Consider the following 57,671-nt stretch of genomic DNA (forward strand, 5'->3'; position numbering starts at 1 on the left):
TCGGCGCTAAAGCGCCTGCGGGGTCTCACCTGTCCCGCTGCTCCCGCAGGAGTCTCGCGCCTTCCACTCCAATCAACATTGTGCTCAAAATCAACCATGTTCTTTAACACAGCCTTCATTTTAATCAAGTTTCTCTCCTTCTAAAACGCCAGATTCCTCTAATTGCTCTCTTAAGTTCTTATAATCAGGTGATGTCCAGAAGGTTTCCGACTTGATGAGCATCGCTGCATCATTTCTTGCCGTTTCTAAGGCCCGGTAATCATGAACCATGTCTGCAACCTTAAATTCTGGAACCCCGCTTTGTTTTTTTCCAAAAAAGTCGCCCGGTCCTCGTAACTCTAAATCCTTTTCACTTAAAACAAAGCCATCATTCGTTTCAGTCATGATTCTCATACGTTCCTGACCAACTTCAGACTTGGGACTGGCAAGTAAGATGCAATAGGATTGGTCACTGCCGCGGCCAACACGTCCGCGCAGCTGGTGCAGCTGTGACAAACCAAATCTCTCCGCATCATAAATGACCATCATCGTCGCATTCGGTACATTCACCCCAACCTCCACAACGGTTGTTGAGACGAGCACCTGCACTTCATTTGCGCTAAACTGCTTCATGACCGAATCCTTTTCATCCGCTCCTAAGCGGCCATGCATCAGACCAATCTTATAACGATTTTGGAAATAATGCGTTAAAGTCGTGTGGACATCAATGGCATTTTGCACATCTAGCTTGTCCGATTCTTCAATGAGCGGGCAAATGACATATGCTTGATGACCTTTTACTAATTCTTTTTCGACAAAGGCAAGGACGCGCTCAAGCATTTCCGGCTTCGCCCAATAGGTCTCGATAGACTTTCTTCCGGCAGGCATCTCGTCAATGACCGATACATCCATTTCGCCAAATACCGTAATCGCCAGCGTCCGGGGAATTGGTGTCGCGGTCATAAACAGCACATCAGGATTTTCTCCCTTTTCTCGCAACACTCTCCGCTGTTCAACACCGAACCTGTGCTGCTCATCGGTAATGACAAAACCGAGTCTTTTAAAAATTACCTCATCCTGAATCAAGGCATGTGTACCAATTAATATATCAACATTACCTTCTGCTAATTCTTCAAGGATCTTGCGCCTCCGTTTTCCTTTTACGGAACTTGTTAAAAGTTCGCACTTGACCCCAAAAGGTTCAAGGAGGTTTTTCAGTGATTCTGCATGCTGCTCAGCCAGGATTTCTGTTGGTACCATTAAAGCCCCTTGAAAGCCTGCAGTTATACTGGAAAATAGACCAATCGCCGCTACCACAGTTTTCCCGGAACCAACATCTCCTTGTAAAAGGCGGTTCATTCGGAATGGAGATTTTTGTTCCGCTAACACTTCATTAACGACCCGTTTTTGCGCATTTGTTAATGGAAAGGGCAGACTATTGATAAATTCCTTCACTTTGGTCAAATCATAGTTTTGAATGATTCCTGGGGTAAGCTCGCGTTCAAACTTCCTCAACGCCTGCATTTTTAATTGAAACAACAAAAATTCCTCATAGACAAAACGCCGCCGCGCCTGCTTCACATCCTCTGGATTGTCAGGAAAATGCATCTTTCTACTCGCCTCCTGTCTGTTCAAGAGCCGATATTTTGTTAAAAAGGCTTCGGGAAGCGTCTCTTCGATGAAATGTCCATATTGATTAAAGGCAATGTTAATAAATTTCCGCATTCCTTTTGTGGTTATTTTGCCTCGTAACGAGTAAACAGGTTCAAAACCTTTTTCTTTAGCGTTGGGACCGGCCTGCATTTCATTTGCGGTAATGGTTTGCCGATGTGCATCCCATTTTCCTGTTACCGTTATCGTTTCATTCATGATGATTTTATTTTTTAAATAGGGCTGGTTGAAGAAAACTACTTTTATTAGGTATGACCCGACGAAAACTCGGATAGTCAGCTTTGATTTCTTTTTTCCATAGTAAGCAAGAGAAGGCTCACTGTGAACCTTCCCTTCGACGGTCACTTTCTCATCATGCTGTACCTCCGTTAAATCCTTTAGCGAATAATCCTCATACCGGTACGGGAAATATTCTAATAGATCATGAATGGTATAGATTTTCATTTCCGCAAGAGCTTCTGCTGTTTCTTCCCCAATTCCCCTCAGAGCCGTTACTGATTGGTTTAGATTATCGAACACATTTCTCTCTCCCTTAGCGAAATCACCAATAAAACGTTATTTTAAGATATGTATAAACAAAAAAGAAGGGACTGACCCTTTTAGTCTCCCTTCTATTTTAGCCGTTCCTTATTCAATTGAAAAGATAAATGAATACAATGGCTGCTGGCCATTATGGATTTCGATTTCCACGTCTTCATAGTGTTCTTCAACAAATTGTGCCAGATTATTTACTTCTTCCTCGGTCACGTCTTCACCATAGATGATGGTTAAAATTTCCGAATCCGCATCGAGCATCTTTGTTAACAGATCTTCCGCCAAGTTTCCTTTATCTTTGTTTTTTACAATAATTTTCCCTTCGGCAATACCCATGAAATCATCTTTTTCGATTTCTAAGCCATCGATTTGTGTGTCACGGACAGCAAAAGTGATTTGACCGGTCTTAACGTGCTTCAAGGCATCCTTCATTGCTGCTTCATTTGCTGCCACCTCTGCTGAAGGATTAAACGCAAGCAGCGCAGAAAGCCCTTGTGGCACCGTTTTAGACGGTATTACATAAATTTCTTCATCGGCAACATCGGCAGCCTGCTCTGCTGCCATAATGATGTTTTTGTTATTTGGTAAAATAAATACCTTTTTGGCATTTACGTGTTTTACGGCTTTGACAATATCCTCCGTACTCGGATTCATTGTTTGCCCGCCTTCAATAACTGCGTGTGCTCCAATACTTTTAAATAAATCAGCAATCCCTGCGCCCATTGAAACCGTAACAATTCCGTATTCTTGAATTTCTTTAGAAGATTCAGGGCGTTCGGAAACTAAAGCCTGATGGGACTCACCAACAATATTGGAGTGCTGCTGGCGCATGTTTTCGATTTTCATATTAATTAAGTTACCGTAACGCTGGCCGTATGTTAATACCTCACCTGGCTGCTCGGAATGAATATGGACTTTGACAACATCTTCATCTGCGATAACCAATAAAGAATCACCTAATCTGCTAAGATCATGGCGGAATACACCTTCATCAAATGGATGTTTGGCTGTCTTTTCCTGTTCAAACCTCACCATAAATTCCGTGCAATAGCCAAATTCGATATCTTCTGTATTAATATGACCTTGGACACTTTTATGGTGTTCTGCACTGACCAATTCAGACATGGATGGAAGTAAATCGGATGATTCTGGCAGTTCTTCTCCTTTTAGAACAGCAAGAAATCCCTCATAAACGAACACAAGCCCTTGACCGCCGCTGTCAACAACGCCGACTTCTTTTAAAACAGGCAGCAGATCTGGTGTGCGCTTTAGGGATGCCTTTGCTTCTTTTACTACTTCTTCCATAATGTCGATAATATCAGTAGAATTTTGGGCTGCTTGAACACCCTTTTTGGCGGAATCCTTCGCTACAGTTAAAATCGTTCCTTCGACAGGCTTCATGACAGCTTTGTATGCTGTTTCAACTCCTGCTTCTAAGGCTAGCGCAAAATCCTTCGCGGAAATTTTCGCTTTTGTTTCAACTGCCTTAGAAAATCCACGAAATAATTGGGAAAGGATGACACCTGAGTTGCCGCGCGCTCCCATCAGCAAGCCTTTGGAAAGGGCCACCCCTACTTTTCCAATATGTTCCTGAACATTATTCTTTACTTCCTTTGCGCCGGAGGTCATAGATAAATTCATATTTGTTCCAGTATCACCGTCGGGCACAGGAAAAACGTTTAATGCATCGACCATTTTTGCATTTGCAGCCAAATGATTGGCACCTTGAATGATCATCTCGGCAAAACGTTTTCCATCTAATGCTGTAATTGACACAAACTTTCCTCCTCATTACGGGTTCGTCACGCGAACTCCTTGAACGTAAATATTTACCGAGTCAACGGCAAGTCCAACAGTTTTATCGAGGGTGTATTTAACCTTTGATTGCACGTTGTGGGCAATTTCGGAAATTTTCGTTCCATAGCTGACAATAATGTACATATCAATATGTAATGCCTCATTTTCTTGGCGTACAATCACGCCGCGAGTGAAATTTTCTCTTCGAAGTATTTCCGTTATTCCATCTTTAATTTGATTTTTAGAGGCCATACCGACGATTCCGTAGCATTCGATAGCCGCACCGCCTGCAATGGTAGCGATTACTTCGTTTGAAATATCAATTTGTCCGTACTTTGTTTTTAATTCAATGGACATGAATCGTTCCCCCTCCTGAATAATTGCTCCTTGACTACAGTCATTTTACTATAGTCAATCCAATATTGAAAGTCATACCTTTCTAAAGAATATATGATAACTTTGTGAATTGGCAAGCGTAAGCGCCCAGCGACTAGTGTACTTTACGAAACGAGGGAGTCCACTTTTCCTAATGTCAAGGTATTTTTCTTGAAAGGTTTTGATACAACTATTGCATTCAAATAAGTTGTATGATAAATTATTAAGGTATCTCAAGACTAGAAAATTTGGCACGGCCATTTTTCTATATCCAGATGAAGCAACTAAAGATAGCTGTATAAAGCTTTTGGTAGTTAAGGAGGGAAATCATTATGCCACGTCAATGTGTAATTACTGGTAAGAAAACATCAACTGGTAACAACCGTTCTCACGCTATGAACGCTAACAAGCGTACATGGGGTGCTAACCTACAAAAAGTACGTATTCTTGTTGATGGAAAGCCTAAGCGTGTTTGGGTTTCTGCAAGAGCGTTAAAATCCGGTAAAGTAGAACGCGTATAATAAGAAGACGTGAGCATCCTTCAAAAGGGTGCTCTTTCTTATAGTATCCACCAAATAAAGTAAAATAAAAAGCACCCAATAATGAATGGGTGCCATAAGATTTATCGTTCTATTCGTTTTTCTTAAACGCTCCAATCATCACTCGGACAATTCCACCTAAAAACTTCGGCAGTTTAATTGTATAAAATTTCATACTGTCCCTCCTCACAAATCTTCCCCAGCTTATTCATTTCAACTTTTTTCGTACGCTCTACATTTTATTCTCACGAACGAAATCAGTACCTATTAATCATGACTTCTTATCACTATTAATATGCCTTCGGAAAATGAAAAAGTACCATAATCACTAATAAGTTCATTACTAATACATAGTGTAGAGCCAAGTGAAATATGACGATTTATCAAAGGAAATTTAAAGCCTTCAAGCGTAATGCCACTCACATCAAGTGTTAAGGGAACAAAGGATATATATTTTTTTGTTTTCATTTTTTCAATTGTATAACTGCCTGGTCCTTTCAAAAAAGCGATGTTATGACGATCAATTAAATAGACAGTTGCTGGATTTTTTTCTTTGAGTGGATTTAGCAGCAGATGCACATTGGCAAATAAATGATCAAGCCTGCCCCCTGTCGCCCCGAACATACGAATTATTGTTGGCTCCTGCGCCAATGCCCAATTGAGGGCAAGCTCCATATCGGTTTCATCCTTTTCTGGTTTGTATCGCTTCATATTTGATACGTGCTTTTCAATGAATTCTAATTCCTCCGGTGAAACCGAATCGAAATCCCCAAACGCAATTTCAGGAACAATCTTTCGATTTAAAAGATGAAATACACCGCGGTCAACACCAACCCAAACAGTGTTTTCCCCTGCATAGTCTGTCAACTCTGGCAGAAGTTCTTCAGGACCTCCGGCAAGTATATTTATTATCATATGACATACTCCTTTTCGATAAAGAAAAAGCCAGCTTTGTCAGCCGGCTTTACCCTCTAATTAACGAAATTGCCTTCGCGTAATCAGGTTGATTATAAATTGCCGAGCCTGCAACGAGTACATTTGCACCGGCCTCCATACATTGTTTCGCTGTTTCTGGGTTTACACCGCCATCAATTTCAATTTCAATCGACGCCCCTTTTTCAGCTGCCAGTTCTTTGACTTTCCTGATTTTTGGAAGAACCTCAGGAATGAATTTTTGACCGCCAAATCCAGGATTAACTGACATTAACAACACCATATCAATGTCACCAATGATATGGTGGATGGTTTCTACGGGAGTAGCCGGGTTAAGGACCACTCCTGCTTTAATACCAAAAGCTTTAATAGTTTGGATTGTCCGGTGCAAATGACGGCATGCTTCCACATGTACTGTTATATAGTCAGCACCTGCCTTGACAAACGCCTCGATATATTGATCAGGGTTCTCAATCATCAAGTGGACGTCTAGCGGCAGCTTTGTTAGCGGACGAATTGCCTCCACAATAAGCGGTCCAATCGTAATATTTGGTACAAAGTGACCATCCATGACATCGATATGGATATAGTCAGCTCCCGCTTTTTCAACAGCGACTATTTCTTCCCCCAATTTTGAAAAATCGGCTGAAAGAATCGAAGGTGCTATTTTCACCATGTTTAATACCTCGGCTTTCTATCTTTGATTTCCTGGAGGAAATCCAAATAATGTTTATAACGGTAGTCGGGAATTTTGCCTGCCTCAACTGCCGACTTAACAGCACATTTTGGCTCAGTCACATGTAAACAGCCCCTAAATTTACAAGACTCACTCGCCTTTTGAAATTCTGGAAAGCAGGAGGTCAAATCTTCCGCTTCAATGTTAGTAAATTCTAACGAACTAAAGCCTGGTGTGTCTGCGATGAGTCCATTTCCAATTTTAATCAGCTCTACATGCCTGGTCGTGTGCTTTCCACGGCCAAGATGAGCGGAGATATCATTGGTTTTTAATTCAAGTCCCGGCCTAAGAACATTCAGCAATGAAGACTTCCCCACACCCGACTGTCCGGCGAATACCGATATTTTATTTTCTACATGGGGATTTAATTGTTCAATCCCTGCTGCTGTTTCTGAAGATGTCAGGATTACTTCATAACCGGCCGTTTTATATTGATCAGCAAATTCGGCTATCTTTTGCTTTTGAGCTATCGTTGCCAGGTCCATTTTCGTAATACAGATTAATGGTTCTATATGATTAAATTCAACCAAAACAAGAAACCGATCCAATAAAACGGTGCTGAAATCTGGTTCTACAGCAGAAAAAACAAGAATTGCCTGATCCACATTTGCAATCGGCGGACGGACCAATTCATTCTTCCGCTCTTTCACTTCGAGAATGTAACCTTCAAGATCATTTTCAGCTTGAAAAACCACTTCGTCTCCAACAAGCGGGGTAATTTTGTTCTTGCGAAAAACACCTCTTCCGCGGCATTGGGTCAGTTCCTCGTTATGAAGCACATAATAAAAACCGCTTAATGCTTTAACAATTTTCCCTTCAGGCATAGCCACACTCCTTGCAATTTATCTTTCCAAGTGTTTATTTCCTCTGTAATATTTCGTTCAATAATTTTCTTCAACAGTAAAATTACTCCGTATCTGAATAGCTTTTATTTTCATCGAATATAACCTTGTCATCACGAATGACCTGATATCTTGCTTTCCCGTTAAATGGAATATATAATTTTATTGGTTTCTTTATATCTTCGGTAATATAAAAAGAATCTGCCGTATCTGTCATACTGTGATACGCATCTTGAATGAAAATGGTAACTAATTGTTTCTGTCCTGGCTCCCCTGGTACAGCTGGTTCAAAAGGAATTGGCAGTTCAATAATTAACTCTTTTGGCGGTTTTTCCTCTTTTCCTTTTGAAATAATCACGGTAACCTTGTCACCTTTTGTCATCGACGTGCCTTCCTTAGGTGATTGGGAAATGACCATTCCGGCAGGGATATTATCATCATATTTTTCTTGAGAGGCGTCTAATGTCAGCCCAACTAATGAGGCATAATCCTGAGCACCATTTACATTGTATTGTGTTAAGTCCTTTAAGATAATTTTTTCGGGACCTTTACTAACCTCAAACTCCAGAACCGTCTCTTCAGGAACCACTTTTTCGCCCTCAGAATAGTTTTGACTTATAATCGATCCAGGATCACTTTCATCGTTTTTCTCAATTTTTTTAATATCTTTAAAGTTTTTAGTTTTTAATAAGCTGAAGACATCCTCATAGCTGCGCCCCAGATAATTTGACAGTTCATATTTTTCTTTTCCGGAACTAACGTAGATGGTAATTTTCGAATTTTCCTTAACCGTCGACCCGATCTCAGGATTTGTCTTGATAACGTTCCCTTTTTTCACTACATTGTCAGTGATTTCAATCTTGTCTCCAACATCTAGTCCTTTAAGTTTAAGCTTGGAAATGGCATCATCTAAATTCATACCGCTGACATCTGGAATTTTGATGTCCTTTGCAGACAACATTCCTGGTAAAACTGTAAAAGCTAATAATCCTAGAATGACAAGTGTCAGGAAGGTAGATATTAATATCAACGGCCATTTTTTTCGTTTCTTGCCTTTTTTTCCATTTTTCTTTGATTCTTTGCTGTTATTCACCGGTTTCTCGCTGCTGTGGACTAAAGTTTCATCAAGGTTTTTAAGCTGGTCATTTGTAATTACCGGGATGGCCTTCGTCGCCTCATTATCAATCGGAATGACAAACTTTGATTCATTCATCCTTTCCGGATTGAGTGCTGTTCTTAAATCTTCCTCCATCTCATCAACACTGTTATAACGATGGAATGGATCTTTTGCAGTTGCCTTTAATACAATATTTTCAACACTTTGCGGAATATTTGGATTCCATCTTCTAACAGAAGGTGTTTCTGATTGAAGATGCTTAAGTGCTATTGATACGGCTGATTCCCCGGAAAACGGAAGCCTGCCTGTTAATAACTCAAACATCACAATCCCCAGCGAATAAATATCAGACTTCCTGTTTGCCATACCGCCACGGGCCTGTTCCGGTGATAAATAATGAACAGAACCAAGTACAGAATTCGTTTGGGTTATGCTCGTTGCACTTAGCGCCATAGCAATTCCGAAATCGGTGACTTTTACGTTGCCATTATGATCTACCAAAATATTATGCGGCTTAATATCACGATGGATAATATGGTTTTGATGGGCATGAGTAATCGCTGAAGTTAGCTGACTCATAATCTCAATTGCATCTTCCACTTTTAAAGGGGAATTTTGTTGTATGTATTGTTTTAGTGTTTTTCCATCGACAAATTCCATCACAATATAATAGAGATCATTTTCCTCACCAACATCAAAAATATTAACGATATTTGGATGGGCAAGGCTTGTTGCCGATTGTGCTTCTCTGTGAAACCTGCGGATAAATTCTTCATCATTAGCAAAATCGAGACGAAGCATCTTTACTGCAACATCGCGGTCAAGAATCATATCATGAGCCAAATATACATTGGCCATACCGCCTCCGCCAATCATTTCCAATATTTTATAGCGGCCGCTTATTCTTTTCCCAATTAGCATTTATTTTCACCCTCTTTCAATTTCATCGTCAAACTCTAGTATGATTAGGGTGATGTTATCTTCTCCACCATTTTCATTTGCCATGTCAATTAGTGTTGAAGCTTTTTGTTCAAGGAAATCTTCGTTTTGCAGTATTGTAGCCATGAACGCTTCATTTACCTTATTCGATAATCCATCGGAACATAAAAGAAGAAAATCGCCTTCCTCGAACATAATCGTTTTAATATCGATTTTTACATCCGGTTCTGTTCCTAATGCGCGCAGAATAACATTTTTCCGAGGATGATGCTCTGCATCCTCTTTTGAAATTTGACCAGTACGAACTAATTCATTTACGAGAGTATGGTCTTCGGTTAATTGCTGAAATCCCGTATCATTTAAGATATAACAGCGGCTGTCGCCAATATGAGCAAGTGTTGAAAAGAGCTGGGTAGCAATCACCGCTTCAATGGTCGTACCCATTCCCTCACATTCCGAGTTATTATTAGCATGTTCAAATAATAATTTATTTACATGGAGAATATGCGTTTTCAGCCACGCTTCCGCCTGATCCGCTGTTTGTATACCTTCTGATTCCTCCCACATTTCCTGTAAATGTGTCAAAGTCATATTACTTGCAACATCCCCGGCACGGTGACCGCCCATGCCATCAGCTACGATGGCTAGGCGATGTCCGTCCCGGTTAACAAAAGTTCCAACACTGTCCTCATTATTCTGGCGGATCCTGCCTCGATCCGTTCTATATACAGCCTTCACTTTTTGTCACCTCGTCTCCTCTTTTCGCTCCTTTGCACGAAGCTGTCCACATGCTGCATCAATATCTGACCCCTGCTCCCGGCGAATGGTTACATTAATTCCTAGGTTTTTCAATGTTTTTTCAAAGGCAAAAATCTTTTCTCTTGGGGTCCGGACATAATCTCTTTCAGGCACATAGTTTACGGGAATCAGATTCACATGGCACTTGATTCCTTTTAATAGGCCAGCCAATTCTTCTGCATGCTCGACCGAGTCGTTCACACCGCCAAAAAGACCGTATTCAAAGCTTATCCTGCGACCTGTCTTATCGATATAATACCGTACTGCTTTCATTAAGTCATCAAGTTTATATGCTTTGTTAATCGGCATTAATCTTGAACGTAATTCCGTATTCGGTGCGTGCAGTGAAATTGCAAAATTTATTTGCGTTTTTTCATCGGCAAACTTATAAATTTTTGGAACGATTCCGCTTGTCGACACCGTAATATGACGCGCCCCAATATTAAGCGCTTTTTCATGGTTAATGATTTTTAAAAATGAAAGCATATTATCGTAGTTGTCGAATGGCTCACCAATCCCCATAATAACAACCGAATCGACCCGTTCATTTGTTTCATCAAGTGTTTGTTGTACTTTGACAATTTGAGAGACAATTTCGCCTGCTTCCAAGTGTCTTTTAAGACCTCCAAGCGTGGAGGCGCAGAAGGTACAGCCAATCCGGCAGCCAACCTGAGTCGTTACACAAACAGAGTTCCCGTAATCGTGGCGCATAAGCACAGTTTCGATTGAATACCCGTCATGCAGTTCAAAGAGAAACTTTATCGTTCCGTCAGCAGATGTTTGCTGAATTGCAGTGTTAAGAGTTGTCAGCTGAAAATGTTCTGACAGTTTATCACGCAAGCCTTTTGCGACATTGCTCATATCTTCAAAGGAGGTAATTCGCTTTTTATAAAGCCAATCAAAAATCTGCTCAGCCCGAAATGGTTTTTCACCGTTTTCTGACAGCCAAGCCTTTAATTCGTCAAGCTGCAAAGAGTAAATCGATTTCTTATTCATGTCCAATGTTGTATTCGTCTCAGTTGTATTCATTTGTTCCAACTGTTACACCTTCTTTCTTAAAACTGCTATATAAAATCCATCCGAGCCAAAATCCTGCGGGAATATTTGCAGGTCAAAGCCAGTAATGAATGGTTGAATTGCTTCTGGCATCCTATCTTTAAAAGATAGATCTGCTTCGAATTCCGGATTATTCTGCAAAAATGTTGCAACCACATCTTGATTTTCTTGTTTATCTACTGTACATGTACTATAGACGAGAATGCCGCCCTTTTTCAATAATGGGGTAACAGACGCTAAGAGATCTTGCTGAATCGTGCTTAAGCGCTCTAAATCCTTTTCTGTTTTCGTATATTTCATATCAGGCTTTCTCCTCATTACGCCAAGTCCCGAGCACGGAGCATCGAGAAGAATGCGATCGAAGGATTCAAGCTTAAACTTTTCCTGTAAATGTCTAGAATCAGAGACACTTGTTTTTATGTTTCCTAATCCTAAACGTTTGGCATTGTCATTGATTAATCTTACCTTGTGCTGATGAAGATCAACCGATATTACTTCGCCGGTATTGTTCATTTTTTCAGCAATATGCGTGCTTTTACCGCCAGGGGCAGCACAGGCATCGAGGATAAATTCGTCTTGCCTGGCACCCAAAGCATAGGCAGCAAGCATTGAACTTTCATCTTGAATCGTGAACATCCCATAGTTAAAGGCAATGGTTGAAGCTAAATTTCCCTTTAACGACCTGATTGCCTCAGGAATGACCGGACTCTTTTCAATTTGAAAACCGTCTTCTTCCAAAATGGCGATACATTCATCGCGGGAAATCTTTGTGAGATTCACTCTTGCAGTTTGCATTGGTGCCGTTAAGTTTATCTCGCACATTTCTTTCGTTTTATCGTAGCCAAATTGGTTAACCCATCTAGTAACTAGCCATTCTGGATGACTGGTCTCAAGTGCAAGTCTTTCGTTGGGATCCGTTACCTCCTCCAAAGATGGAAGTCCTTCTCTCTGAATGCTCCGGAGCACCCCATTTACCAGACTGGCAATCCCTTTATGCCCGCGTTCCTTTGCAATTTCAACCGCTTCATAGATAGCTGCTCTATCGGGGATTCGGTCGAGATAAACCATTTGATAAAGCGTTAGTCTTAGTAAATGATGAATCCAATTTGCTAATTTCTTATTATCTTTGACAAACGGCTTTAAAAAGAAGTCCAGCGCCATTCGTCTTTGCAATGTCCCATAAGTCAATTCTGTCAGTAATCCGATATCTACAGGCGATAATTCGTTTTTTTCAATTGTGCTGTTAAGAAGCAAATTACTGTATGATTGATTTTTCTCGATCGTCACTAACAGGTCCATGGCAATTGCCCGGACATTTTTTTTCGTTGAAGTCATGTTAATCTCCTAGCTTGCTGCCTATTAATATTTTTGAACCTGCACCGCGTAAAAATTGTTCACTCATCATTTTTGTTTTCCCTGATGGCTGAAGTTCAATAATTTTAATGGCGGTTTCATTACCCGTACTAACGGTGAAGCCATCTGACTCAATTTTCAAGATCATTCCAGGCTCTTGTTTCATTAAACCTGTTTCCTTTTCAGCGCGCCATATTTTTAAGACTTGACCATCCATCAATGTAAAGGCAACCGGCCAAGGATTCATCCCGCGAATATGGTTATAGATTTCTTCACCCGTTTTTGTCCAGTTAATCTTTTCCTGTTCCCGCTTAATGTTGGCAGCAAACGTTGCTTCCGCATTGTTTTGCGGCTTTGGCGTGAGTTGCCCTTCAATTAGGGGCTTTAATGTTTCAGATAACAATTTTGACCCTGCCGCACTTAACTTCTCATGAAGTGTACCAACATTGTCCTCTTCTGAAATTGGCACCTCAACACTTGTTAAAATATCGCCGGCATCTAATTTCTCAACCATGTACATGATGGTAACACCAGTTTTCTTTTTACCTTGAATTATCGCGTAATGGATCGGAGCTCCACCTCGGAGTTCCGGCAGCAGTGAGGCATGAACATTTATGCAGCCGTATTTAGGCGCTTCTAACAGCTTCTTCGGCAAAATTTGCCCAAAGGCTGCTGTAACAATTAAATCTGGGTTTAAGGACAGGATTTTCGCAAGTTCCTCTTCTTGACGGATTTTTTCTGGCTGGTAGACGGGGATCCCTTGTTTTAATGCCTCTACCTTGACCGGTGGCGGTGTTAACAGCTTTTTTCTCCCTACTGGACGGTCTGGCTGGGTGACAACGCCAATGACCTCATAACCATCGTTGATGATTTGCTGTAAGACCGGCACAGAAAAATCGGGGGTCCCCATAAAAACAATTTTCGTCATTCAGTCTCTACTCCTTTTAACTCATCTTCCTTGAGGTATCGAATTACCTTGGTCGTGAATAATATTCCGTCAAGATGATCAATTTCATGTTGAATCGCCCTAGCAAGGAAACCTTCTGCCTCAAGTGAGTAGCTCCTGCCTTTTCGATCAAAGGCTTCAATCTTTACAAAGTCAGGTCTTGTTACTTCGCCAAAAAGGTCAGGAAAGCTTAAGCAACCCTCTGGTCCTGTTTGTTCGCCAGCTGTTTTCATAATCCGCGGGTTAATCATTTCGATTGTTCCCAATTCATCATCGATATCAACAATTGCGACACGCATATTTAGTCCGATTTGCGGTGCAGCAAGACCAACCCCATCATTTTCAATCATTGTGTCATACATATCATCAAGTATTTTCGCAAGTTTTCTATCAAATTTTTCTACAGGTCTGCATATCTGCTCAAGAATCTCGGCAGGATGCATGACAATTTTTCGTATTGACAAAGCTGTTCCTCCATATTATCTGGTTTTTAAGATGTATTTTATTAATATGTTATCTTTATTTTCACCGATATTACATTAAGATAAACGGGTTTACATCGATTGATACCTGCAGTCCGCTCTTTGTATCCTTTTGGTATTGATCGAGAATTGTTTTTAATGTAGTTGTCAAGTTCGGTTCCCGTTTGTATTTTATCAGACATTGATAGCGATATCTATTATTAATCCTAGGTATAGGCGATGCTGCAGGTCCCAACACCACTGCTTCTGGTGATAACCGCGACTGGACATAGTTGACGATTTTTTCTGTTGCTGATACAACTGCCAACAACTGTTCATGACTGACGGTAATAAGTGATAGAAAATAAAACGGTGGATAATGATGCATTTTTCGGTTCAACATTTCCTGCTGATAAAAGAGATCATAGTCCTGTGTTCCAGCAAGCTCGATGCTATAGTGTTCAGGCGTATAGGTTTGAATGATGACCTCACCAGGCAATTGATGGCGTCCTGCCCGCCCGCTGACTTGCGTTAACAGTTGAAAGGTTTTTTCTGATGAACGGAAATCCGGTAAATGCAGCATCGTATCGGCGGAAAGCACCCCGACTAGAGTAATGTTGGGGAAGTCAAGCCCTTTGGCAATCATTTGTGTTCCTAGTAGAATATCTGCTTTTCCATCCTGAAAATCCTTTAATAATCGTTCGTGTGAACCTTTACGTCCCGTTGTATCAACATCCATCCGGATGACCCTTGCCTCCGGAAGAATTTTCCCAAGCTCATCCTCTACCTTTTGTGTACCCGTTCCAAAATAGCGGATATGTTCACTTGAACACTCAGGACATGCCTTAGGGACAAAACTTTCATAGCCGCAATAATGACATTTCATCTGCTCATTAACGCGGTGATAAGTAAGCGAGATGTCGCAATTCGGACAATTCATGACATAACCACAGTCCCGGCACATCACAAATGAGGAGTGGCCGCGCTTATTTAAAAACAAGACAGTTTGTTGCTTTTTCTCGATTCGATCCTTGAGCATTTCAAACAGCTTCCGAGAAAACATTGATCGGTTGCCTTCGCGAAGTTCCTCGCGCATGTCAATGATTTCGACTGGCGGAAGAGTTTGGTTATTCATCCGGGTTGGCAGTGTTAAAAGATGATATACCTTTTTTTGTGCTCTGGCAAAGGACTCAAGTGAAGGTGTTGCACTTCCAAGGACAACAGGGCAGCTATAGGTTTTCGCCCTTTCAATCGCCACATCCCGCGCATGGTACCGCGGCATTTCTTCCTGTTTATAACTTGTTTCGTGCTCTTCATCGATAATAATGATGCCAAGGTTTTCAAATGGAGCAAAAATAGCTGATCTGGCTCCAACGGCAACTTTTACTTCCTTCCGTTGAATCTTGCGCCACTCATCATATTTTTCTCCGGCCGACAACCCGCTGTGTAATACAGCGACTAAGTCACCGAATCTGCCTTTAAAACGATTCACCATCTGAGGGGTGAGGGCAATTTCCGGTACAAGCACAATTGCTTCCTGCCCTTTTTCAATGACTTCTTGAATCGATTGCAGATAGATTTCCGTCTTGCCGCTCCCCGTTACCCCATAAAGCAAAAATACCTCATGTTGATTTTGCTCTACTGCATTTAATATCGGTACAATCGCGGTTTGCTGATCCTTAGTTAAGGGCAATGGTTTCGTTCTCTCGAATCTTCGATGCTCATACGGATCGCGATATACCTCTACTTCCTCCTCAGCTAGAATCCTTTTACCAACTAACGCTTTAACAGTCGAAGCTGTGGTATTCAGTTCAGCTACTAGCAGTCTCATTTCAATTGGAGCAAAACGTTCGATAAAAAAGCTTATTACTTGTTTTTGCTTTTCTGCATTTACTGGTAATTTCCCCATTTCTTCGGTTAAGACTGCTTGGGAAACGAGTGGACGGATATATTTCTGTTGTTTTTTCCTGACTTTTTCCTTCACGATATAATGGACTTCAAGTTGACCTTTTGCTGTTTCCTTTTGTAATAAGGAAACAATTCCATTCTTCAAAGCATCCTGCCAATCTAGTTTTCCATTCTTTGCGAAAAATGAATGCAATGATAACGGGAGTGCACTTATTTCTACTCCTGGAGCCAGTTTTACCATTTTTTCATATTTCGCTTTTAACGCTGCCGGCAGCATTACCTGATAGGCAAATATTTTAAAACAAAGTGTATTTTCCGTCAGCCAGTTCCCAAGCTCCAGTAATTCATGATTTAAAATCGGTTCAAGATCCATCGGCTCAATGATTTCTCTTAACTGCTTAACCTCAGATTCTTTTTTCAGCTCAATGACAAATCCTTGAATATTTCTTGGACCAAATGGAACAACTACTCTCATGCCAGGCTGAATGGTATCCCTCCATTGGTCAGGGATTAAATAATCGAAGGCCCGATCCGTTTGTTTTGCCGGAACATCCACAATCACACTAGCGATTTCCATCTTTATTCATTTCCTTCAGAAGAGCAGTAATTTCTTCGATTATTTTTTCTGCTACAGCTGTTTTAGACATTAGCGGTAATTCCGTCATCGTTCCATTCCGCTTAAACAGTGTCACAATGTTCGTATCCGTGCCAAACCCTGCTCCGGAAGCCTTAACATTGTTAGCGACAATCATATCGGCATTTTTTGCAAATAACTTTTTCCTTGCATATTCTTCGACATTATTTGTTTCGGCTGCAAAGCCAACAAGTATTTGTTTCGTCTTTCGCTGCCCAAGCTCATACAAGATATCTTTCGTTCGTTCAAACTCTATCGTCGTGTCCCCTGACTGTTTTTTCACCTTATTATCATGAGTGATTTTTGGGCGATAATCTGCGACAGCCGCTGTTTTTATTACGAAATCCGCGCTATCAAATCGGGTCAATACGGCATTGTACATTTCTTCTGCACTCTCGACCTTGACAATCTCAACACCGGACGGAGCCGGTATTTGAACGGGGCCGGAAACTAAGACCACTTCGGCACCCTGCCTTTTCGCCTCTGCTGCTAAAGCATATCCCATTTTTCCGCTGGAATGGTTGGAAATGAAGCGGACCGGGTCAATTTTCTCCCGCGTCGGACCTGCGGTTATTAACACCTTTTTTCCATTTAATCGATTTGCTTGATTATTTCCGAAGTAATTTTGAATTAACGCTACTATTTTCTCCGGTTCCTCTAAGCGTCCTTTACCAACGTAACCGCAGGCAAGCCAGCCTTCACTTGGCTCGATGAATTGATAGCCATATTCAGCTAATAACGAGAGGTTCTTTTTTACCGCTGGATGGTCGTACATATGAACATTCATTGCAGGGGCAATCCAAACAGGTGAGTCGGCCGCAAGCAGTGTAGTCGTAATCATATTATCAGCAATGCCACCCGCTAATTTGGCAATTGTATTGGCGGTTGCCGGTGCAACGAGAATTAAATCCGCCCAATCAGCAAGGTCAATATGGGCGATGACCTGAGGATTTTTCTCATCAAAGGTATCGGTATACACATCATTGCGGGATAAGGCTTGAAAGGTTAACGGGGATACAAATTTCGCTGCAGATTCGCTCATTATAACTCTAACATGTGCCCCAGCTTGAGCAAGCTTACTTGTCAGGGCAGCGGCTTTATATACAGCGATTCCGCCCGTCACACATAATAATATGTTCTTATCCTTTATCATCAACGAATCCCCCACTTCTAGTACATTCATTCTTTCTTTATTATGATGGAACAGCATTAACTTTTCATCTATTTCGTTACTAAATTCGACAAAAAGCTTAAAAAATAAAAAAGGCTGACACGCAAGGAGTTTTCCTTTGTCAGACCTTCTTTCGTCATTTACTAGCTGATTATTCCTATTATACTATTCTGCACTTGTTTCTGCTTTTTTGGCAATCCGGTATGTCAGCTCACCGCTGTATATTTCCTCTAATGCTTTCCCTACATATTTATAGGAAACATATTTTGGCAGCCTTTCATCTCTAATTTGCGACATCACACGGGCACGCTTCGCCGCAACAGATACAAGTGAATATTTAGAATCAATTTTTTCAAGCAAGGAATCAATAGATGGATACAACATTTTATTCAACCTCCAACAATTTTTTATAACGATGTTCAACTCGTACCCTGCGGCAATGTTCAGCCGTTACGATGGCTCTTACACGTTCACAAGCGAGATCAACTTGATCATTTTCAACAACATAATCATATAATTCCATCATTTCAATTTCTTCACGGGCAGACAGCATCCGATTGTGAATAATATCATCTGTTTCCGTTCCTCTTGTCACAATCCGGTTTTTCAATTCGGAAAGACTTGGCGGCATCAGAAAGATAAATAACCCTTCAGGAAACTTTTCCCGAACTTGGCGGGCACCCTTTACTTCGATTTCTAGAAAAACATCTTTTCCGGAATCCAAGGTTTCACGTACATAATCAACTGGGGTTCCATAATAGTTTCCGACAAACTCGGCGTATTCTAACAGCTTGCCTTGTTCGATTAATTTTTCAAACTCTGCTCTTGACTTAAAAAAATAATCAACACCATCGATCTCCCCTTCGCGCGGCGAGCGGGTTGTCATCGAAATGGAGTATTCAAACGCTGTATCTGGATGGGAAAAAATCTCTTTTCGAACCGTTCCTTTTCCAACACCGGATGGCCCAGAAAGTACAATCAGCAATCCTTTTTCCTGCATGTTAAAAAATCCTACCCTTCATCAATAGTATCGTCACGGTCTGTTAAACGATGGGCAACCGTTTCAGGCTGGACAGCGGAGAGGATAACATGGTCGCTATCCATGACAATCACTGCCCGTGTCCGTCTTCCATATGTAGCGTCAATCAGTGATCCCCGGTCACGGGCATCTTGAATAATTCTTTTTATTGGGGCAGATTCAGGGCTGACAATGGAAATAATTCGATTGGCAGAAACAATATTTCCAAATCCAATATTAATCAATTTAATCGACATGGTCTCAATCCAATCATCAATAATATATTTTGACCGTCTAAATCAGTTTCTAAACAAGGCCTATTCGATATTCTGTACTTGTTCCTTCAATTTCTCTAGTAAACTTTTTATTTCGACTACCCTTTTCGCAATGTTGGAATCATTTGCTTTTGAACCGATGGTGTTTGCTTCTCGATTCATTTCCTGTACAAGAAAATCCAGCTTCCTGCCAATGGGTTCCTGTTCATTTATTGTTTGCATAAATTGTTGAATGTGGCTTTTTAACCTTGTAATTTCTTCATTTATATCAGCCTTGTCTGCAAAAACTGCCACTTCCGTTAAAATCCGCGTTTCATCAATTTGCCCATTGGTAAATTCCTGCATTCTTTTTGTAAGACGGTCTTTGAATGATTGCACCACGAACGGCGCAAACTTTTGAAGTTCAAATACATTTCCTTCTAAGTGCGAAAGCATTGCCAGCAAATCCTTCTTCAATTCTTCCCCTTCGGCCCTGCGCATTTCCTTTAATAAGATAACCGCTTCTTCTGTTGCTGTTAATACTAAATTCTCAAGTTCTTCATTGCCAGCTTCACTTTCTTCTATATGTAAAAGATCTGTTCGATTAAGTAAATCCTGGAGTGTGATTGTTCCTTCAATACCGAATTTTTCATGTGCCTGCTTGATGAATTGGTAGTACTCTTCAACCAGCTTCCAATCTACATGGACTGTTCGGGTAACGACTCCTTCCCCTTCAACACTTACATAGACCTCAACCCTGCCGCGCCGAATATGCTGGATTATTTTCTTTTTTATTTTATCTTCTATTTTTAATAGCTGTCTCGGCAAGCGGATATTCATCTCACAAAATCGGTGGTTGACTGTTTTAACTTCCACATTCACTGAGAAGGAATCCGATTCTGTCTTTCCCCTGCCAAAGCCTGTCATACTAAAAACCATCACTGGCACATCCAATCTGTGAAAAAATTGATCGGGATTATTTTTTAAAAAAATCACAAAAGGCAATAGAGCTCATCTCTATTACCTTTTGGATTATAACATACTTTATTTTGTTTTTCTTAACAAAAATGATCCTGCTAGTAAAAAAGTTGGTATTGAGGAGAGCCCACCAATCAACAACCAGTCTTTTGCGGCGATAGGCAAGGTATGGAAAACCGGCTGCAGCGGTGGATAATAAATGACGACAAACATCAATGCAAGGGAAGACAGGACTGCCCAAACAAGGTATTGATTCCCAAATGGGTTTCTCGACAACACCGACTTTTCACTGCGGCAATCAAACACATGGATAAGCTGGGCCATAACAAGGGTGGCGAAGGCAACGGTTTGTGCATAGGCCAGCTGGCTAGTATCGTTATGATAAACAATCATAAACGCTAATAAAGTCACGACGCCAATTAGGAATCCTCTTGAGACAACCTTCCATCCCAGTCCACGAGAAAATACACCTTCATTCGGGCTTCTTGGCCTCCGTTTCATCACGTCTTCTTCTGGACGATCAAGCCCGAGGGCCATGGCCGGCAGTCCGTCTGTCACCAGGTTTACCCAAAGGATTTGAATAGGTACAAGGGGAAGCGGAAGTGCTAATAACATTGCAAACAACATCACCAATATTTCACCAACATTTGATGCTAGTAAGTAACGGACAAATTTTCGAATATTTTCATAGATATTTCTGCCTTCAGTTATTGCCGCCTTAATCGTCGCAAAATTATCATCTAACAAGATTAGCGACGATGCTTCTTTGGCAACATCTGTTCCGGTAATTCCCATCGCCACCCCGATATCTGCAGCTTTAATCGCTGGGGCATCATTGACACCATCACCTGTCATCGCAACAATATGTCCGCGATTTTGTAATGCTTTAACAATTTTTAGCTTATGCTCCGGTGAAACCCTGGCAAACACAGCCACATCATTAACTACATCTTCAAGCTCTTCAACCGACATATTAGCCAAAGCCTTCCCATCAAGCACCTTGCTTTTGCTGGTTAAAATCCCTAGCTGGGCGGCAATCGCCTTGGCAGTGATGACATGGTCACCGGTAATCATCACAGTTTTAATTCCTGCATCCTTACATTCTTTGACAGCATCTTTTACTTCAGGTCGTGGCGGGTCAATCATTCCTTGTACACCAATTAGGGTTAATTTTTTCTCTGCTTCATGTTCACTTAAGATGATCGTATTAGCAGGGATTGGCTTAAAGGCAACCGCAATCGTACGCAGTGCCCTTGCAGCGAGACCATCGATCGCATCCTGAACCTTTATTTTTGTTTGCTTATTTAAAAATTGCGTGCGTTCGTCCCATAGTATCGATTCACTAATCCCTAAAATGACATCCGGTGCTCCCTTTGTAACAATAAAATGCCGGCCCTGTTTGTCCTTCACGTGGATACTCATCATTTTTCTGGCAGAGTCAAATGGGAATTCATTAATAATTGTAAACTCTTTTAATAATGTTTTCCGATCAAAACCAGCTTTCATCGCACTTACAAGCAGTGCACCCTCCGTTGGGTCCCCGTCAAGAATGAAATCCTCATCCTTCATGACCAAATCCGAATGATTGCAAAGCATCCCGAATAACAGCATTTGCTGCAAGGTTTTTTCGTCTTTCGGGTTTACCTTTTCTTTATTTCGATAAAAATTACCTTGCGGTTGGTAGCCCACTCCGTCGACTGTCCATGTTTGTCCTCCGCTCCAAAGGTGGGTAACAGTCATTTTATTTTGCGTCATCGTCCCGGTTTTGTCAGAACAAATCACCGATGCACAGCCAAGAGTTTCGACGGCCGGAAGTTTCCTGACGATGGCATTTTTCTTAATCATCTTTTGAACACCGAGCGATAATGCCACGGTCACAATTGCCGGCAGCCCTTCAGGTATCGCTGCAACTGCAAGCGAAACACCTGCTAAAAACATCTCGTAAATTTCGTGTCCGCGTAAAACACCGACCACGACAACAAGTACGGTTAAAAGCAAAGCGACTGTGATTAATATTTTCCCCAACTGCTCTAAACGCCGCTGCAACGGTGTATCCTGTGACTCTGCATTTTGCAGTAAATCAGCAATTTGTCCCATTGCTGTTTTCATTCCTGTTGCGATTACAACCCCGACACCGCTTCCCCTTGTAATCATCGTACCCATAAAGGCGATATTCTCCATATCGCCAATTCCCGGATTAGGGTTTGTTAAGCAATCGATATGTTTTGAAACGGGAACAGACTCGCCTGTAAGCGCCGATTCTTCAATTTCTAAGCTTTTAGATTCAACGACACGGACATCAGCGCCAATCCGGTCGCCGCTGGTAAACTTTAAAATATCCCCGATGACGATTTCCTTTGATGGAATCTTCAGCCATTTTCCTTCCCGCATTACAGATACATACGGTGCGGATAATTCCTTCAATGCCTGGAGCGATTTCTCTGCTCTCCGTTCTTGGTAAAAACCAAGGCACCCATTTATAATGACGATGGCAATAATGGCAATGGCATCAATATATTCGCCGAGCAAGCCGGAAATCAAGGTTGCTGCTAGGAGGACTAACACCATAAAATCCTTAAATTGACTAAAAAATAAGAGTAAAGCCGATTGCTTTTCTCCTTCGTCCAATTCATTTAGTCCGTGCTGTTTAATCCGCTTCTCCACTTCTTCCTGTAATAATCCAGAAGAAAAGTCGGTTTCTAAGGCCTTTTCTACTTGCTCTATCTTCATTTCATGGAATTTCATCCGACCATCTCACTTCCCCCTTTAAATACCTATAAGTACTTGCTCTAAAGAAAGCATATTCGGGGTCGTCCCAAAAAATGCTATATTAAGTTGCCATTGCTGGGTAAATTAAGACAGATTTAAGTTAAGTAGGTTATAATGTAATCATATGTTTAGAAAAGGATGTTTTCGATGTCATTTGATGGTTTATTTACAAAAGCAATGGTCGATGAGCTTGTTCGTTCACTAAAGGGCGGGCGGATAAACAAAGTTCAACAGCCTTATAAAAATGAAGTGATTCTTACCATTCGGGCAAACGGAGTGAATCAAAAGCTGCTTTTATCGGCACACCCAAGCTATGCACGGGTGCAGTTCACTAACGAACCGTACGATAATCCGAGTGAACCGCCAATGTTCTGTATGCTGCTTAGAAAGCATATTGAGGGCTATATATTAGAGGATTTATATCAAGTTAATAATGACCGGATGATTATTTTTGAAATTAAGGGCCGAAATGAAATCGGTGATATTAGCTATAAACAATTAATTGTTGAAATTATGGGGCGGCACAGCAATATTGTTTTGGTCGATAAAACGCGGAATGTTATTCTTGACAGCATTAAGCATGTCTCATTCGCCGTGAACAGCCACCGGGCGATTTTGCCGGGTCAGCCTTACATACGCCCTCCTGAACAAAACAAATTAAATCCGTTTGAAGCTGCCCCAGAGGATGTATTGAGGTCAGTGGATTTTATGGGAGGCAAACTTGACCACCAGCTGGTCGAGCATTTTGCCGGTACGTCTCCTTTATTTGCTAAGGAAGTTATTTTTCAAAGCGGCCTGGCTAATCGTACGACTGTGCCTGAGACATTTATCCGTCTGATAAAAAAAATAGCAGCAGGAGATCTCTCTCCTTCGATTATGTCTGTAAATGGAAAGGAATCGTTTTATCTTTTCCCACTTGAGCATTTAAAGGGCGAGTCGAAAAGTTTTGCAACCTTAAGTGAAATGCTTGACCGCTATTATTTTGGCAAAGCAGAACGCGACCGCGTAAAGCAGCAAGGGAATGATGTCGAGCGCTTTATTAGTAATGAAAAAGAAAAAAATGAAAAGAAAATCTCGAAGCTTGAGAACACGTTAAAAGAAGCAGAACGGGCTGAGCAATATCAGCGCTTTGGCGAACTGTTAACCGCTAATCTTTACGCGGCCAAAAAGGGTATGAAGGAAATTGAAGTTCTCGATTATTATGATGAATTGGGCGGCACCATTGTGATTCCGCTCGACCCGAGAAAGACGCCATCTGAAAATGCGCAAAAGTATTTCTCCAAATACCAAAAAGCAAAAAATGCTGTTTCTGTCGTCGAGGAGCAAATCGAACTCGCGCTTGCTGAAGTAGCTTACTTTGATAATTTACAGCAACAGGTTCAGGCTGCTTCACCGAAGGATATTCAGGAAATACGTGAAGAGCTTGTTGAAGGCGGTTATATACGAGAACGCAAGAAACGGAACGGGAAGAAAGTGCAAAACGTTAAGCCTGTTTTGGATCATTTTATTGCTTCAGATGGGACCGATATCATCGTCGGAAAAAATAATAAGCAAAATGATTATTTGACCAATAAATTGGCGGCACGGGATGAAATTTGGCTGCATACGAAGGACATACCGGGATCGCACGTTGTGATTCGCAGCAAAGAACCATCCGATGAAACCATTCGGGAGGCAGCCATTTTGGCCGCTTATTACAGTAAAGCACGGAATTCAAGCTCCGTGCCTGTTGATTTCACAAAAGTCCGCCATGTCAAAAAGCCAAGCGGTGCTAAGCCGGGATTTGTGATTTATGACAACCAGCAGACGGTTTATGTGACTCCTGATGAAGAATTGGTGTTGAAATTGAAGAAATAAATAATATAAGAGGATGTCCTGAGGTTCCGGGACATCCTCTATTTTGCGAATCAATTTCGCCGCTTTTTTATTTATTTGTTATGTTTTCTTTTTGCCTCCAATTAGCTGGGTTCTTCCTCCACAACAGCAGACTTTCCTGATCTTCGGCGCTAACATAGCCTTTTGATACGGCAACATCTATTAATGTTGGATAATCTGTAAGTGAAAAACTCTTAATTTCTTCCTCTCGAAATAACTGTTTTCCCTTTTCAAGCCCATATGTAAAAATTGAGACAACCCCAAGCACTTCACAGCCTGATTCCCGTAAGGCTTGCACCGCAGTGATTACACTGCCGCCGGTTGAAATGAGATCTTCAACAACGACAACCTTTTGACCTTGCTTTACTTTTCCTTCGATTTGATTTCCTTTACCATGCCCCTTCGCCTTGGAGCGAACGTAACACATCGGCAAGTTCAAATGCTCGCTGACCCATGCCGCATGCGGAATTCCGGCTGTTGCTGTTCCTGCTATTACTTCTGCATCCGAAAAGTTTTCATGGATGAGTTTTTGCAATCCTGCAGCAATTTCTCTTCGTACTACCGGGTAAGATAAAGTTAAGCGATTATCACAATAAATCGGTGATTTAAGTCCTGATGTCCAGGTAAATGGATCTTGCGGCCGTAGTGCTACAGCATTGATTTCTAATAGTTTTTCAGCAATCATCTGTTTCATTGATATACTCCTCTCCATGCATTCATCCATTGTTCATAGCTTTTCACCGGGTCAGTTGACTGTGTAATCGAACGCCCGACAACAATTGCACTTACTCCGGACCGCCTTGCAAATTCAGGAGTAGCGACGCGTTTTTGGTCACCAACTTGATCCGATTCCATTCTGATTCCCGGGCAAACGGTTAAGAATGAGCTTCCTGCTTGCGAATGAATCGATTCAGATTCCCACGCTGAGCAGACTACTCCATCTAATCCAGCAACTCTTGCTAGCGAGGCATAGTGCAATACTGATTCCTTCAATGTCACTGGGATAAGTTGCTCACTATTCATCTGCTCCTGTGAAGTACTAGTCAATTGAGTAACCGCGATGCACTCAGGGCGCTTCCTACCAACAGAGGTACCTGCCTCCAACCCTTCCAAAGCCGCCTGCATCATTTCTCTTCCACCAGCGGCATGAACATTGACGAGATCACATTCCAATTGTGCCAGCCCCTTCATCGCACTTCTCACCGTGTTCGGAATATCATGAAGCTTTAAATCAAGAAAAATTTGATGCCCCTTTTCTTTTAATTGCTGAACAATCGCAGGACCTTCCTTGTAAAATAGCTCAATGCCAACCTTTAGAAACAGCCGTCTTTCTTCAAACGGTGCCAAAAACCGTTCTACTTCGCTTTTGTTAGCAAAATCAAGCGCGATGATAAGCGAGTTGTCCATGCTGATTCCAGCTCCTTCCCCTGCATTCACTGATGTGTTCGAACCCTAATTTTTTTAAAAGCACTGGCAATTCTTCGATGATAGTTGGGCAAACAAATGGATCGACGAAATTTGCTGTTCCCACTGCGACGGCACTTGCCCCTGCATAAAAATATTCGACGACATCCTCGGCGGACTGAACACCGCCCATTCCAATAATCGGAATCGAGACAGCTTGACTTACCTCATAAATCATCCGAATCGCCACCGGTTTAATCGCAGGACCGGATAGTCCGCCAGTTATGTTGGCTAAAATCGGTTTCCCAGTTTTTAAATCAAGCCTCATCCCGACTAGAGTGTTAATCATTGTTAAACCATCAGCACCGCCATCTTCCACTGCCTTTGCCATTTCGACAATATTAGTGACATTCGGCGATAGCTTCACATAAACCGGGACACGAGAAACCTCTTTTACCTTCCTTGTCAATTGCTTGGCAACCTCGGGAACGGTTCCAAATGCGATTCCTCCTGTTTTGACATTCGGACAGGAAATATTTAATTCTAACGCATGAACATTTGCTGCCTTCGATATTTCCATTGCAACCGAGACATAGTCCTCTTCAAGGGAACCGGCAACATTCGCGATGATTGGAACATCATACTTTGACAACCACGGCAATTCCTCGGCCATAACTTTTTCTAAACCGGGATTTTGCAAACCGATAGCATTAAGCATTCCGCCATCTGTTTCTGCGACCCTTGGGGTTGGATTTCCAAATCTCGGCTCAACGGTTGCCGCTTTAATCATGATGGCGCCAAGTTTGCTTAAATCATAAAATTGGCTGTATTCCCTGCCAAATCCAAAGCACCCCGATGCCGGCATGATTGGATTTTTAAGATTTAACCCGGGTAACTTAACATCTAAACAGCTCATAGCACTACCTCCCCGGCACGAAATACGGGTCCATCGCTGCACACCTTTTTATAGGAAAACCCCGAAGGATCATCCGCCGTTCTACATACACAGGCAAAGCATGCCCCGATTCCGCAGCCCATTCGTTCTTCTAACGATAAAAACATTTTTTTATCTGCATAGTGTTGTTCTAACGCTTTTAACATCGGGGTTGGTCCACAGGCATAGATACAATCAAAGAGTAAAGTTTTCATTACTTCTGTTACAAAACCTTGTAGCCCGTACGTGCCGTCAACCGTTGTCACGTATGTTTCACCATTTTTCAAAAATTCCTGTTCATAAAAAACGGCTGATTCCGTTTGAAATCCAAGAACGTGAATAACTTTTACCCCTTTGGCCACTAGCTGCCTGGATAGTTCATATAGTGGCGGTACACCAATACCGCCGCCGACAAGCAGCGCTGTCTCTCCTCTACTTACTTCCTCAACGGGAAAGCCGTTTCCTAACGGACCCAGGATATCAAGTTCCATCCCCGGTTCCATTTTCGCAAGCAGAGACGTCCCCCTGCCTTCCTTGCGGTAAATCATCGTAAATTGTTCGTTCTCTTGATCAAATGACGAAATGCTGATTGGTCTCCGCAAAAGCGGATCCAGGGCATTGGCAACCTTAATATGAACAAACTGCCCTGGTTGTTTGATTTGACTTGCCAAGCCCGCTTTCACCGTCAGTTCAAAAATATCCTCGGCGATTTCCGTTTGGCTGATGATTGGGCAAAATTCTTTTTGGATCATTCGAGGACTGCCTCCTTATTTACAACACCCATTGCTTCCGCGGAAAAATTCATCGACTCGATTACTTTTAAGATTGCATCTGCCGTATCTAATGAAGTTAAACATGGAATCCCATTTTCAACAGCGCCGCGGCGAATTCTAAATCCGTCCCTCTCCGGCTGTTTTCCTTTTGTTAAGGTGTTAATAATGAATTGGGTTTCACCATTTTGAATCACATCCAGTAGTGTCTGACCATCCGAGCCGATTTTCCCAACAACCTTTACCTTCAAACCGGCAGACGCGAGCACACCAGCTGTCCCGCTTGTTGCCATTAAGCGGTAGCCATTTGCCGCAAACCTCAAGGCAAGCTTTAAGGCTTCTTCTTTATCTTTGTCTGCTACAGTAAACAAGACAGTGCCAAACTTCTGAATATTCATCCCTGAAGCAATCAAACCTTTATATAGTGCTTTTTCAAGTGTCAAATCCTTGCCCATTACCTCGCCGGTTGATTTCATTTCCGGTCCGAGTGTAATCTCAACGCTTTTTAACTTAGCAAATGAGAAAACCGGCACCTTGACAAACACTCCATTTTTTTCAGGAATAAGACCTGCTGGATAACCTTGGTCTGCCAAGGAAACTCCTAATATCGCTTTTGTCGCAATTTTTGCCATCGGGACATTGGTAATTTTGCTTAAAAACGGAACAGTTCGACTTGACCTCGGATTTACTTCCAGTACAAATACTTGGTTTTCTGATACCACATACTGAATGTTTAACAGCCCGACAATATTTAGTCCCAAAGCTAATTTTTCTGTATATTCAACGAGTGTTTGTTTAACTGATTCTGAGAGTGTCTGCGGCGGATAGACAGCGATTGAATCGCCGGAGTGTACGCCGGCCCGTTCGATATGTTCCATAATTCCTGGAATTAAGACATGTTCCCCGTCACAAATGGCATCTACTTCGACTTCTTTCCCTGTTAAATAACGGTCAATCAAGACTGGGTGTTCCGGATTGATTTTAACGGCATTTTCCATATAATAAAGCAACTCTTGCTTTTGGTAGACAATCTCCATCGCCCGGCCGCCAAGGACGTATGAGGGACGGACTAATACCGGATAGCCGATTTCTTCGGCAATTCCAATGGCTTCTTCCACCGATAAGGCCGTTTTGCCAAGCGGCTGCGGAATATGTAACCTTTCGAGCGCTTGTTCAAATTTATCCCTGTCTTCCGCACGGTCCAAAGCCTCTAAACTTGTTCCCAAAATGTTAACCCCATTTTCTGCAAGCTCGGCAGCAAGATTGATCGCCGTCTGCCCGCCAAACTGAACGACCACGCCGATCGGCTGTTCCAATTCGATGATAGGCATGACGTCCTCAAGCGTCAGCGGTTCAAAGTAAAGTTTATCGGAAATACTGAAATCAGTTGAGACGGTTTCCGGATTGTTGTTAATAATAATCGCCTCATAGCCGGCTTCTTTAATGGCCTTCACCGAATGGACGGTCGCATAATCAAACTCAATCCCTTGGCCGATACGGATTGGACCTGAGCCCAGAACAATCACACTTTTTCTATCTGTAACAAGCGATTCGTTCTCCTCTTCATAGGTGCCATAGTAATACGGTGTTTCGCTCACGAATTCAGCCGCACACGTATCGACCATTTTATAAACAGGGAGGATGTCAACATCCTTGCGAAAATGGAATATTTCCCGTTCACTCCTTTCCCAAAGCTCAGCAATTTTTTTATCCGCAAATCCCTTTTGCTTCGCTTCCTGAAGAAGTTCCCTGTCAAATGGGCGGGCTGCCAGCTCGGCTTCAAGTTCAATGATCCCTGCCATTTTCTTCAAGAAAAATAAATCGATTTTGCTCCATTGATGAATAGTTTCAATTGATATCCCTTGCTTCAAGCTTTCGGCAATATAAAAGAGCCGCTCATCCCCTGCTTTATGAATTCGTTTTTCGAGGAGCTCATCATCAATTTCCTCTGCCCTAGTCAATTCGAAATGGCAAACGCCGGCATCTAGAGATCGAATAGCTTTTAACAGCGATTCCTCAAACGTCCGGCCAATGGCCATAACTTCTCCCGTTGCCTTCATTTGCGTTCCAAGATAACGGTTTCCCGATTCAAATTTGTCAAATGGCCAGCGGGGTATTTTCGTCACAATATAGTCGAGTGCCGGTTCGAAACAGGCATAGGTTTTTCCTGTTACCGGATTAAGCATCTCATCAAGTGTTAAACCAACAGCAATTTTGGCGGCTAACTTGGCTATTGGATAGCCTGTTGCTTTCGATGCAAGAGCAGATGAACGGCTTACTCTTGGATTTACTTCAATAATATAGTAGTTAAAGCTAGCTGGGTCTAAAGCGAGCTGGACGTTACAGCCTCCTTCGATTCCAAGCGCACGAATGATTTTAAGTGAAACATTTCTTAACAGCTGAAATTCTCGGTCGCTCAAGGTTTGACTCGGAGCAACGACGATGGAATCACCTGTATGAACGCCAACAGGATCGATGTTTTCCATGTTGCAAACCACAATCGCATTATCATTGGCATCACGCATGACCTCGTATTCGATTTCCTTATAGCCTGCGATGCTTTTTTCAAGCAAGCATTGATGAACAGGGCTGTTCTTTAATCCGGATGAAACGATTTCTTCTAATTCTCCCGGATTGTGACAAATACCTCCGCCTGTTCCCCCAAGTGTAAAGGCTGGACGGACAATGACTGGGAAACCAATCTTTTCAACAAAAGCTACAGCTTCTTTTAACTCGTGGATAATTTCACTATCCGGAATTGGCTCCCCTAGCTCGTTCATTAAGCTGCGGAATAATTCTCTGTCTTCTGCTTGTTTAATCGCGGAAAGCTTTGTGCCTATTATTTCTACCTCACACTCCTGCAGTACGCCTGAATATGCCAGCTCCACGGCAAGATTAAGACCTGTTTGCCCGCCTAGTGTTGCTAGAAGTGCATCTGGACGTTCCTTGCGGATGATTCGGCTGACAAATTCGACTGTTAGCGGTTCAATATAAACGGCATCGGCGATTTCCGTATCGGTCATAATCGTCGCTGGATTCGAGTTTACGAGAATGACCCGATACCCTTCTTCTTTTAGTGCGATGCATGCCTGGGTGCCGGCATAGTCAAATTCCGCCGCCTGGCCGATAACAATTGGTCCTGACCCGATAACTAAAATGGAGTTTATATCTTTACGTTTTGGCATCGTACTCTTCCCTCCTGTTTTTCAGCATCAATCATGGCAAGAAACTGTTCAAATAAGCTGTTTGTATCCTCAGGCCCCGGGGAAGCCTCGGGATGATATTGGACTGTAAAGGCAGGGAAATCTAAATGTTTTAAGCCTTCTATCGTCCCATCATTTAGTGCGACATGTGTAATCGCTAAGCGTGTTTGATGTAATGACTCTGTTTCAACCGTGTATCCGTGGTTTTGTGAAGTAATCGCAATTTTACCTGTAGCCAGTTCCTTGACAGGATGGTTCGAACCGCGGTGCCCGAATTTCATTTTCACTGTGTTCGCACCGCAGGCAAGGGCAAATAATTGATGACCAAGACATATTCCAAATATCGGAATGGCCCCCAGTACTTGTTTAATCATATGGATACCTTCCGGGACATCTTTGGGATCTCCCGGCCCATTTGAGAGCATTATCCCATCAGGAAGCAATTGGAAGATTTCATCTGCCGTTGTATGGTATGGAACAACAACGACATCGCATCCACGTTTATTAAATTCTCGTAAAATTCCATGCTTCATGCCAAAGTCAACCAGAACAATTCGTTTCCCGCGCCCAGGGCTTGGGTATGAATTTTTTGTGGATACTGTTCTTACTTGATCAATCGGAAGTTTTGTTTGCCGTAATCTGCTTACTACTTCTAGCGGATCCCGCTCAATGCTACAAATGGCTCCTTTTAGTGTTCCATGCTCACGGATAATCCTAGTTAATTTTCTCGTATCAATTCCAGAAATACCGGGGATTTTTTTCATTTTAAAATATTCATCGATAGTGAATTCACTACGCCAGTTCGAAGGGTAGTCAGTCACTTCCTTGACAATCAATCCTTTCACAGCAGGATTAATCGATTCAAAATCATCGCGGTTTATTCCGTAATTTCCGATTAACGGATAGGTAAGCATGACAATTTGCCCGCAATAGGAAGGGTCGGAAAGAATCTCCTGATAGCCTGTCATCCCTGTATTAAATACGATTTCACCCATGGTATCCATATGACCGCCAAAGCCGTCACCGATAAAAATCGTTCCATCCTCTAAAATAAGCTGTGCTTTCATGCTATTACACTCCCTTTTCCCAAACTATCCGCCCGCCAGCAATCGTCATTTCCGGCCAGCCCTTACATTTCCAGCCAGCAAATGGGGTATTTTTCCCTTTAGATAGAAATCCGGATGGATCAACTTCTTTTTCTTTATTCAGATTCAACAGAACGAGATCAGCGGGAGCCCCCACTTCCAATTTTCCATACGGCAGGGCAAAACTTTTGGCAGGCTTCAGCGTTAAAAAGCCAATTAACTCTTCAAGCGAAATAATATTTTTTAACACTAAATGTGTATACAGGAGCGGGAAGGCTGTCTCTAAACCGACAATTCCAAACGGTGCCAATTCCATTCCTTCACTTTTTTCTTCAAGTGTATGTGGTGCATGATCGGTGGCGATGAAATCAATTGTGCCATCAAGCAGGCCTTCAATTAAGGCAGCACGATCAGCTGCATCCCTAAGCGGAGGATTCATCTTAAAGTTGGCGTCAAGTCCTGGAATATCATCCTGAGTAAGTAGTAAATGGTGCGGGGTGACTTCCGCAGTGACACGAATCCCCGCTCGCTTGGCATCCCTTATTACCCGGACAGACTCCTTCGTACTGACATGGCATACATGGTAATGACAGCCTGCTGCCTCAGCAAGCAGCACATCTCTGGCAATCTGGACCGATTCACATACAGATGGGATTCCATTTAATCCATGCTTTTCTGAGAAAGAACCCTCATGGACACAGCCTTTATTGATCAGAGAATTTTCTTCACAATGGGCAACAACTGCCATATCTGCCTTTGCTGCCTTACGCATCGCTTCCAGCATCCTATCCGCCGACTGAATCCCAACACCATCATCGGTAAAAGCGAAAGCACCCGCTTCTTTGAGTGCCTCAAAGTCTGTCAATTCCTTTCCAAGCTGTCTCGTCGTAATTGACGCATACGGTAAAACCCGCACATGAGCTGTCTCCCGAATCCGCTTTTGCAAGTCCTCCATATGGTTTATGGTGTCAGGCACCGGCCGCGTATTCGGCATGGCCGCCACGGTTGTAAATCCTCCCTTTGCCGCAGCGAGGGTTCCGGTCGCAATTGTCTCTTTCTTTTCTCCGCCGGGCTCGCGCAGGTGGACATGCAAGTCGATAAATCCCGGTGAAACCAACATTCCCGCTGCATCCACTTTTCGTTCCACATCCACCTCAATCTTCTTCTCTATTTTCGTAATAATCCCGTTTTCTATTAAAATATCAGTCTGAACTTTTTCTCCATTAAATGCTATGTAATTTGCGTTCTGAATAAGCAGCTTCATATTGATTTCCTCCCATTAAGCTTTCAATTGACCGTTTTAAGGCAGCCATTCTGACATAAACACCGTTTTCCATTTGTTTAAAGATTCTTGACCGTTTGCATTCTACCAAGCTATCAGCAATTTCCACATTCCGGTTTACCGGAGCTGGATGCATAATAATGCTGTTTGGCTTCATTTGCCCTTCCCTTTCTAATGTGAGGCCAAATTGGTTATGATACTCGGAAGCTGTAAAGCTTCCCTTCTTTTGATGGCGTTCATGCTGAACCCTTAGCAGCATAACTACATCCGCTTCCCTGATTGCTTCATCAATTGGTCTATATCTTGCTGAATGCAAACTGTGGTTATCAAACCATTCTTCCGGCCCAGAAAAAATGACCTCTGCTCCGAGTCTTGTTAAGGCATCAGCATTTGACCGTGCTACTCTGCTGTGACTGATATCGCCAATAATCGCAATTTTCAAGCCCTCAAATCGACCGAACTCCTGCTGGATCGTTAACAGATCAAGGAGCGACTGTGTTGGATGATGACCGCAGCCATCCCCGCCGTTTAGAATTGGGATATTAACTTTTCCAACTAGCTCATCAAAAAAACGGTCCTGCCCATGGCGGATGACGATTGCATTGACACCAATCGCTTCCAATGTTTTGACAGTATCGTAGAGCGTTTCCCCTTTTTGAACACTTGAGGTTTCCACTTCAAACGGAATAACCCCTAGCCCTAATCTTCTTTCCGCAACTTCGAAACTGCATTTTGTTCTTGTGCTGTTTTCAAAAAATAGGTTTGCCGTAAACATTTGCTGTTCCGTCCTCCAAGTCATTCCTTCCGAAAACCTTCTCGCATCTTCAAGTAGTTGATAAATTTCCTCCACCTTTAATTCGTTCGTAGTAAGTAAATGATGTAACATCCTTTTCCCACTCCTTTCTTAGTATTAGGCTGTGTTAAAAGTGAATGTTGATTTCCGTTCCAGGCGCTTCGCTTTCCGCGGGGCGGGCGGTGAGCCTCCTCGGCGCTAAAGCGCCTGCGGGGTCTCACCTGTCCCGCTGCTCCCGCAGGAGTCTCGCGCCTTCCACTCCAATCAACATTGTGCTAAAAATCAACAATGTTCTTTAACACAGCCTAGCATTAAAAAATGCACCCCAAAATCTCCTTCAGGGTGCATTGAATCTAAACCTAAACCATCCTTAACAGACTGGTTCAAGCCTAACACCCTTGTAAGCCTCTCTGGACTTAGTTAAAAGGTTTCTTTATTATGCTGTTTTCTGTTTTTCTTTCGTTTCCTCTTCAAAGATGTTTTCAGTCATCGGCTGCCGGCCAGGAAGAATTAGATTTAACACGACACCTAAGATTGCTGCTAAGGCCATCCCTTGAATTTGGATATCTTTAAATGGCAGCTTGAGAAAAGCTCCGCCAAGTCCGATGACAAGAATAACTGATGAAATGACGAGGTTACGTTTATCATCAAAATCAATTTTACTATCGACTAACATTCGTAATCCTGAAGAAGCGATAATTCCAAACAATAGGATGGAGACACCACCCATAACCGGTGTCGGAATCGTCCCAATTAACGCTGTTAATTTTCCAATGAAACCGAAGATAACCGCTAAAACTGCTGCACCTGCCAGCACGTATACACTGTAGACTCGGGTAATTGCCAAGACGCCGATATTTTCACCGTAAGTTGTTTTTGGTGGACCGCCGACAAATGCTGAAATAATCGTTGCTGTCCCGTCTCCAAGGATGGAACGATGCAAGCCTGGTTCCTTAATGTAATCACGTCCTACTACCTTACTAAGGATTAACTGGTGGCCGATATGTTCCGAAATGGTTACCACTGCGACAGGTACCATTAACCAGAAAATGTCCCATGTGAATTTCACCTTATAGCTGACAAATGGGATGATAAATTCCGGCATTTCCAACCAACCAGCTTTCATTACCGGTCCAAAATCAACGATTCCCACCATTAACGAGTAAAGATAACCAACGATAATTCCTGCTAATATTGGGATAATGCTTAATATTTTTTTTGCAAAAATCGAGAAGATAATAGTTGCCGCAAGTGTAACAAGAGCCGCAGAGAAATGAAGAATGCTATACTTTCCTGCAGGATTATTCATCGCCATACTAAGTGCTGTTGGGGCTACGGACAAGCCAATAACAATGATAACCGGCCCAACTACAATCGGAGGCAATAATTTCATGATCCAGCGGTAACCCGCCTTACTGATAATCAGTGCAATAATCCCATATACAAGACCAGCTAGGAAGGTTCCAACCATTGCCGCACTTGGTCCCCCTGCTTCGTTGAGTAGTTTAATTGGAATAATATAGGCAAATGACGATCCTAGATAGGCTGGGACTTGCCCTTTTGTTATTAATAAAAATGCCAAAGTGCCAAGTCCGCTGGAGATTAATGCAATCGCCGGGCTTAGGCCGACAAGGTATGGAACAAGGATGGTTGCCCCAAACATGGAGAACAAGTGCTGAATGCTTAATGTCAGCCATTGACCCGGTTTTGGAATTTCATTTACGTCTAAGATTGGTTTGTTATTCATTCTAATTTCCCCCGGATTCATTATTTTTTAATAAAAAAACCCTCTTGACCATGAAGGCACAAAGAGGGTTTAGAAATTGCCGCATCTAAATAAAATGAACGGCTTTTTCCCCTTTGTCAGCCTCACGGGACTGCATTTAAAAGGGCTGCTATTTATTTTTCAAAAATACTTACTTGATCCACTTTATCAACTTCTGCCAACTCAACCACGATTTTTTCGTCACTTGATGTTGGGATGTTTTTCCCTACATAATCAGCACGAATTGGCAGTTCACGATGACCGCGGTCCACTAAAACTGCAAGCTGGATTCCTGCCGGGCGCCCAAGATCCATAAGGGCATCAAGTCCGGCTCTCACCGTTCTGCCTGTATACAATACATCGTCAACAAGAATAACTTTTTTGTTTCTGATTTCAACCGGAATATCAGAACCTTTAACAAGTGGTTCCTGATTCTCGGTTTTCTTCGTTAAATCATCCCGATAAAGAGTAATATCTATTTCACCAACAGGAACCGATTTCCCCTCAATATCAGCAATTTTTGCTGCAAGGCGGTCGGCCAGAAAAATTCCTCTTGTCCGTATTCCAACAAGAACACACTCTTCAATCCCTTTATTTTTTTCGATAATTTGATGGGCAATTCGGGTCAATGCCCTGCCGATAGCCTGCTCATCAAGGACAATTGCTTTTTGCAATCCGCAACACCTTCTTTTTAAAAATAAAAACCTCTCACCGATGTTGGCGAGAGGCAGACAAGTTAATTTTAAGATATAGGCATAGCCCGCCTATAATCTTTAACCGTTTCCTTCTCAGCCTCACGGGACCGAATTAAAGGCATATTCAACTATCGTTATCTTACTGTAATTTTCGAGCTCCGTCAATTACTTTTTCGCAATTGCTCAAGCAAGCGTTCGATATCATCAGGAAGCGGTGCTTCGAATTCTAAATATTCACCAGTTCTTGGATGAATAAATCCAAGCACACCTGCATGCAGGGCCTGTCCGTCAATATCCAAGGTTTTTTTCGGTCCATACTTTGGATCGCCAGCAAGCGGGTAGCCGATATATTTCATATGAACACGGATTTGATGCGTTCTTCCTGTTTCCAATTGGCACTCGACGAAGGTAAAGTCCTTAAAGCGTTCCAACACCTGAAAATGGGTAACCGCATGTTTTCCGTTATCAACGACCGTCATACTTTGACGGTCTTTAGTATCTCTGCCAAGCGGGGCATCAATTGTTCCAAAGTCATGTGGGATGACACCGTGGACGATCGCTTTATATTTTCGCGTGACAGTTTTTTCAACTAATTGATTGACTAGGCTTTCATGAGCCATATCGTTTTTAGCGACCATTAACAGGCCTGTTGTGTCCTTGTCAATTCGATGAACAATCCCGGGTCTTAATACCCCATTGATACCAGATAAGTCCTTACAATGGGCCATTAAGCCGTTAACAAGTGTCCCTGTCATATGTCCAGGAGCGGGATGAACGACCATCCCCCTTGGTTTATTGACAACCAAGACATCTTTGTCTTCATAGTAAATTTCCAAATTCAATTCTTCTGGAACCACATCTAACTCTTCTGGATCCGGAATTGTAATTTCAATTTGATCATTTACACTGCATTTATAATTGGTTTTAACCGTTTGTCCATTAACAAGGATATGCCCATATTTAATCCATTGCTGAACCTGTGTTCGTGACCATTCTTCATCAAGCCCTGAGAGTACCTTATCGATACGGTCTCCCTTTTGCTCCTCAAGAATGATGTGTTCCATTGTCTCCATTTAATTTCTCCTTTGATTCTCTTTCATCCCGCAGCATTTGTATCATCAACATAATTACACCAATCACTAAAGCTGAATCCGCAATATTAAAGACCGGAAAATTATAGCCAAAAATATAGGTGTGGATAAAGTCGACGACTTCTTTGTGAATCACACGGTCAATGAAATTTCCGATTGCACCGCCTAGCATAAAAGCAAGAGATACCCCTAGGAGCCATTTGCCCTTCGCTGCTTTATAGATATAATACATGATTGCGGCAATAACAACGATTGTAATAACATAAAAAAGCCACATTTGACCTTGTAAGATCCCCCATGCAGCTCCTTGATTGCGATGAGAAGTAATGTACAAAACATTATCAATAATCGTAATGCTTTCTCCTTGATGCATGTTGTGAACAATTAACCATTTCGTACTCTGATCTAACAAAATAACAAAAAGAGCGATTAAGTAGTAATAAAACACTAAGAAATACCTCCACATCAGCCAATACTTACTTCTTAAGCATTTTAGCATACTTTTTCGCGAAACGACAATGAAACATGATAAAAAAGACTAGTGAAGCGACTTTTTGTAATATATTTCTAAATCATCGGAATCCTTTATTGTTTTTAAAGTGGGGATTATTTTTAATAAATCATCGGGCAAAAACTCTCCAGAAATTTCACATTGTCCAAAATTTCCTTGTTCGAATTTTTTTAAAGCTGCATCAATGTCGGCAAGTTCTTCTTTCAAAATCGATGTCAGCCAATCGGGCTTTTGTTTGTTTTTCAATGAATTTTCGATTTCTATTTGGGTTATACGGAGTTCCAAAAACAGCTCTTCCTGCATGGCATTCATAGTGCTATTACCTCCGTTAATCATTTGTCTTATTATATCCGGTCAAGAATTACTGACACGGGAAAACATTTGACATCAACAACAACAATTAACGAAAGAGGATAATTAATGAAAAAGCCCCAAGCAATTAGCTTGGGACCACTTCTTATGCCAAGTGTGAATAGTTCTCTTTAACGACTTCAGCACAACGCGGGCAAAGTGTTGAATGCTCTGAATCTTGCCCAATCTCTGTTGAAACAATCCAGCAGCGTTCACATGTTTCACCTTCTGCTTTGGTCACAACAATAGCTGAAGTCTCTAATTTTAGCGCGTTTTCAGGGGCCTCATCGTATGTTCCAGCCACTTCAAAGCCTGAGACGATAAACAGTTGTTTCAAGTTTTCTTCAATCGAATCTAAAAGTGCCTTCGTTTTCTCATTAACATATAGTGAAACTTTTGCTGTTAACGATTTTCCAATTAATTTTCCATTTCGAGCTTCTTCGAGTGCTTTTAAGACATCATCACGAAGGTTCATGAATGCAGTCCATTTTTCTTCAAGTGCTTTTGCACCCGCTAGCTCCTGATATTCTGGAAGGTCTGTTAATTGGACACTTTCTTCAGTAACAGAAGGAATGAATTTCCATACTTCATCAGCTGTATGAGAAAGAATCGGTGAAACCAATTTTGTTAACGCAAGTAATGATTCATATAAAACGGTTTGAATCGCACGGCGCTCGTGATTGTTAACCGCTTCAATGTATAAAACGTCTTTAGCAAAATCAAGATAAAAAGCACTTAGGTCAAGTGTACAGAAATTATTGATCGCGTGATAAATACCTGCAAACTCATAGTTTTCATAAGCATTACGAACATTTTTAACCAACTTATTTAATTTAACGAGCATAAATTGATCCACTTCACGTAAATCTTCATAAGCAACCCTATTCACTGCCGGATCAAAGTCAGCTAAGTTTCCAAGTAAGAAACGGAAGGTATTACGGATCTTACGATATACTTCGGCAACCTGTTTCAGGATGGCATCAGAGACACGAACATCCGCTTGATAATCAACGGACGCTACCCAAAGACGTAAAATATCGGCGCCTAATTGGTTCATAACCTTCGCCGGTACAACGACATTTCCAATCGATTTACTCATTTTTCTGCCTTCACCATCAAGGGCAAAACCGTGGCTTAATACTCCTTTATACGGCGCTTCACCTGTTACGGCAACAGCAGTGGATAAAGACGAATTAAACCAGCCGCGATATTGGTCAGAACCTTCAAGATAAAGATCCGCAGGACGAACTAAATCTTCTCTTTCAAGCAAAACAGCTTGATGGGAGGAACCGGAATCAAACCAAACATCCATGATATCTGTTTCTTTTGTAAATGTTCCGTTAGGACTTCCAGGATGGGTAAATCCTTCAGGAAGTAAATCCTTGGCTTCACGTTCAAACCAAATATTTGATCCAAATTCACGGAATAAATTTGACACATGTTCGATTGTTTCATCGGTAATAATTTCTTTGCCATTTTCATCATAGAAAACAGGGATTGGAACACCCCATACCCGTTGACGTGAAATACACCAATCGCCACGGTCGCGAACCATATTGAATAACCGTGTTTCACCCCAGGCCGGTACCCATTTCGTTTCTTTAACGGCTTCCAATAATTCATTTCGGAAATCCTTAATTGATGCGAACCATTGTGCTGTCGCACGGAAAATAACCGGCTTCTTCGTTCTCCAATCGTGCGGATAAGAGTGCGTAATAAACGAAAGCTTTAACAATGCATCCGCCTCTTCTAAGGCTTGCACAATCGGTTTGTTTGCCGTATCGTAGAATAATCCTTCGAAGCCTGGTGCCTCGCTGGTCATTACGCCTTTGTCATCGACAGGGCAAAGTACTTCCAGGCCGTATTTTTGACCAACATAGAAGTCATCCTCCCCGTGACCCGGAGCCGTATGAACACAGCCTGTACCCGCGTCTGTCGTAACGTGTTCACCTAACATAACTAAAGAATCACGGTCATATAACGGATGTGCCGCAACAATCAGTTCTAATTCCGCACCTTTGACCTTTTGGACAACCGCAGCATCTTCCCAGCCAATTTCCTTCGTTACTGCTTCAAGAAGGGCTTCAGCCACTAAGAATTTGTTACCATTTGCGGTAACGACCACATAGGTTAAGTCAGGGTGAACAGAAATCCCTAAGTTTGCCGGAATCGTCCAAGGTGTTGTTGTCCAAATAACAATTTGGGTATCAGTATCTAGGACACCTTTCCCGTCTTTCACCTTAAAGCCAACATAGATGGATGCTGAACGCTTATCTTGGTATTCAATTTCTGCCTCAGCAAGTGCAGATTCACTTGAAGGGGACCAATAAACCGGCTTTAGGCCTTTGTAAATATAGCCCTTTTTCGCCATTTCACCAAACACTTTAATTTGTTGTGCTTCGTATTCAGGCTTCAAGGTAATATAAGGATTTTCCCAATCACCACGAACTCCGAGACGTTTAAATTGTGAGCGCTGATTATCAATTTGCTCGAGGGCATATTTCGTACAAAGCTCCCGGAATTCAGCCACAGTCATTTCTTTCCGTTTAACACCTTTATTGGTTAGAGCCTGTTCAATCGGCAGCCCGTGAGTATCCCAGCCTGGAACATATGGAGCATGGAAGCCGCTCATTGATTTATAGCGGACAATCATATCTTTTAAAATTTTGTTAAGTGCATGGCCCATATGGATATCTCCGTTCGCGTATGGAGGTCCATCATGGAGGACAAACATCTGACGTCCTTTCGTCCGCTCTTGCACCTTTTGATAAATATTCATTTCTTCCCATTTCGCCTGGACCTCAGGTTCTCTTTGCGGCAAGTTCCCACGCATCGGAAATTCAGTTTTTGGCATTAATAACGTATCTTTGTATTCCATTTTTTCTTCCTCCTGTAATCCTATCATCTAACAGAATAGCCATTTAGAACAATAAAAAAACCCTCTCATCCCTAAATAGGGACGAGAAGGTTTAATTCCCGCGGTACCACCCTGATAAATAGTACGAAACGAAAACGGTACTATCCTCTTTACCATTCGTAACGTGAATAATACGCCTGAGCCTACTATCCGTTATGGAATTCGGTCCGGAACTCGAGGGTGATCTTCCAATTCTTCTACTTTACCAGGCTTTCACCATCCCCGGCTCGCTTAAGAAAGTTTTAGAAAAATTGTACTGTCCCTGTCAACGTCATGTCTGTCGTATTTAACTTATTCAAAAATTATATGCGAAATAATGCCGATTCGTCAAGCTAAGGAATCTTCTTCTTGATGAATTTTTAACTCTGTTGCATCCACTTCATACTCTAATAAATGATCCCAATCATCAGTGCTCAGCATATCCAGCTGTGCTTCAATAAGCATTTTAAAACGAGTTCTGAAAACTTTTGACTGCTTCTTTAAATCTTCAATTTCAAGAGCTATTTTCCTCGCTTTAGATAAGGATTCGTTGACAATCCTGTCCGCGTTTTTCTCTGCTTCCTTAATAATCAGCTTTGCTTCCTTTTGGGCATTACGCTTTACATCTTCGCCCGCTTCTTGGGCAATAATAATTGATTTGTTGAGCGTTTCTTCAATATTCACAAAATGGCCTAGACGGTCTTTCATTTCATTCAAGCGTTCTTCTATTTCTTTTTTCTCTCTGAGGACTAATTCATAATCCTTTATGACCTGGTCAAGAAATTCATTCACTTCATCTTCATCGTACCCACGAAAACCTTTATTGAACTCTTTATTATGAATATCTAACGGCGTTAACGGCATGATGCCACCTCCATACGAACTGTACTTTTATATGTATAAAAAAATATTCGACACGTTATTCAAAAATCCTGCACAAAAATTGAATTATTTTTGCTTTCCAACGATAATTCGCCATTTTTCTTTTTTGGTTTTTCCATCAATCCCGATTATTTTTGCTCTACCGTGACCGCGAACAGAAATCATGTCGCCGATCTCACAAGAAAACGAAGGGTTTTCGATTAATGTCCAGTTTACTTTCACAAGCCCCTGTTGAATAAGGGTTTGTGATTTTTGCCGGGATAGATGATAAATACCAGAAATAACAGTATCCAACCGTAAAGAAGATACTGTTAAATCAGTTTCTAGCCATAATTCTTTTGCTAATATTACCTCATTGCTACTTGTTTCAATTACCTTGACACCAGCCCTGCCAATTGATTCAAGATTGCTTTTAATATATTCATTAACTTCCTTTGCCGCGAAAAATTGTATTCTCTCATCTTTCATAAGAATGTCGCCAAATTTCCCCCGTTTGAGCCCTAAAGACATAAGCGTTCCCAAAACCTGACGATGTTCAATTGTCACGAACTTCGATGGATAGTGAATTTCGAAAAGGCTAATTTGAAAATCATCACCGTTAGCAGTCAAATAATCAGGGTAGAGGAAGGCTCTTTTTCGTTCTAGATCATGACTGCCGCCAAAAAGCTGATAGTTCACATTGCCATTTTCGCCAATGAGCATTTTGACTATTTGCTGCTCCCTAGGGTCAAGAAAATCAGTAAGTTTTGGTGTATATTGGGTCTCGACATAACTCTTCCACTGTATTACTTGGTCAATAAAGTCCCGTTCTTCTGGCCGGAAATGCTGATAAATGTTCATTGATTAACACACAACCTATATTCAAATTACCTGAAGCAGCCAACCATATACACTGTATAATCCACCGATGGCAAGATTGAGAACAAGGATCGCAACAATTGGAGAAATATCCATCATCCCAATTGGTGGAATGATTTTTCGAAATGGTTCTAAATATGGTTCGCAAATTCTAGCCAAAAATTGGCCAATCGAGGATTCCCTTGCATTCGGGAACCATGACATTAAGATGTACACAATCAAGGCATACGAATAAATTCTTATTACTTGTTGTAATAGACTAAACACAAATTCCATTTATCTTACCACCTCGTATTTTGTGTTTCATGGTCAGAAATTAGGTCCGAAATATTCCCTGATACCTCTACATTATCAGGCGTACATAAAAATATACTTAAGCCAATTTTTTGGATGTCTCCGCCGATTGCATATACAACACCGCTGATAAAGTCAATAATTTGCCGGCCCTGTTCATTATCAATCCGCTGTAGGTTTATGACAACAGCGCGGCGATTTTTTAAATGGTCAGCAATATCCGTTGACTCTGAATACGAACGCGGTTCCACTAATATGACCTTTGAACCATTTAATGAATTAGTAAAATTTGTAGAATTTGATGACTTTGGGACACTTTGGAGGCTAATAACATTTTTGTTTTTAACAGGCTGCGGCTGTCTTTGTTTGACTGGTTCACTCGCTTCTACATTGTCATCATTATTATCATTATATTCATCATCTAAAAAGAAAAATGTTTTTAATTTCGATTTAATCGTCATTTTTTTCACTCCTAACCATCTTCACCGACAAGTGCTGTACCTATTCTTACCATCGTTGCCCCTTCTTCAATTGCAATTTGAAAATCGCCCGACATTCCCATCGACAGTTCCTTACAGGGAGCAAAATCTAAATTTCGGTCTTGTACTTGAACGCGAAGTTCCCTTAATTTGCGAAAGCAGTCACGAACAATTTGTTCATCCTTCGTGAGCGGAGCCATTGTCATTAATCCTTCAACACGTATATTATCAAAAGATCGAAGCGATTCAATAAATTCAATTGTCTCTTCTGCTGATATTCCATGTTTGGAACCTTCCTGCGAGACATTTACCTGCACAAGACAATTAATTTTACGATCCGCACGTTTATTTATTTCTTCAGCAAGCGAAAGTCTATCCAATGAATGGATATATTCTACCTTGTCAATAATATTTTTCACCTTACGTGTCTGAAGTGTTCCAATAAAATGCCAATCAGGCTTGTCCCTTAACACTGACCATTTTGCAAGCAGGCCGTCATCACGGTTCTCACCTAGATTTGTGATCCCTGCTTCGAACGCTTCAGAAGCCCGTTCAATGCTTACATATTTCGTGACTGCAATCAATTTCACATCGTCCGGGTTTCGATTCACTTTAAGACACGCTTCATTTATTTGTTGTTTAATTTGTTCAAGCTTTGCTGCTACTCTCATAAACGATCCGCAGTCTCCTTCCAGCCGATAAAACTCAACATTCTCCCAGTACCGCCTTGATCACGGCGATGCGAGAAAAATTCCTCATGGTTGCAGCTGGAACAAAATCCAGTTAAAAGGATATTTCGCTCCGGTATCTTAGCTTCCAAGAGTATTAGTCTGTTTAATTCTCGCAAATCCAATGAATATTGACCTTCTTCAATTAAATTATATGGTAATCTTTCTTTATCTTCTAGTGTATTTTCAACTAAGTTAATAATCCGTTCATCAACAAGATAACATTTTTCACAAATAGACGGTCCAATAGCGACAAGTATTTCTTCAGGCTTAATCCCTTCCCTGCCCCACGCTTGGATCATTTCGTTCGCAATCTTTCCAACTGTCCCTTTCCAACCAGCATGTGCAGCCCCAATCATCTTTTTTTCAGGAGCAATAAAAAAAAGAGGGACACAGTCGGCAAAACATAGCGTTAGCAGGATGCCCTCTTCATTCGTATAAAAACCATCAGTGCCTTTAAATGAATGTTCATAGGAATTGGATCCTTTACCGCGGTCTGCTTTGGTTATCTTTTGAACGGCAATATCATGGGTTTGTTCGGCCCCCACCCAACAATTTAACGGGAATTCCAGCAGCTCAGCAACTTTTTCTCGATTTAAGCACACGCTGCTTTTGTCATCGCCGACATGAAAGCCGAGATTTAGGGTTTCAAAACTCCCTTTGCTCAGCCCGCCGCATTTAGTTGTTATACCGGCAGCCAATCCAGGGAATTGCTTGGTCCAGCTTTCAATGGTTAAATAGGATTGATTTTTTAAAACAAAGGGCTCCATGTCAATACCTCTTATATTTTTCTTTAGTTTACCATGAAAAGAGAGAATGGTCACCGTAAAAGGTATTTTGTCAAACCTCAGCCTCTTCGGAAATTTTCTCGACACTTCCCCGATACCTGACCAAGATAACATCCTGACCAATTTTAATTATATTTTTCCAGGGAATAACGATATCTTCATCCTTTCCAAAAAAGCCTAATACTCTTCCACTGCCGGAGATTACGACAGCCTCGATTTTACCAGTCGTTAAATTAATCTCTATATCACCAATATTGCCAAGCCGTTTGCCATCCGATACATTGACCACATCTTTTATCTGGAATTCGGAAATCTTCACCATATCCACCACTCCCAATTACATTACTATAAAAAATATATGATAGCACTTGGCAAATTAGTAAAAGAAAATAAAGCTGTCCGGTTTGGACAGCTTTATTTTCGAGAAAGAGTATTTTTATCGGCAATTTTTAATTTGTCTAAATACCAATTTTATTGATTGTCCCTGCAATTGGGCCTGTTGATTTCCGCTCCTGGCACTCGCTTTCCGCGGGGAGGTCCTGGAGCCTCCTCGGCGCTTTTGGCGCCTGCGGGGTCTCCAGTGACCTCTCTATCCCGCAGGAGTCGAGTGCCCTCCGCTCCAATCAACAGGGAGGCAAATCATCTTAAAGTATTGCAACACACCTTTTCTAACTGACGTTCAGAAAAATGCCATAAAGAATCGCAATAATAAGGACTCACCTTTTTAAGGAGAAACGAAAATCGATATTTTTGTCAAATTCACTTTGGCTAGACTCTTTTGGCTTAATCCTTGAATTCACCACTTATTTTAATTATTTATTGGTGGAGTTGAAAGTCTATATTGAAACCGCACTGTTGATTGGAGCGGAAGGCGGCGAAGACTCCTGCGGGAGTACGGGGCAGGGGAGACCCCGCAGGCGCGGAACTCGCCGAGGAGGCTCCCCGGCACGCCCGCGGAAAGCGAAGCCGCCTGGAGCGGAAATCAACAGACCTGATAAAAAGACTGTACACTAATACTTTTTACAAATTAACGCGTTTAATCATTAAAGAAAATTATTGAAATAAAAGGCTATCGAAAGTTTTTCGATAGCCTGGCTGTCCGGTTTGGACAGCTTTAACTTTGAATATTTTTATTCATTTGTCTGATTGCTGCTTTTTCTAATCGTGAAACCTGAGCCTGGGAAATGCCAATTTCATCAGCTACTTCCATCTGTGTTTTTCCTTGGAAAAACCGTTTCCGTAAAATTAATTTTTCACGCTCATTTAATCTTCGCATACCTTCTTTTAGGGCTATTTCTTCAATCCAATGGATATCTTTATTTTTCTCATCACTTAACTGGTCCAATACATAAATTGGGTCGCCGCCATCATTATATATTGGCTCAAATAAAGACACCGGGTCCTGGATGGCATCAAGTGCGAAAACAATTTCCTCATGCGGCACTTCTAAGACCTTGGCAATTTCTTCCGCAGTCGGTTCTCGTGATGTTTCGCTCATTAATCGCTCCCTGACCTGAAGGGCCTTATAAGCGATATCCCTCAAGGAACGGGAAACGCGAATAGGGTTATTATCACGTAAGTATCTGCGAATTTCTCCAATAATCATCGGTACGGCGTAAGTGGAAAACTTTACGTTTTGACCTAAATCAAAGTTATCAATCGATTTCATCAGTCCAATACAGCCAACCTGAAATAGATCATCAACAAATTCCCCGCGGTTGTTAAAGCGCTGAATAACACTTAATACGAGGCGTAAGTTGCCATTGACGAGCTTTTCCCGGGCAGATATATCGCCCTCTTGCATTTGCTTGAAGAGTATTCTCATTTCTTCGTTTTTTAAAACAGGAAGTTTTGATGTGTCCACACCGCAAATTTCAACTTTATTTCGAGTCAATCCTTTTCCCTCCTCACAGGAGCTGCTGTACAAAAAACAGTATTTCCTTGAGAAGGAAAAATATGCACCTATCCAGGTCAGCGGACAGGTGCATAAATGTCGAAAAATGCAATTTTAGCACTTAAATTCTAGGTTTTTTTGATGGAAAAAAATTTCTTTTTTTACACCATCTTATTAAATTCCTTTCGTAATCGTTTAATAATTCTTTTTTCTAATCTTGAAATATAGGATTGGGATATCCCCAGCATATCTGCGACATCCTTCTGTGTCTTTTCTTCCCCATTTGTTAAGCCGAACCGGAGCTCCATAATTTGCTTCTCACGATCGGTAAGCTGATGCAATGCCTTTGTTAAAAGTTTCCTATCAACATTTGCTTCCAGGTCCTTTGTAATAATATCATCATCCGTTCCCAAGACATCGGAGAGTAACAGCTCATTACCATCCCAGTCAATATTGAGCGGTTCATCAAAGGATACTTCTGACCTAATTTTATTGTTTCGCCGTAAGTACATAAGAATCTCATTTTCGATACATCTTGATGCGTATGTAGCAAGTTTTATTTTTTTCTCAGGGTTAAAGGTATTAACCGCTTTGATTAAACCAATCGTGCCAATACTGATTAAATCCTCAATATTAATCCCCGTATTCTCAAACTTTCTGGCAATATAAACAACCAGCCTTAGGTTCCGTTCAATTAAGATGGATCTCGCTGCCTTATCACCGCCAGGCAGTTTTTTTAATAACAACTCTTCCTCGTCTTTACTCAAAGGAGGCGGCAAGGCTTCGCTTCCGCCAATATAATAAACTTCATCCGTTTTTAAGCCCAATTTTATTAGTATTTTGTACCAGTAGTAGGATATGCGAAGTCTCCATTTATTCATGTAAGTTCCTCCTTCTAAATTATGTTTTTACTGAGTATAGTATTATTAACTTACTTTCACTGCCTCCTCTTGCTGCTTCATCCCCGTTAACATTTTCGGATGAACAATACATTGAAACGCATCATCAGCAGAAAGTTCCTTTATCGTAAAGGATACAAGACCTTTTTCACATAAGTACTGTGAACCGCTATGTTCAATTAAAATAATATCGGGTTTAACGGCAATAATCAGTTGATGCTCTTGTCCTATCACACGGCATGGGACGACTCTGAGCCTATTTTGCCATTCGTCAGGAAATTCCTCACTTCCTGTTATCAGTGGTTCTGGGTCGGCAGCCAATCTCTTTATTGTTTCGGGGATTGTATCCAATTGCTTTTTGATAGAAACAAACATGACCGGCAGCTTAGAAATAGGATCATATAGCTGATTGCCGCTATCTACTAATCCTTTAAATACTAAGCATTCTCCCTCAATATTCAACCTCACCTTAACAATTTGTTCGAATTGAATTTTGGTCATCTCAAGACTCTCTCCATGTTTTCTGGAGAAGTGCCAGGCGACCGGGAAACCAATCAGGACGAACAGCCAGCTAATAGGATCGCCAAATCCTTTTAAAACCTTTGTCGTCCACTCATAATCATATTGAATAAAGTAATGAGCACCCATGATGGCGCCGCCAATTAAAAAGGTGGCAGCATAAAACGTCATTAATGCTTTCAAAAAGAAGGTCAGCCGCTTATATCCAAAGGCGATCAATACCATCATGATTGAACAGATAAGTTTTGAAATCGGATGGCTTGTATAGAGATTTAATGGTGTGAAAGATAATAAAATAATCAATGAACCGGCAAATCCCCCGGCGAGTATTCTCCATAATCGAATGTTTCTCTTTAGACATATGGCTGTTAAATAAAGGAGTAGGCTGTCAAATAATAAATTAAGAGCCCAGATAATATCTAAATAAACAACCAAGCAGCTTCCTCCTTACTTCTGTTTACGAAAAAGTATAACGTACTTATGCGGCTGAAGTGTGTCACTTTCTGTAAACAAAAAATCAGAAATTTTCACTATTCACAACGGATTTTGTCACATTTATGGTAAAGAAAAAAGGCATAGCCCCTTGGGACCATGCCTTAATTAATATTGAAATTATCTTCTGCGATTTCGGTTGCGCAGGAAAGTTGGAATATCCAACGTCTCCTCTTGTGAAACATTTGTGTTTCGGACTGGTTCTTGCGGAGCTTCTTCGCGTTTGTGCTCTCGCTTGACAGTTCCGGCAGCCGGTTTTGCTTGTCCAAAAGAAGGACGGGTTACCTTCGGCTGTGAAGCTTCTTCATTAAATCCTGTTGCAATAACGGTTACTACGATTTCATCTTTAAGATTTTCATTGATAACGGATCCGAAAATCATATTCACTTCTTGATCAGATGCACTTGCAACAATATCAGCAGCTTCCTGAACTTCGTATAGGCTTAAATTTGTACCGCCTGTGATATTCATTAACACACCCTGCGCTCCATCAATGGAAGTTTCTAATAATGGTGAGCTAATCGCTTTCTTCGCTGCCTCAGCAGCACGATTTTCGCCGGCGGAAACGCCAATTCCCATTAAGGCAGAGCCTTTGTTAGACATGATTGTTTTCACATCGGCAAAGTCCAGGTTAATAAGTCCTGGTACAGCAATTAAATCGGATATACCTGAAACCCCTTGGCGAAGGACATTGTCTGCTTCCCGGAACGCCTCTAGCATTGGTGTACTTTTATCAACAATTTCAAGGAGGCGGTCATTCGGAATAACAATTAGCGTATCAACGGCTTCTTTCATAGCTCCAATACCGCCAGATGCTTGATTCGACCGTTTTTTGCCTTCAAATGTGAATGGGCGAGTAACAACACCAACTGTTAAAGCACCGAGGTTACGGGCAATTTGAGCGATAACTGGTGCTGCACCCGTACCAGTTCCGCCGCCCATACCTGCTGTAACGAACACCATGTCAGCGCCTCTAAGAGCTTCTTCAATTTGCTCTTTGCTTTCTTCTGCCGCTTTCTTCCCAACCTCAGGATTAGCTCCAGCTCCAAGACCGCGAGTCAGTTTCGAACCAATCTGCATTTTTACTTCTGCTTTTGAAAGATTCAAGGCTTGCGCATCCGTATTAACAGCAATAAATTCCACACCTTGAACGCCATGTTCAATCATTCGGTTTACTGCGTTATTCCCGCCGCCGCCAACACCGATTACTTTTATTGTTGCAAGAGAATCTAAATTTGTATCAAATTCTAACATGACAAATCCTCCTAATTCGTCGATTTCCTTTTCGCTGAATTTATTCGAAAAAGTAACCAAGGAATTTTTTTACTTTTGATGACATCTTATCTTCCGGATGTTTTTCTACTTTTGCTTTAGGCTGCTGTTGTTTCGGCATTCTTTTTTCGGCTGGCTCTGAAACCGCTGAGGTACTGCCGTTGGTTCCTCCAGGTAATCTAGTATTCTTGTAAGCATATTTAATTAAGCCAACCGCTGTTGTATATTGAGGTTCTCTTACACCAATATAGTCAGGCGAGGCAATGCGGACTGGAGTTTGAAAGATATCCTGAGCAAGCTCCAATATTCCTTGCATCTTTGCTGTACCGCCTGTTAAAACAAAACCACCTGGTAAATCCGTCACCCCTAAACGTTTTAATTCATGGGCTATCAATTCAAAGACTTCTTCCATTCTTGCTTCAATTATTTCAGAGACATAGAGCTGATTAAATTGCTGATGCTGATCGCTTCCGATAATAGGAACGCTGAAGAATTCATCTTCTGAAGCATTATCAAAGAAGGCATGTCCATATTTTATTTTGATTTTCTCAGCATCCTCGGTAGACGTGTGCAGAACCTTTGAAAGGTCATTTGTAAGCAAATCGCCGCCTACAGGAATCACACTTGTCGATTTCAAAAAACCTTCCTCAAATAGTGCAATTGAGGTAGACCCGCCGCCGATGTCAATCAAGGCCACACCGAGATTTTTTTCATCTTTGGATAAAGCATAATCACCTGCTGCCAATGGCTGCAAGATAATATCTAAAATTTCAAGTCCAGCTCTTTCAACACAACGTAATGTATTAATGATTATCGATTTAGAGCCGGTAATAAGTGAACCTTCCATTTCCAAACGAACACCAATCATACCTCTTGGATCATTAATTTCATCCTTACCATCTAAGATAAATTGTTTTCGAATGACGCCAATGTTTTCTCGTTCTGGTGGAATAGAGCCAACATGGGAGGCTTCGATAACCCGAATTACATCTTCATTGGTAATCTCCCGATTTTGACTGGAAACAGCTACAATACCATGACATTGCTGGAGCATGACGTTGTGCCCGGAAATTCCGACCACTACTTCCCTAATCTCCATCCCAACCATTCTTTCCGCCTGCTCAATCGCCCGCTTAATAGAATGAACGGTATCGTCCATGTCGACGATCGACCCTTTTCGTAAGCCTTCAGATCTAACATTGCCAACACCAATTATATTCAACGAGTCTTTCCCCGAGTCATTGACCATTTCACCAATGATTACTTTTACACTGGATGTACCGATGTCAAGGCTGACATAAATTTCATTGCTGTTCATTCTTTGGCACCTCCTTTTAATTTCCATAGGTCGAACAACAATTTATTCTGTTCAATAAAATGTTTTCATAGTAATATCATATAAAATTATTCGTCACAACTACATATTTCCCTTTAAAAAATATCAATTTTTTTCTACTTTTTCTTTGTTTGGTGACCATTTTGTCAATAATATTCTTCTAATGACAGCAATATTTTGGAACAACCTGACTCCAAACGCAAAAACTGCCGCTAAATACAAGTCTACACCAAGATGGACACCGAGAAAAGCTAAACTTGCAGCTAGTATTATATTAAAAAAGAATCCAGAAACAAATACCTTTTCATCATAAATATTCTGCAGATATGCCCTGATTCCCCCGAAAAGCGTATCAAGGGCTGCTAAGACTGCAATTGATAAATAATTGGAATATTCTTCAGGAATTCGAATTTCTGTTAATAACCCGAGTATGATTCCAATAATTAGTCCAACAAACGGAAGCCACATTAGGAACCGCCCCCTTCTTTAATCGGCTCCATGTATTTAATACGAATTGGGTTATCATAAGCAGGAATAATCACGGCTGGATCTGCATCAGAAATGTTAAGTCTCAAGCTTTCAGTAAAAAATTCATCCCTGGCCTTTGATACCTTCATCCGATTAGACAACTTTTCAGCAGCATTCATCGTATCAACGCCAACTTTAATTTCTAACGGCAAATTCTTAAGTGTATGCCCGTCTATTTTAGTTTCTCGATTAATATCCCTTATTACAGTAGTATTAATAATTCTTTGACCATCAATAGCCAGATACTTTGCTTCGTACATATTCAATTCGTTCAGCAGCCTTTTTAGGAGTTCGGGTGAAACGATTTTTGTAACAGGAGATCCCAGCTGAATATCCTCTATTACAGGTTCAATTTGCAGTGTAATCCCAGGGCCAGAAATTTCGGTTTGTCCTGCTTCTAATTTTAATTCCTGTAATGTATCCCGTAATGCCTGTTCCTTACTTTGTTTTCTTTTGGATTCATAGGCTGATAATTTCTCTTCATTAGAACGAATCTCTCCCAATAAATTGGACTCAAGTTCTTTTTCTTTCAGTAAAGCCGCGCGTAGCTGCCAAATATCGCGGGTATCCCGCTCATTCGGTTTCTTCACTGTTTGGAATTGAATCGCAATCATAAAACCGACAACTGCAGCAACCAAGGTTAAACTAACATTCATTTTGGGCTTGTCCATTTTTTTACCTAACCTTTAAATTAATCTTAAAGTGGACTTTAATCAGCTTCCTAAAATTGGATTCAGGACCATTTCATTTATTTTTTCTAGTGTAAAAACAAGGTTATCATTAACTAACTGATCCTTTATTCCTCCCGTCAAGTTTATAGAAGCGGCAAGAACATCTGGATCTCCGATTGCTGTAATGATAAACGGAGCAGGGTATTGAACACCATCAACGGTAATGACTGGCCCATTACATACAATATATGAATGGCTCGTCAGCCTTTGGCCATTTATGGCCACCGCTGCAGCACCAGAAATATAAAGTTCATTTACCACTTTGAAAACGTGGTGTTCATGTACAAGATAATTATTAATATTCACTTCTTTTGGATCATAGGCACCATCGGAAAGAGTAATTTTTACTCCTTTCCCTTTTACCTTTACTTTGCCAAGAAACATCCGATATTTTTCAGTATCATCAGCCTGGTTAAGAAAAACTTGTGCTTCCTTTGCTAGGTCTTTTTCATTTTTAAGTACCTTGTCTTGCTTTTGATGTAACTCTTTTTGGAGTTTACGATTCGTCTCTTCTTGGGCAATCAATTGATTTCTTAAGACAAGGGTCTTTTCATATTGTTTGCCTGACCTATCGAAGTTTTCATTTTGGTTCTCAATTTTGGTCAGATGATAGGAGAAGGCTATCATAAACCCAAGTATAAGACAGACAAGGGACAAGATAAAATGTTTACCCTTCACCTTGATCTTTTTCAACTTCTTCTTCCTCCACTTCCGGTTCAAAAGCCTTAAAATATGAACCTACTTCCATATCGATGAGCCCCTTTTTGTTAGGATCCAATTGGCTGATGATAGAGGGATAATGGATCATCTTTTCCGAAAAACTTCTTAATGTCGCACTTACCTCAAATCCATCGTTCATAAATAAGGAAATATGATACTGATCGGTTTTTTTCGGAGAATAATAAATTTCGGAAATGGAGTTTAAAATTTCACTTGGAAGATTTTTTAGCTCTTTCATCATTTCGTTAAGGGCAGCCCCTTCTTTGAAATCTAAAAGAATCGGAGAATTAACAGGAATTTTTTCCGTTTGTCTTTCTTTTAAGATTTTTCCATTTTCCATGACTGGATAGTAGTTTGTATCTTGTTTAAGATAGGCCATTCTTTTATACTCTTTTACTTGAATTTGAACTGTGTTTGGCCATTGAATGTTTACATCTGCTTTTTTTATTTCAGATAATTGCTGTAATTTGGAAGCAACAGCGTTTTTTCTAACTTTCCAAATATTTGTATTTTTCGAAAGTCCGCTCTTCTTGATTATTTCTGCCTGAGAATAGACTTCATTCCCTTGTATGGCAATGGTTTTAACATGACTAAGAGGGGATTGAGTATAGGCAATGACGACAATCAATGTAAAAAACATAATTAACAAGAGCACAAGACGTCTGTTTGCTTTCCGTCTTCTTTGTTCCTTAAGCTTAGGAATACGATCCTCAAGAGCAACAATTTTACCTTTTTCCATCCATGATTCCTCCACATAAAAAGCGGCTGCCCTAAATTACAACATCGGCTTGTCCTACATAATCGATGTGGTTACCATGAAAAGAGAAACAACGGCACGAGAAATCATGCCGTCATTCATAATCTTCAGGCTTTCCACCTATTATATTATCAGTTATTATAACACAATTTTTGTCATTCGTAAGGGATTTCTTACAAGAAAAGTAAGTTTAATTTCTACCGATTATTTCTACCTCAGTCTCCATTTTTATTTCATATAAACTGTAAATGGTATCCTTCACATGCTCAATTAAGGCAAGCACATCTCCAGCAGTAGCGTTCCCGGCATTGACAATAAAATTTCCATGCATTTCTGAAATCTTTGCGCCGCCAATACTGAAGCCCTTTAATCCGGCGACCTCGATTAATTTACCGGCGTAATTAGGAAGGGGATTTCGAAAAATACTGCCGGCGCAAGGGAAATTCCACGGCTGTGTTTCTTTTCGATAATCCTTGTTCTTTAGCATTTGTGAAACAATTGCTGCTCGATCACCTTGTGCAAGCTGAAAAACAGCTTCGACTACAATTCCTGGACGTTTTTTCTGGAGGACAGACGTTCGATAAGAAAACTCCATTTCTTCAGAAGAAAGCCATTCCATCGTCCCATCATCAAATAAGATATGTGCCTTAGTTAGAATGTTGCTAATATCTGAACCATGGGCACCGGCATTCATATAAACAGCCCCGCCGACAGACCCTGGGATACCGCTGGCAAACTCAAGCCCTGACAGCCCTTTTTTGCTAATTAATGTAGATAAGCTTACTAGTGAATGACCGCCGCCGACTGTAATTTCGGTGTCATTAATTTCAAGATGGTCCAAACCTGAACCGAGCTTAATCACTGCCCCTTCAATTCCTTTGTCAGAGACTAAAAGATTGGACCCTCGCCCAATTGCACGCCACTTTAAGCGATGTTTTCTAATAACACCCATTACCTGATTTAAGTTTCCTACTGACGAAGGTTCAATAAGCAGGTCGGCCGGACCGCCAATTTTTATTGTGGTATGTTGGGCAAGCGATTCATTTTTCTTCACCTTCCCAATATTTAAAGCCTGTAATTCTGTTACAATTCCGTCCATATTTAACACCTAACTTTCCTATATACACTTAACATTAGTTTATGCTGAAAATCGATTTGGGCTACTTAAGTTTTCCTTAAACGAGCTGTCTCATTAAGGAGTAAAGCCTTTCTGCTGAATCTGGAACGCCCATTTTTTTAGCCTTTCCTTTCATTTCCTTTAAAGTTTCATCATTTAAAAGAATTTGATCAATAGAGTTCACCAGACTTTTACTATTTAAATCTTTTTCTAAAAGCAATTCTGCTGCACCCTCGTCACTTAAGGATCGTGCGTTCTTCTCTTGATGATTATTGGTAACATACGGACTAGGGACAAGAATGCTTGGAATGCCAAGTGAGGTTATTTCGGCAAGCGTCGTTGCACCTGCTCTTGAAACAACTAAATCAATACCAGCAAGAACCTCCGGCATATTATGAATAAACGGTTTTATCACAACATTTTTCGGACTTCCAATTAATTCTGCTTCCTTTTGGACCGCTTCATAATGAACATCGCCAGTAATATAGAGAACTTGATAAGGCTTTTCTGCCAATTCCGATAACGCCTTTACTACCGCTTCATTGATTGGTCTCGCGCCGCGGCTGCCTCCAAAGATTAGGACAGCGGGCATTGTGGTACTAAGTCCTGCTGATAGCCGGCCTTTTATCCCATCCTTGCCAATTACCTCAGAAGCTCGGGGATTTCCGGTAAAAACGACCTTATCTCCTGGAAAATAACTTTTGGCCTCTTCGAAGCAAATTGCAATTTTATTCACATAACGGCTTAAGAATTTATTCGTCAAGCCGGGTACACTATTTTGTTCATGAATAATCGTTGGAATTCGTAGTTTAGCTGCCGCATATACTACAGGTCCGCACACATATCCGCCGGTTCCAATGACAATGTCAGGATTAAACTCTTTTAATATTTTTTTGCTATCTGTTACACCTTTCAGAAATCGAAAAATCGTTTTTATATTTTCAAAGGACAGCTTTCTCTTGAATCCAGTAATATGTATCGATTTAAAAGCAATATTTTCCCTAGGAACGAGTTTACTTTCTAAGCCATTAATTGTACCTATGTATAGAAATTCTGCATCTTTATTCTCTTTTTGAATTTCCCTAATTAATGCGAGTGCCGGATAAATATGCCCGCCAGTCCCGCCGCCGCTTACGACTATTTTCATTTTTCCACCTCATTAACTATTTAACACCTGAGTGCATACCTATCTTACTATAAAAACAGATTAAAGAAAGCAAATGAAAAAAGATTGTTATATAAATGTAACGTAAGACGAAAAAGAACCCTGCCGGTTAACAGGGTATCATTTTTAATATCTTGAATACCGGCTAATATTAAGGAGAACACCGATAGCCATAAGCATTAAGGTCAATGATGAGCCCCCATAGCTTAAAAATGGCAGTGTTATGCCGGTTACTGGCATAAGCCCTGTTACAACGCCGATATTAATCATTACTTGAATGGCCACCATGGCGATAATCCCAACCGCAAGAAAGCTTCCATATAAATCTGGAGCGCCAAGAGCGATACGGATACCGCGCCATAACAATAGCGCAAACAAGAGTAAAATGAACGAACCACCAATAAATCCTAATTCCTCAGAAAGAATCGCAAAGATAAAATCTGTTTGCGGTTCTGGCAAATAAAAAAACTTTTGTCTGCTTTGACCAAGACCAAGACCAAATAATCCGCCAGGACCGATGGCGTAAAGCGATTGAATAATTTGAAATCCACTAACGAGCGGGTCTGACCAAGGATCTAAAAATGAGGTAATCCGCTTTATTCGATAGGGTGCGGAAGCTATTAAGCCTATAAATCCTGCAACTCCCAGAAGCCCTAAGAAAGCAAAGTGACTAATCCGTGCTCCTGCGATGAAAATCATTACCACACATGTACCCATCATGACCGTTCCAGTGCCTAAATCCGGTTGGA

The 57,671-nt window shown here is 41.3% G+C and carries 55 protein-coding genes and 1 other annotated feature (1 of these 56 running past the window's edge); of the genes, 2 read left to right on the forward strand and 53 right to left on the reverse strand.

Annotation, left to right across the window (positions count from 1 at the left end; genetic code table 11):
* Window positions 1–120: 120 nt before the first annotated feature.
* The 3 genes from recG to ACFVSW_RS02215 all read right to left on the reverse strand — a co-directional run bounded on the left by recG (window position 121) and on the right by ACFVSW_RS02215 (window position 4,338).
* Entirely contained in the window at window positions 121–2,169 is a 2,049-nt protein-coding gene (gene recG, locus ACFVSW_RS02205; RefSeq protein WP_387311677.1) for an ATP-dependent DNA helicase RecG, read from the reverse strand.
* A gap of 108 nt (window positions 2,170–2,277) precedes the next feature.
* Window positions 2,278–3,960: a DAK2 domain-containing protein gene (locus ACFVSW_RS02210; RefSeq protein ID WP_387311679.1), complete on the reverse strand. Its 1,683-nt coding sequence runs from the start codon at window positions 3,958–3,960 to the stop codon at window positions 2,278–2,280.
* A gap of 15 nt (window positions 3,961–3,975) precedes the next feature.
* Window positions 3,976–4,338: an Asp23/Gls24 family envelope stress response protein gene (locus ACFVSW_RS02215; protein WP_024030202.1), complete on the reverse strand. Its 363-nt coding sequence runs from the start codon at window positions 4,336–4,338 to the stop codon at window positions 3,976–3,978.
* 350 nt (window positions 4,339–4,688) lie between these two features.
* Here ACFVSW_RS02215 and rpmB point away from each other — a divergent pair, with 350 nt between their 5' ends.
* Complete coding sequence (gene rpmB / locus ACFVSW_RS02220; RefSeq protein ID WP_059170097.1) at window positions 4,689–4,877, forward strand: 50S ribosomal protein L28; 189 nt, start codon at window positions 4,689–4,691, stop codon at window positions 4,875–4,877.
* Between the two features lie 109 nt (window positions 4,878–4,986).
* Here rpmB and spoVM read toward each other — a convergent pair whose 3' ends face one another.
* The 17 genes from spoVM to ACFVSW_RS02305 all read right to left on the reverse strand — a co-directional run bounded on the left by spoVM (window position 4,987) and on the right by ACFVSW_RS02305 (window position 22,784).
* A complete protein-coding gene (gene spoVM, locus ACFVSW_RS02225) occupies window positions 4,987–5,070 on the reverse strand; it encodes a stage V sporulation protein SpoVM (protein ID WP_387312690.1) in 84 nt (27 codons plus the stop codon).
* Window positions 5,071–5,162: 92 nt separating this feature from the next.
* Entirely contained in the window at window positions 5,163–5,810 is a 648-nt protein-coding gene (locus ACFVSW_RS02230) for a thiamine diphosphokinase (protein ID WP_387311682.1), read from the reverse strand.
* Window positions 5,811–5,859: 49 nt separating this feature from the next.
* Entirely contained in the window at window positions 5,860–6,504 is a 645-nt protein-coding gene (gene rpe / locus ACFVSW_RS02235) for a ribulose-phosphate 3-epimerase (RefSeq protein ID WP_387311683.1), read from the reverse strand.
* A 2-nt stretch (window positions 6,505–6,506) separates the two neighbouring features.
* Entirely contained in the window at window positions 6,507–7,388 is an 882-nt protein-coding gene (rsgA, locus tag ACFVSW_RS02240) for a ribosome small subunit-dependent GTPase A (protein WP_387311685.1), read from the reverse strand.
* A gap of 82 nt (window positions 7,389–7,470) precedes the next feature.
* Window positions 7,471–9,444 carry a Stk1 family PASTA domain-containing Ser/Thr kinase gene (pknB, locus tag ACFVSW_RS02245; RefSeq protein WP_387311687.1) on the reverse strand — a complete coding sequence of 658 codons (1,974 nt, stop codon included), beginning with the start codon at window positions 9,442–9,444 and terminating at the stop codon, window positions 7,471–7,473.
* 6 nt (window positions 9,445–9,450) lie between these two features.
* Window positions 9,451–10,200: a Stp1/IreP family PP2C-type Ser/Thr phosphatase gene (locus tag ACFVSW_RS02250; protein WP_387311689.1), complete on the reverse strand. Its 750-nt coding sequence runs from the start codon at window positions 10,198–10,200 to the stop codon at window positions 9,451–9,453.
* Window positions 10,201–10,206: 6 nt separating this feature from the next.
* Window positions 10,207–11,289 (reverse strand): dual-specificity RNA methyltransferase RlmN, encoded by a 1,083-nt coding sequence (rlmN, locus tag ACFVSW_RS02255; protein WP_387312693.1) that lies wholly within the window; start codon window positions 11,287–11,289, stop codon window positions 10,207–10,209.
* Between the two features lie 12 nt (window positions 11,290–11,301).
* The gene (gene rsmB, locus ACFVSW_RS02260; RefSeq protein ID WP_387311691.1) at window positions 11,302–12,651 is read right to left on the reverse strand and encodes a 16S rRNA (cytosine(967)-C(5))-methyltransferase RsmB; all 1,350 of its coding nucleotides are present in this window, start codon (window positions 12,649–12,651) and stop codon (window positions 11,302–11,304) included.
* 1 nt (window position 12,652) lies between these two features.
* Window positions 12,653–13,597 carry a methionyl-tRNA formyltransferase gene (gene fmt, locus ACFVSW_RS02265; RefSeq protein ID WP_387311693.1) on the reverse strand — a complete coding sequence of 315 codons (945 nt, stop codon included), beginning with the start codon at window positions 13,595–13,597 and terminating at the stop codon, window positions 12,653–12,655.
* Window positions 13,594–14,079 carry a peptide deformylase gene (gene def / locus ACFVSW_RS02270; protein ID WP_387311694.1) on the reverse strand — a complete coding sequence of 162 codons (486 nt, stop codon included), beginning with the start codon at window positions 14,077–14,079 and terminating at the stop codon, window positions 13,594–13,596. Before def ends, fmt begins: the two co-directional genes overlap by 4 nt.
* A gap of 70 nt (window positions 14,080–14,149) precedes the next feature.
* Window positions 14,150–16,561 (reverse strand): primosomal protein N', encoded by a 2,412-nt coding sequence (priA, locus tag ACFVSW_RS02275; protein ID WP_387311696.1) that lies wholly within the window; start codon window positions 16,559–16,561, stop codon window positions 14,150–14,152.
* A complete protein-coding gene (coaBC, locus tag ACFVSW_RS02280) occupies window positions 16,548–17,771 on the reverse strand; it encodes a bifunctional phosphopantothenoylcysteine decarboxylase/phosphopantothenate--cysteine ligase CoaBC (protein WP_387311698.1) in 1,224 nt (407 codons plus the stop codon). Before coaBC ends, priA begins: the two co-directional genes overlap by 14 nt.
* A gap of 183 nt (window positions 17,772–17,954) precedes the next feature.
* A complete protein-coding gene (gene rpoZ / locus ACFVSW_RS02285; protein ID WP_387311700.1) occupies window positions 17,955–18,173 on the reverse strand; it encodes a DNA-directed RNA polymerase subunit omega in 219 nt (72 codons plus the stop codon).
* 1 nt (window position 18,174) lies between these two features.
* Window positions 18,175–18,789 (reverse strand): guanylate kinase, encoded by a 615-nt coding sequence (gene gmk / locus ACFVSW_RS02290; RefSeq protein WP_387311702.1) that lies wholly within the window; start codon window positions 18,787–18,789, stop codon window positions 18,175–18,177.
* A gap of 11 nt (window positions 18,790–18,800) precedes the next feature.
* Window positions 18,801–19,064, reverse strand: a complete 264-nt coding sequence (gene remA / locus ACFVSW_RS02295; protein ID WP_024030186.1) for an extracellular matrix/biofilm regulator RemA — start codon at window positions 19,062–19,064, stop codon at window positions 18,801–18,803.
* 60 nt (window positions 19,065–19,124) lie between these two features.
* A complete protein-coding gene (locus ACFVSW_RS02300; protein ID WP_387311704.1) occupies window positions 19,125–20,000 on the reverse strand; it encodes a YicC/YloC family endoribonuclease in 876 nt (291 codons plus the stop codon).
* Window positions 20,001–20,105: 105 nt separating this feature from the next.
* Complete coding sequence (locus ACFVSW_RS02305) at window positions 20,106–22,784, reverse strand: calcium-translocating P-type ATPase, SERCA-type (protein WP_387311706.1); 2,679 nt, start codon at window positions 22,782–22,784, stop codon at window positions 20,106–20,108.
* A 171-nt stretch (window positions 22,785–22,955) separates the two neighbouring features.
* Between ACFVSW_RS02305 and ACFVSW_RS02310 the strand changes: the two genes are divergently transcribed.
* Entirely contained in the window at window positions 22,956–24,665 is a 1,710-nt protein-coding gene (locus ACFVSW_RS02310; protein WP_387311708.1) for an Rqc2 family fibronectin-binding protein, read from the forward strand.
* A gap of 67 nt (window positions 24,666–24,732) precedes the next feature.
* Here the strand turns inward: ACFVSW_RS02310 and pyrE are convergent, their stop codons facing one another.
* The 33 genes from pyrE to spoVE form a co-directional block, all read right to left on the reverse strand.
* Complete coding sequence (gene pyrE / locus ACFVSW_RS02315; RefSeq protein WP_387311710.1) at window positions 24,733–25,377, reverse strand: orotate phosphoribosyltransferase; 645 nt, start codon at window positions 25,375–25,377, stop codon at window positions 24,733–24,735.
* Entirely contained in the window at window positions 25,374–26,090 is a 717-nt protein-coding gene (gene pyrF, locus ACFVSW_RS02320; protein WP_387311712.1) for an orotidine-5'-phosphate decarboxylase, read from the reverse strand. Before pyrF ends, pyrE begins: the two co-directional genes overlap by 4 nt.
* Complete coding sequence (locus ACFVSW_RS02325) at window positions 26,062–27,003, reverse strand: dihydroorotate dehydrogenase (protein ID WP_387311714.1); 942 nt, start codon at window positions 27,001–27,003, stop codon at window positions 26,062–26,064. The genes pyrF and ACFVSW_RS02325 overlap by 29 nt, the downstream gene beginning before the upstream one ends.
* Complete coding sequence (locus tag ACFVSW_RS02330) at window positions 27,000–27,773, reverse strand: dihydroorotate dehydrogenase electron transfer subunit (protein WP_387311716.1); 774 nt, start codon at window positions 27,771–27,773, stop codon at window positions 27,000–27,002. Before ACFVSW_RS02330 ends, ACFVSW_RS02325 begins: the two co-directional genes overlap by 4 nt.
* On the reverse strand, window positions 27,770–30,976 hold the full coding sequence (carB, locus tag ACFVSW_RS02335; protein WP_387311718.1) for a carbamoyl-phosphate synthase large subunit: 3,207 nt from the start codon (window positions 30,974–30,976) through the stop codon (window positions 27,770–27,772). Before carB ends, ACFVSW_RS02330 begins: the two co-directional genes overlap by 4 nt.
* Window positions 30,955–32,061: a carbamoyl phosphate synthase small subunit gene (locus tag ACFVSW_RS02340; RefSeq protein ID WP_387311720.1), complete on the reverse strand. Its 1,107-nt coding sequence runs from the start codon at window positions 32,059–32,061 to the stop codon at window positions 30,955–30,957. Before ACFVSW_RS02340 ends, carB begins: the two co-directional genes overlap by 22 nt.
* A gap of 4 nt (window positions 32,062–32,065) precedes the next feature.
* Window positions 32,066–33,343: a dihydroorotase gene (locus ACFVSW_RS02345; RefSeq protein WP_387311721.1), complete on the reverse strand. Its 1,278-nt coding sequence runs from the start codon at window positions 33,341–33,343 to the stop codon at window positions 32,066–32,068.
* Window positions 33,303–34,247, reverse strand: a complete 945-nt coding sequence (locus ACFVSW_RS02350; RefSeq protein ID WP_387311723.1) for an aspartate carbamoyltransferase catalytic subunit — start codon at window positions 34,245–34,247, stop codon at window positions 33,303–33,305. The genes ACFVSW_RS02345 and ACFVSW_RS02350 overlap by 41 nt, the downstream gene beginning before the upstream one ends.
* A 343-nt stretch (window positions 34,248–34,590) precedes the next feature.
* Window positions 34,591–35,901, reverse strand: a complete 1,311-nt coding sequence (locus ACFVSW_RS02355) for a solute carrier family 23 protein (protein WP_387311725.1) — start codon at window positions 35,899–35,901, stop codon at window positions 34,591–34,593.
* A gap of 152 nt (window positions 35,902–36,053) precedes the next feature.
* Window positions 36,054–36,593, reverse strand: coding sequence for a bifunctional pyr operon transcriptional regulator/uracil phosphoribosyltransferase PyrR (pyrR, locus tag ACFVSW_RS02360; protein ID WP_387311726.1), 540 nt, complete (start codon window positions 36,591–36,593; stop codon window positions 36,054–36,056).
* 182 nt (window positions 36,594–36,775) lie between these two features.
* Window positions 36,776–37,687, reverse strand: coding sequence for an RluA family pseudouridine synthase (locus tag ACFVSW_RS02365; protein WP_387311728.1), 912 nt, complete (start codon window positions 37,685–37,687; stop codon window positions 36,776–36,778).
* Window positions 37,659–38,171, reverse strand: a complete 513-nt coding sequence (gene lspA, locus ACFVSW_RS02370; protein ID WP_387311730.1) for a signal peptidase II — start codon at window positions 38,169–38,171, stop codon at window positions 37,659–37,661. Before lspA ends, ACFVSW_RS02365 begins: the two co-directional genes overlap by 29 nt.
* 72 nt (window positions 38,172–38,243) lie before the next feature.
* Window positions 38,244–38,528, reverse strand: coding sequence for a hypothetical protein (locus tag ACFVSW_RS02375; RefSeq protein ID WP_387311732.1), 285 nt, complete (start codon window positions 38,526–38,528; stop codon window positions 38,244–38,246).
* A gap of 145 nt (window positions 38,529–38,673) precedes the next feature.
* On the reverse strand, window positions 38,674–41,445 hold the full coding sequence (gene ileS, locus ACFVSW_RS02380) for an isoleucine--tRNA ligase (RefSeq protein ID WP_387311733.1): 2,772 nt from the start codon (window positions 41,443–41,445) through the stop codon (window positions 38,674–38,676).
* Between the two features lie 74 nt (window positions 41,446–41,519).
* Window positions 41,520–41,762 (reverse strand) — a binding site (T-box leader).
* 49 nt (window positions 41,763–41,811) lie between these two features.
* Window positions 41,812–42,327, reverse strand: coding sequence for a DivIVA domain-containing protein (locus ACFVSW_RS02385; protein ID WP_387311735.1), 516 nt, complete (start codon window positions 42,325–42,327; stop codon window positions 41,812–41,814).
* Between the two features lie 84 nt (window positions 42,328–42,411).
* Window positions 42,412–43,185, reverse strand: coding sequence for a YlmH family RNA-binding protein (locus tag ACFVSW_RS02390; RefSeq protein ID WP_387311737.1), 774 nt, complete (start codon window positions 43,183–43,185; stop codon window positions 42,412–42,414).
* Window positions 43,186–43,206: 21 nt separating this feature from the next.
* Complete coding sequence (locus ACFVSW_RS02395) at window positions 43,207–43,479, reverse strand: YggT family protein (protein ID WP_387311739.1); 273 nt, start codon at window positions 43,477–43,479, stop codon at window positions 43,207–43,209.
* A 5-nt stretch (window positions 43,480–43,484) separates the two neighbouring features.
* Window positions 43,485–43,958 carry a cell division protein SepF gene (locus ACFVSW_RS02400; protein ID WP_387311741.1) on the reverse strand — a complete coding sequence of 158 codons (474 nt, stop codon included), beginning with the start codon at window positions 43,956–43,958 and terminating at the stop codon, window positions 43,485–43,487.
* A gap of 11 nt (window positions 43,959–43,969) precedes the next feature.
* A complete protein-coding gene (locus tag ACFVSW_RS02405; RefSeq protein WP_387311744.1) occupies window positions 43,970–44,647 on the reverse strand; it encodes a YggS family pyridoxal phosphate-dependent enzyme in 678 nt (225 codons plus the stop codon).
* Window positions 44,644–45,474, reverse strand: a complete 831-nt coding sequence (pgeF, locus tag ACFVSW_RS02410) for a peptidoglycan editing factor PgeF (RefSeq protein ID WP_387311745.1) — start codon at window positions 45,472–45,474, stop codon at window positions 44,644–44,646. Before pgeF ends, ACFVSW_RS02405 begins: the two co-directional genes overlap by 4 nt.
* 70 nt (window positions 45,475–45,544) lie before the next feature.
* Entirely contained in the window at window positions 45,545–45,814 is a 270-nt protein-coding gene (locus ACFVSW_RS02415) for a YlmC/YmxH family sporulation protein (protein WP_024026908.1), read from the reverse strand.
* 792 nt (window positions 45,815–46,606) lie between these two features.
* Window positions 46,607–47,386, reverse strand: coding sequence for an RNA polymerase sporulation sigma factor SigG (sigG, locus tag ACFVSW_RS02420; RefSeq protein ID WP_024030063.1), 780 nt, complete (start codon window positions 47,384–47,386; stop codon window positions 46,607–46,609).
* A gap of 161 nt (window positions 47,387–47,547) precedes the next feature.
* Complete coding sequence (gene sigE / locus ACFVSW_RS02425) at window positions 47,548–48,267, reverse strand: RNA polymerase sporulation sigma factor SigE (RefSeq protein ID WP_387311750.1); 720 nt, start codon at window positions 48,265–48,267, stop codon at window positions 47,548–47,550.
* 45 nt (window positions 48,268–48,312) lie between these two features.
* Window positions 48,313–49,239 (reverse strand): sigma-E processing peptidase SpoIIGA, encoded by a 927-nt coding sequence (gene spoIIGA, locus ACFVSW_RS02430; RefSeq protein WP_387311752.1) that lies wholly within the window; start codon window positions 49,237–49,239, stop codon window positions 48,313–48,315.
* A gap of 177 nt (window positions 49,240–49,416) precedes the next feature.
* On the reverse strand, window positions 49,417–50,550 hold the full coding sequence (gene ftsZ, locus ACFVSW_RS02435; RefSeq protein ID WP_387311755.1) for a cell division protein FtsZ: 1,134 nt from the start codon (window positions 50,548–50,550) through the stop codon (window positions 49,417–49,419).
* Window positions 50,551–50,590: 40 nt separating this feature from the next.
* On the reverse strand, window positions 50,591–51,886 hold the full coding sequence (gene ftsA / locus ACFVSW_RS02440; RefSeq protein WP_387311758.1) for a cell division protein FtsA: 1,296 nt from the start codon (window positions 51,884–51,886) through the stop codon (window positions 50,591–50,593).
* A 123-nt stretch (window positions 51,887–52,009) separates the two neighbouring features.
* Window positions 52,010–52,372, reverse strand: coding sequence for a small basic family protein (locus ACFVSW_RS02445; protein ID WP_024030068.1), 363 nt, complete (start codon window positions 52,370–52,372; stop codon window positions 52,010–52,012).
* Window positions 52,372–53,103, reverse strand: coding sequence for a DUF881 domain-containing protein (locus tag ACFVSW_RS02450; RefSeq protein ID WP_387311760.1), 732 nt, complete (start codon window positions 53,101–53,103; stop codon window positions 52,372–52,374). The genes ACFVSW_RS02445 and ACFVSW_RS02450 overlap by 1 nt, the downstream gene beginning before the upstream one ends.
* A gap of 42 nt (window positions 53,104–53,145) precedes the next feature.
* Window positions 53,146–53,856 carry a DUF881 domain-containing protein gene (locus tag ACFVSW_RS02455; protein WP_387311763.1) on the reverse strand — a complete coding sequence of 237 codons (711 nt, stop codon included), beginning with the start codon at window positions 53,854–53,856 and terminating at the stop codon, window positions 53,146–53,148.
* Window positions 53,831–54,622, reverse strand: a complete 792-nt coding sequence (locus ACFVSW_RS02460; protein ID WP_387311765.1) for a cell division protein FtsQ/DivIB — start codon at window positions 54,620–54,622, stop codon at window positions 53,831–53,833. The genes ACFVSW_RS02455 and ACFVSW_RS02460 overlap by 26 nt, the downstream gene beginning before the upstream one ends.
* A gap of 208 nt (window positions 54,623–54,830) precedes the next feature.
* Window positions 54,831–55,739 carry a UDP-N-acetylmuramate dehydrogenase gene (murB, locus tag ACFVSW_RS02465; protein WP_387311767.1) on the reverse strand — a complete coding sequence of 303 codons (909 nt, stop codon included), beginning with the start codon at window positions 55,737–55,739 and terminating at the stop codon, window positions 54,831–54,833.
* A gap of 76 nt (window positions 55,740–55,815) precedes the next feature.
* The gene (murG, locus tag ACFVSW_RS02470; RefSeq protein WP_387311769.1) at window positions 55,816–56,904 is read right to left on the reverse strand and encodes an undecaprenyldiphospho-muramoylpentapeptide beta-N-acetylglucosaminyltransferase; all 1,089 of its coding nucleotides are present in this window, start codon (window positions 56,902–56,904) and stop codon (window positions 55,816–55,818) included.
* A 144-nt stretch (window positions 56,905–57,048) separates the two neighbouring features.
* A protein-coding gene (gene spoVE / locus ACFVSW_RS02475) for a stage V sporulation protein E (RefSeq protein ID WP_024029195.1) crosses the window boundary here: on the reverse strand, window positions 57,049–57,671 show its 3' portion. The gene runs 478 nt beyond the window's last position; the window shows 623 of its 1,101 coding nt (coding positions 479–1,101); its start codon lies beyond the right edge, outside the window; the stop codon is at window positions 57,049–57,051.

Origin of the sequence: Neobacillus sp. NPDC058068 (genome assembly GCF_042885335.1) — a bacterium.
In the GTDB taxonomy this organism is placed as follows: Bacteria; Bacillota; Bacilli; order Bacillales; family Cytobacillaceae; genus Neobacillus.

Bases quoted from the DNA above. Each gene is read 5' to 3' on its own strand.
- pyrE (WP_387311710.1), bottom strand. From the start codon at position 25,377: ATGAAACAGATGATTGCTGAAAAACTATTAGAAATCAATGCTGTAGCA.
- ACFVSW_RS02365 (WP_387311728.1), bottom strand. From the start codon at position 37,687: ATGGAGACAATGGAACACATCATTCTTGAGGAGCAAAAGGGAGACCGT.
- rsgA (WP_387311685.1), bottom strand. From the start codon at position 7,388: ATGCCTGAAGGGAAAATTGTTAAAGCATTAAGCGGTTTTTATTATGTG.
- ACFVSW_RS02300 (WP_387311704.1), bottom strand. From the start codon at position 20,000: ATGGTTTTTAGTATGACAGGCTTTGGCAGGGGAAAGACAGAATCGGAT.
- ACFVSW_RS02350 (WP_387311723.1), bottom strand. From the start codon at position 34,247: ATGTTACATCATTTACTTACTACGAACGAATTAAAGGTGGAGGAAATT.
- pyrF (WP_387311712.1), bottom strand. From the start codon at position 26,090: ATGGACAACTCGCTTATCATCGCGCTTGATTTTGCTAACAAAAGCGAA.
- gmk (WP_387311702.1), bottom strand. From the start codon at position 18,789: ATGCAGGAAAAAGGATTGCTGATTGTACTTTCTGGGCCATCCGGTGTT.
- murG (WP_387311769.1), bottom strand. From the start codon at position 56,904: ATGAAAATAGTCGTAAGCGGCGGCGGGACTGGCGGGCATATTTATCCG.
- ACFVSW_RS02230 (WP_387311682.1), bottom strand. From the start codon at position 5,810: ATGATAATAAATATACTTGCCGGAGGTCCTGAAGAACTTCTGCCAGAG.
- rsmB (WP_387311691.1), bottom strand. From the start codon at position 12,651: ATGACTTCAACGAAAAAAAATGTCCGGGCAATTGCCATGGACCTGTTA.
- ACFVSW_RS02310 (WP_387311708.1), top strand. From the start codon at position 22,956: ATGTCATTTGATGGTTTATTTACAAAAGCAATGGTCGATGAGCTTGTT.
- ACFVSW_RS02375 (WP_387311732.1), bottom strand. From the start codon at position 38,528: ATGAATGCCATGCAGGAAGAGCTGTTTTTGGAACTCCGTATAACCCAA.
- ACFVSW_RS02460 (WP_387311765.1), bottom strand. From the start codon at position 54,622: ATGGAAAAAGGTAAAATTGTTGCTCTTGAGGATCGTATTCCTAAGCTT.
- rpmB (WP_059170097.1), top strand. From the start codon at position 4,689: ATGCCACGTCAATGTGTAATTACTGGTAAGAAAACATCAACTGGTAAC.
- ACFVSW_RS02415 (WP_024026908.1), bottom strand. From the start codon at position 45,814: ATGGTGAAGATTTCCGAATTCCAGATAAAAGATGTGGTCAATGTATCG.
- fmt (WP_387311693.1), bottom strand. From the start codon at position 13,597: ATGACGAAAATTGTTTTTATGGGGACCCCCGATTTTTCTGTGCCGGTC.
- remA (WP_024030186.1), bottom strand. From the start codon at position 19,064: ATGTCGATTAAATTGATTAATATTGGATTTGGAAATATTGTTTCTGCC.
- ACFVSW_RS02330 (WP_387311716.1), bottom strand. From the start codon at position 27,773: ATGATCCAAAAAGAATTTTGCCCAATCATCAGCCAAACGGAAATCGCC.
- ileS (WP_387311733.1), bottom strand. From the start codon at position 41,445: ATGGAATACAAAGATACGTTATTAATGCCAAAAACTGAATTTCCGATG.
- ACFVSW_RS02355 (WP_387311725.1), bottom strand. From the start codon at position 35,901: ATGAATAACAAACCAATCTTAGACGTAAATGAAATTCCAAAACCGGGT.
- ACFVSW_RS02405 (WP_387311744.1), bottom strand. From the start codon at position 44,647: ATGAGAGTAGCAGCAAAGCTTGAACAAATTAAACAACAAATAAATGAA.
- ACFVSW_RS02445 (WP_024030068.1), bottom strand. From the start codon at position 52,372: ATGTGGCTTCCGTTTGTTGGACTAATTATTGGAATCATACTCGGGTTA.
- spoVM (WP_387312690.1), bottom strand. From the start codon at position 5,070: ATGAAATTTTATACAATTAAACTGCCGAAGTTTTTAGGTGGAATTGTC.
- ACFVSW_RS02450 (WP_387311760.1), bottom strand. From the start codon at position 53,103: ATGGACAAGCCCAAAATGAATGTTAGTTTAACCTTGGTTGCTGCAGTT.
- murB (WP_387311767.1), bottom strand. From the start codon at position 55,739: ATGGACGGAATTGTAACAGAATTACAGGCTTTAAATATTGGGAAGGTG.
- ACFVSW_RS02340 (WP_387311720.1), bottom strand. From the start codon at position 32,061: ATGAAAGCACAGCTTATTTTAGAGGATGGAACGATTTTTATCGGTGAC.
- ftsZ (WP_387311755.1), bottom strand. From the start codon at position 50,550: ATGTTAGAATTTGATACAAATTTAGATTCTCTTGCAACAATAAAAGTA.
- ACFVSW_RS02400 (WP_387311741.1), bottom strand. From the start codon at position 43,958: ATGACGATTAAATCGAAATTAAAAACATTTTTCTTTTTAGATGATGAA.
- pgeF (WP_387311745.1), bottom strand. From the start codon at position 45,474: ATGGAGCCCTTTGTTTTAAAAAATCAATCCTATTTAACCATTGAAAGC.
- carB (WP_387311718.1), bottom strand. From the start codon at position 30,976: ATGCCAAAACGTAAAGATATAAACTCCATTTTAGTTATCGGGTCAGGA.
- coaBC (WP_387311698.1), bottom strand. From the start codon at position 17,771: ATGATAAAGGATAAGAACATATTATTATGTGTGACGGGCGGAATCGCT.
- ACFVSW_RS02345 (WP_387311721.1), bottom strand. From the start codon at position 33,343: ATGAAGCTGCTTATTCAGAACGCAAATTACATAGCATTTAATGGAGAA.
- ACFVSW_RS02390 (WP_387311737.1), bottom strand. From the start codon at position 43,185: ATGAACATTTATCAGCATTTCCGGCCAGAAGAACGGGACTTTATTGAC.
- rpe (WP_387311683.1), bottom strand. From the start codon at position 6,504: ATGGTGAAAATAGCACCTTCGATTCTTTCAGCCGATTTTTCAAAATTG.
- ACFVSW_RS02385 (WP_387311735.1), bottom strand. From the start codon at position 42,327: ATGCCGTTAACGCCGTTAGATATTCATAATAAAGAGTTCAATAAAGGT.
- ftsA (WP_387311758.1), bottom strand. From the start codon at position 51,886: ATGAACAGCAATGAAATTTATGTCAGCCTTGACATCGGTACATCCAGT.
- ACFVSW_RS02325 (WP_387311714.1), bottom strand. From the start codon at position 27,003: ATGAGCTGTTTAGATGTTAAGTTACCCGGGTTAAATCTTAAAAATCCA.
- sigE (WP_387311750.1), bottom strand. From the start codon at position 48,267: ATGAATAAATGGAGACTTCGCATATCCTACTACTGGTACAAAATACTA.
- ACFVSW_RS02215 (WP_024030202.1), bottom strand. From the start codon at position 4,338: ATGTCCATTGAATTAAAAACAAAGTACGGACAAATTGATATTTCAAAC.
- lspA (WP_387311730.1), bottom strand. From the start codon at position 38,171: ATGTGGAGGTATTTCTTAGTGTTTTATTACTACTTAATCGCTCTTTTT.
- ACFVSW_RS02305 (WP_387311706.1), bottom strand. From the start codon at position 22,784: ATGAAATTCCATGAAATGAAGATAGAGCAAGTAGAAAAGGCCTTAGAA.
- rpoZ (WP_387311700.1), bottom strand. From the start codon at position 18,173: ATGTTGTATCCATCTATTGATTCCTTGCTTGAAAAAATTGATTCTAAA.
- ACFVSW_RS02395 (WP_387311739.1), bottom strand. From the start codon at position 43,479: ATGGAATTTGTGTTTAGTCTATTACAACAAGTAATAAGAATTTATTCG.
- pknB (WP_387311687.1), bottom strand. From the start codon at position 9,444: ATGCTAATTGGGAAAAGAATAAGCGGCCGCTATAAAATATTGGAAATG.
- rlmN (WP_387312693.1), bottom strand. From the start codon at position 11,289: ATGAATACAACTGAGACGAATACAACATTGGACATGAATAAGAAATCG.
- priA (WP_387311696.1), bottom strand. From the start codon at position 16,561: ATGGAAATCGCTAGTGTGATTGTGGATGTTCCGGCAAAACAAACGGAT.